The following is a 57,671-nucleotide window of genomic DNA, read 5'->3' on the forward strand; positions in this document are numbered from 1 at the left end:
ACTGCAAATGGCGGCATGAGCCTTATGAAAAGGGTCAAAGGTGCCGCCATATATAGCCACGATGTTGCCGTTGTTGCTATGGGGTTTATGGCTCACGAACCTGGCCATCTCCCAATACGACATACTTTTGCGAGGTCAGGCCGATCAGGCCGACCGGGCCACGGGCATGAATTTTATCGGTAGAAATACCGATTTCCGCACCCAGGCCATATTCAAAGCCATCAGCAAACGCTGTGGAGGCATTGACCATCACCGAGGAGGAATCCACCTCCCGCAGGAACCGGCGCGCCTTGGTGTAGTTCTCAGTCACGATGGCATCGGTATGGTGACTGCCGTATTTATTGATATGTGCAATGGCCTCATCCATATCGGCCACTACCTTCACGGCCAGAATCGGCGCGACGTACTCTTCGTACCAATCCTGTTCTGTCGCCGCTTCACACTCAATGATTGCCCGGGTTTTATCACAACCACGCAGGGCGACGCCCTTTTCTGCATAGCGGCCAGCCAGAACCGGCAGCAGCTCAGAGGCACGCTGCTCATCAACCAGCAGTGTTTCCATCGCGTTACAAACGCCGTAACGGCGGGTTTTGGCATTAAAAGCAATGTTAACGGCCTTTTCAGCATCGGCTTCGGCATCGATAAAGACATGGCAGTTGCCATCCAGGTGCTTAATCACCGGCACGCGGGCATCGTTTGTGATGCGCTCAATCAGCCCTTTACCACCGCGCGGAACGATGACATCAACGTACTGAGGCATGGTAATAAGCTGATGCACGGCATCGCGATCTGTTGTTGCCACCACCTGCACGGCAGATTCCGGCAGACCACTGGCCTTCAGGCCAGACTGAATGCACTTCGCCAACGCAGTATTGGAATGAATGGCTTCACTGCCGCCACGCAGAATGACCGCATTGCCCGACTTCAAGCACAGGCTGGCCGCTTCAATGGTTACATTCGGGCGGGATTCGTAAATAATGCCGATCACGCCCAATGGCACACGCATCTTGCCGATTTGAATGCCGCTGGGGCGATAATCAAGATCGGTAATATTGCCGACCGGGTCGGGCAGCGCAGCAACCTGCTTCAGGCCCTCAATCATGCCGGCGATACGCGCCGGAGTAAGCTCCAGGCGGTCGAGCATGGCAGGGCTCAAGCCTTTATCGCGGCCGGCGGCCAAGTCTGCCTGGTTGGCAGTGATCAGCTCTTCGGTCATTTCTTCAATGGCGGAAGCGGTACCAAGCAGCGCCTGATTCTTCAGTGCGGTCTCGCTGGCGGCCATCTTTGCAGAGGCGCTGCGGGCTGCCTGGCCCAGTTCGGCCATGTATTCAGCTATATTCTTGATCGTCATATCTCAGCTACTATTGATGCTTTGCGGCGGCATTATACATTTGTTAATAAATGAGCTCTATGCTGATCTGCGTTCGCTTATAATTGCCTGGCCATTGTTTGCATGCTCATTAAGGACACCCTAATTCCATGCCGGAAACCCCCGCACTCATATTAGTCGCCATTGGCATTGCCTCTTTTCTGGAAAGCCTGGCTCTGGTCGGCCTGTTAGTGCCCGGCGTCGTGGTTCTGTTTTCACTCTCAGCACTGGCCAGCGCCGCCGGTATTCCAATTGCGCAGATGCTGATCGTTGCAGCCATTGGCGGCTTTATCGGCGATCTCATCAGTTTTTATCTCGGCCAGCGTTTTTTACCCAATGCCCTGCACAGCAAAAAACTGAGCAAATATCAGGGCTGGATCGATCAGGGACACTGGTTTATTAAGCGCTGGGGCTGGCTGAGCATCATCATCGGGCGCTTTTTAGGCCCGCTGCGCCCCATCATTCCATTGGTTGCCGGCGCGCTTGAAATGAAAGCCAGGCTGTTTGTCACACTCAGCTTCTTCACCTGCCTGGCCTGGGCACCGGCTTACCTGCTGCCCGGCTACTTTACCGGTGAACTTTCGGACCTGTGGAGGCTGCAGCCGCTGGATATTCGCTCGCTGATAAATTATGCGCTGACATCAATGGCGGTGTGCGCCTTTGCGCTGACCATTTACCACCACATGCACCCGGAAAAAATGCACCTGCGCGGCTGGATCACCAAACACCAGTCAGAACGCTGGCCCATTGCTCCAGTAGCCCTGCTGATCAGCTGTCTGATCTTAACCCTGGTCTTCAAGCAGGTTTACCCGCTGCAAATAGATTTGGAATTTACCGGTTGGGCGGCACACTGGCTCACCATTGAAAGCATGAGCCACTACATGGCAGCAATCAGCAACCTTTCAGACCACCGGCTGGTCTACATTGAGCTGGCCATGCTGATTATTTGGCTTGTGGTAATCCGGCGCGTCAGCATTGCGATTATTTCGGTGGTTGGCGCACTTATTTTGTATGGCTTGGTCAACCTGCTGAGCCACTCTCTGGTTTACAGCGATGCCGCTGAACTCTGGAACCTGGCAAGCTTCATTTTCACTGGCGGGCTTCTCGCCACGCTGACCAACAGCACCAGGGCCAGTCAACGCCGCTGGCCCATCTACTTTGCCTACTTTTCCATTAGCCTGATCATGATGCTGAGCCACCTGTGGCTGGGGCATATCGGCCCGTCGGCCGGGATTCTGGTATTTTTATCAACAACAGCCGCTCTGGCAGCGACCAGAGCGCTATGGAAATTATTCAATAAGGCGCCCAGAGCCTACGTTGCCGGCCCCATACTGCTGTTATTGCTCGTGCTGAACACAGTGCAGTTCCTGACCCATTTTTAAAGATGCCTGCGCCACTAGTGGGCCATGCGTAAAGTTCGGTCACTAAGGAGCACAGTAGTTCAGTGAAGATCAAGGCGAAAAAACGCAGTAATAGTGGCGCTATTTCAAGGTTTTTCAACGAAGATCATCGCTGAACTGCGAAGCGAACAGTTACCTAACTTTGCGCATGGCCCACTAAAGCTCGTCCAGCACCATAAAGGTTAGAAAGGTCATTAAAATAATTCCGCTAATCAGTGCGACCGGCTGCCCCAGGGCGGCCAGCGATATCACCAACGCCAGCCAGACGAGCCGTAAAATATGAAGCTTACGCTGATAGGCTGCAGTCAACGTACGCCGGGTGTGGGCAGATTCAGGCAATCGCCAGAAGTTCACCCAGCTCAGATACAGGTAACTTAACAAATACATAGAGTGCCCTCGCTTGCAAAATCCGATATGCAATCGACACTGGAAAAGTAGATCAAATGATCGTGGGCAAAATGGGAAATTTGTTAAATTAAGTAAGGTTTCTCTTAGCGGGAGGAAATTTTCAGCTGGCGATTGGGGATAACACCCTGCAGGGACATCCGATACACTTCATCGATGGAGCTCTTGATCCACTTAACCACCTTGGTATCGTTTAAGGCAAAGTCTTCCGGCAGCAGATACCACTGATCATAAACGCGACCATGAGCAACCCAGTGCCGGTCATCGCAAACGTCAGCGAGCTCAGCGGCCAGTGCCGGGTGCAATGCGCGTATGCCGACTTCACCGGCGGCATTGACCAGTAAACAAAGCTGGCCATTCACTCGGATCACATGCTCGCCAAAATACATTCCAATTTTTGGTTCAAACTCTTCCGGAACGTACTGCAGCAAAAAGTGAATGCGCCTTGATCGGTTAACTTTATCCATACTTATCTAATCCTTGAAATAATAAACCACCAACAACTCCGTTAGTGATGTCGGTCACATATCGTCCTAATGCTAGCAAAAGGTTGTCAAAATGCCAGCCATCCGCTCGCGCTTGAAACAAATGTCAGCCACTAATATTCAAAACATTGACATAGGCACCTGCAGCGTAATTTCGCTGTTTTCAGCCGGTAAACCAATGCAGATCACCAAAACTGCGGAAAACGACCATTGAGTTAGCCTGAGTGTGCAATTACTATTCTTTTCGCTAATCGCGAAACTGAGAGCACGATGGAAATAAACAGCGAAAGCCTAAGGTTTGTCCTGGGCCTGAAGATCAAACAATTCCGGCAAAATGAGGGCATGTCCCTTAAAGAGCTATCTGCCCTGACCAAACTTTCAATTTCTTATTTAAGCGAAATTGAAAAAGGCAAAAAATACCCTAAGCCGGAAAAGATTGCCGTACTGGCCCATGCACTGAACCGTACCTTTGATGAACTGGTCTCATTAAAACTTGATGACGAGCTTAATCCGCTGACAGCGTTGCTGAATTCCCCGGTTCTGAAAGAATTCCCCCTGCAGCAGTTTGGAATTGGTCTGGCTGATATTTTTGAGCTGGTGAATGACTCACCCAGCAAGGCCGGCGCCTTCATCCGCACGCTGCTGGAAATCAGCCGCGGCTACGATATGAACGTTGAGCACTTCCTGCTTGCCTCGCTTCGCTCCTACCAGAAGATGCACTTCAACTACTTTGCCGATCTGGAAGAGGCCGCCAACGAATTCCGCGAACAGAACAAGCTGACCGGCAACAAGGTGATCACTCAGAAATGGCTGGAGGCCGTTTTGCGTGACGAGTTCCAGTGCGAAATACACTACGATGACTTCAGCGATTACCCCGATTTACAGCCGCTGCGCTCTATTTGCCCGGCACCGAGAAAAATCTGGATCAACAGCAAGCTTTACCCCCAGCAGCAAAAATTTGTCCTGGCGCGGGAGATTGGCTACCGGTTCATGAAGCTGAAAGAGCGGGCTGAAACCTCGTCCTGGATTAAAGTTGAAACCTTCGATCAGGTATTCAACCAATTTAAGGTTTCTTACTTTGCCGGCGCAGTACTCATTCCGGAGCAAAGCATCATCGAAGACTTAACGGTTTGGCTGCAGAACAAGCATTTCGACGGTAAAGCACTGGTCGAACTGATGAAAAAGTACGATTCCACACCAGAAATGTTCCTCTACCGAATGTCGCAAATTATGCCGGCTCACTTCGGCATGCAGAAAATGCATTACATGCGCCTGAATCACAAACTGAAAACCAACTCCTTCCACATTACTAAAGAACTCAACCTCACCAATGTATTCGTACCGCGCAGCATTGGCCCCGGTGAACACCAGTGCCGGCGCTGGGCTGCAACGGCCGGCCTGAAGCAACTTGCCGAACACCCGGACCCACTAAACGATGTTCAGGTTTCAGCCCAGCTGAGTACCTTTACTGCACAAAAGCAGACCTTTTTTAACATTGCGATTGTCCGCTCGAAATCGTTGAGTGACCAAACCAACACCGGTATGACGCTTGGGTTTCTGATCGACGATAACTTTAAAGCCAAGGCCGCGTTCTGGGATGACAGCAAGGTGCCGAATTCTGAGGTCAACGAAACCTGCGAGCGCTGCCCGGTAAATGATTGCGAAAGCCGAGTAGCGCCGCCCTCTATTCACCGGGCGCAAAAGAAACAACGGTCGCGGGAGCGCTCACTCAGCGCCTTTATTGAACGGAATAAGTAAACCCATGGAAAGCAACGCCCTGAAACTCAGAAGCCGGTTATCTCCCAGCCATCAGATTCCGGTTTCTTCGGCCAACCCTGAAGAATTCGAACAGCAACTGATCTCCACCATTCAAAAAGCCCCTAGCCTCTTTCAATTTGCACCAACCATTCTGGATGTCAGCTCACTGGCGCCGATTCCGGAAGCAAGCGACATACAGGCCATTTTACAGATCTGCCGCAAAAACCGGCTGGTGCCCTATGCACTGACCAGTACCGACACCGGCCACCGCAATATCGCACACATTCTGGGGCTGGCCTGGGTGGAGTTCAAAGCCGGTAACGCACAAAAGGCGCCGGCTGCTCAACAGCCACTGATAACAGAAACTAAGGTCGTCACAACGCCGGTTCGCTCCGGCCAACAGATTTACGCCAAAGACGCCAACCTGCTGATTACCAGCCAGGTCAGCGCCGGGGCCGAGGTGATTGCCGATGGCAGCATTCATATTCTGGGTGCGCTGCGCGGCAAGGCTATTGCCGGTGCTCAGGGCGCAACGCACAGCGAGGTCATTTGTCAGCAGATGAGTGCCGAGCTGATTGCTATTTCCGGCACCTATCTGCTTCAGGAGGACTTCCCGGAAGGAAGTGGTTGTGCCCGCTGCCGGCTCGATGCTGATCACATCGTAATCGACTACCTGTAATTGCACATTGAATGGGGCCGAACCTTCATTTAGGCTAAGCCAATGTTATCTACTCGAAAATAAGGAAATACCTTTGGCTACAATCATTGTGGTTACTTCCGGTAAAGGCGGCGTTGGCAAAACCACCACCAGTGCCGCAGTCAGCATGGGGCTTGCTCAAGCCGGTCATAAAACTGTTGTTATCGATTTCGACATTGGCCTGCGCAACCTCGACATCATCATGAACTGTGAACGCCGCGTCGTGTTCGATTTTGTCAATGTTATTCAGGGTGATGCTTCACTGAACCAGGCGCTGATCAAAGACAAGCGCTGCGACAAACTCTTTATTCTGCCTGCCTCGCAAACCCGCGATAAAGACGCCTTAACCAAAGACGGCGTTCAGCAGGTACTCAACCAGCTCAAGCAGGATTTCGAATTCATTATCTGTGATTCACCTGCCGGTATTGAGCATGGCGCACAGATGGCACTGTACTTTGCCGATAAAGCCATTGTTGTCACCAACCCAGAGGTTTCGTCGGTGCGCGACAGCGACCGTATTCTCGGCATTCTGCAGAGCAAGAGCTACCGTGCCGAAAACAATATGCCACCGGTGGATGAACACCTGTTGATCACCCGCTTTGACCCGGCCCGTGTCATCAAAGGCGAAATGCTGAGCATTGCAGACATTGAAGATATTCTGGCGGTTAAACTGCTGGGGGTCATCCCGGAAAGCCAGGCGGTATTGAATGCCTCGAACAACGGCACTCCGGTCATTCTGGATGAAAAAAGCGATGCCGGCCAAGCCTATCAGGATACAGTCGCACGCCTGCTGGGGGATGATCGCCCGCACCGTTTCACTGAAGCCCAGAAGAAAGGCTTCCTGCAGAGAGTATTTGGGGGCTAAGTAGAATGTCGATATTTGAACTATTCAGCCGAAACAAAGAAGAACGCTCCGCCAATGTTGCCAAAGAACGGCTGCAGGTTATTGTGGCGCACGAACGCCGGGCCAGAAATGCACCCTCGTACCTGCCCGCGATGCAGAATGAAATTCTCGCGGTGATTCGCAAATACGTAGAGATTGATAACGACCAGCTGCAGGTTGACCTGAATGATGATGGCAACTGCTCGGTATTGGAAGTTAATGTTAACCTGCCGAAATAAGCAAAACGCAGGTGCATAAAAAAGGCCGCAATTGCGGCCTTTTTTAGTAAGGATCGGTGCTGTTATTTTACCAGCGCATCCAGGTACTTCTCAGCATCCAGCGCCGCCATACAGCCCGTACCGGCAGAGGTAATCGCCTGACGATAGTGGTGATCCATAACATCACCCGCCGCAAAAACACCTTCAACACTGGTTGCGGTGGCATTGCCTTCCAGGCCAGACTGAACCTTGATATAGCCGCCGCTCATCTCCAGCTGGCCATCGAAAATTGCCGTATTCGGCTTGTGACCAATGGCAATAAAGCAACCTTCTAACGCCAGGTCTTTGGTTGAATCATCTTTGGTGCTCTTCAGGCGAATACCGGTGACACCCATTTCATCACCCAGAACTTCATCCAGCGTGCTGTCGAGATGCAGCTCAATCTTGCCTTCTTCAACCTTGGCATAGAGACGGTCAGCGAGAATTTTCTCAGAGCGGAAGGTATCGCGGCGGTGCACAACATGAACCTTACTGGCGATATTGGCCAGGTACAGCGCCTCTTCAACAGCCGTATTACCGCCACCGACTACGGCCACCTCTTTGTTACGGTAAAAGAAACCATCACAGGTAGCACAGGCAGAAACGCCCTTACCTTTGAACGCCTCTTCGCTTTCCAACCCCAGGTACTGAGCGCTGGCACCGGTTGCAATAATCAGCGCATCGCAAGTATAGGTTGCCTGGTCACCGACCAGCTTGAACGGCTTTTCGGAAAGATCGGTCGTATGGATATGATCAAACACCACCTGAGTATCGAAACGCTCCGCGTGCTCCTTCATTTTTTCCATCAATTCCGGGCCCTGAAGCTCGGCATGACCACCCGGCCAGTTTTCAACCTCGGTCGTTGTCGTCAGCTGACCACCCATTTCCATACCGGTAATAACAACAGGGTTAAGGTTTGCACGCGCCGCATAGATGGCCGCCGTGTAGCCCGCCGGGCCAGAACCCAACACAATTAATGAATGATGAACTGTACTCATATCGACCTCTCAAAAATAACTCTGACTCCACGATGGCGGCGAATTTCATTTATTCAAGAACCACCAAAGAAGAATCAGCAAAGAAATAAGAATAATTATTATTTAGGCACAAACAATCAGAAGCTAAAAATCAGCCACAACGCCAAACCAACCAACCAGGCCAGCTGACTGCGCTTCAACAGCGTTAGGGTTTCATCCAGCAAGGTGTCTTCATGGGCATGGCCAATGGCAGACTTCATGCAGGTAATCAGGAAAACCCGGTCATCCCGGTCGAAGTCTTTCAACTGCTGCAGCCAGAGTGGGAAGCAATGGGAAAAACTACCCATCAGCGCCATAGTAATTGCCATAAGCCGCACTGGGAACCAATAGAGGGCATGGCGAACCAGATGCGCAAACGAATCGACCGACTCGTCTTTCATAAGTACCGAAACCAACCAGACCAGCAATATGCCGGGCGCGCCAAAGGCAATAAACCAGAATACTGGCACAAAGAACCGCTCCAGAAACAGATAACCCAGGCCGGCCTGAACACCTTCCTGAATGCCTTCTTCACCCGGTTCGTACATCTGCCCTTCCAGCCCAAGCTGCTCAACAGCAATCTGCCAGGCTGCAGCATCTTCGCCCTGCTCAACTTTGCGCTGATACTCAGCCAGCGATTCCGGCTGGTCACCCGATTTAAACGCCAGCAGCAGTAGCGCCAGAGACAAAACGAACTCCACAAAGCCACTGGACAGCAAATAGAGGATAAAGCCCAATAACAGAGTGGGCACTAATGCGTAGATAGCCACACCCAGTTTAGCGCTCATCGATGGGCGATAACTGAACTTCCGCCAACGCATTGCAACAGCCGAAACCGGCTCATCATAATGAGTGACGCTTACGGATACGACATAAGCAATGACGACGACCAGAAAATCCATAACACCTCCTTTTTATTTTGGAACCCGCAGGCACAAAACTAAGTATCAACGATATTGACGAAATTTAAAGCAACAGACCAATATATTTATCGTAGTCGCCAGCAAGCAAACGGATTAGCCTGTTGCAGCGAGCTAATCACCCAAGCGCTTTTAGCAAAAGCCGTAAAATTAGTGCCATCAGGCCTAGGCATGGCGGCTGCAGCCGCGTTAAACTAGCGCGAATCGAGTGCACGCATCTGCCTGCAGAATAAAGCCTTTAGTATCAAACACTTGCCGAGCGTACCCATTATGTTTATTGCCGATCTCCCTTATGCCAAAACTCTTCGCGACCACCTGGTACGCACCGTGCGATTCGCTATAGAAGAAGACCTGGGCAGTGGCGACATTACCGCGCAACTCATCCCGGAAGATGAACAGTCAACAGCCAGAGTCATCACCCGCGAAGAAGGCATACTGTGCGGCCGCGAATGGTTTGAAGAGGTTTTCCGTCAAATTGACCCGACACTGGAATTAAACTGGCTGAAACAGGATGGCGACAAAATCCTACCGAACGACGCACTGGTAGAAATCAAAGGCAACACCCGGGCAATTCTGACTGCAGAACGCACTGGCCTGAACTTCTTACAGACCCTCAGCGGCACCGCGACACTGGCCAACCGCTACGCCACCGCTGTAGACGGTAAGGACATCATCATTCTGGACACCCGCAAAACCATCCCCTGCCTGCGCCTGGCACAGAAATACGCCACCCACGTTGGCGGTTGCCAGAATCACCGCCTTGGCCTGTACGACATGTTCCTGATTAAAGAAAACCACATCGCCGGCTGCGGCGGCATCGAAAACGCCGTCAAACGCGCCAAAGAAATCGCGCCAGATAAACGCATTGAAGTAGAAGTTGAAACCATCGAACAACTGCAGGAAGCACTCAACCTGCCGGTTGATGTGATCATGCTGGATAACTTCGACGGGCAACGCACCACCGAAGCCGTTAAGCTGAATGCCAATAAGATTAAATTGGAATCATCCGGCAACATGGATTTGGATAAGATTGGCGAGGTGATCAGCGATCATCCGGATTTTGTGAGCGTGGGGAAATTGACTAAGCATGTGACGGCGTTGGATTTGAGTTTGCGGTTGGTGAACTGAGCCAGATACAAAGTAAAAAAAACACTCTATAGTTACAGGCTTGAATAAGCCCCATCCCCGGAGACAACTAAGTGAAGTTCAGTGTCATCATCCCAGCTAAAAATGAAGCCGCAGGCATAGGCAAACTAGTGGAAGAGCTATTTACCTTGCGTGAGCTCGGTGATAACCCGGAAGTCATCGTGATTGATGATGGCTCGACTGATGGCACTGGAGAAGCAGCCACAAAAGCAGGCGCAACAGTATTAAGGCACCCATATTCCAGGGGGAATGGCGCAGCCATTAAAACCGGCATCCGTAATGCCAAGGGTGACTACTTAATTATGATGGATGCCGATGGCCAGCACTTACCATCAGAAATACCCAAGCTTATTGAAGAGCTTGATGAAAACATCGATATGGTGATAGGCGCTCGTAAACGGGAAAGCCAGTCTACCGTTTGGCGCCATATGGCAAACCAGTTTTACAACAAGCTCGCAACTTTTCTGGTAGAAAAACAGATTGACGATTTGACTTCCGGCTTCCGCATTGTGGATCGCGAAAAAGCTCTTAGTCTTGTTAACCTTCTGCCAAACTATTTTTCATACCCAACGACGTTATGCATGAGCTTCTTTAAGCTGGGCTATGGTGTGAAGTTTAAGTTTGTAGATGTTAAAAAGAATGAAGGTAAGAGTCATATTAAGCCTATGAAGGACGGGCTTCGGTTTGTGACTATTATTTTTAAGATTATTGGGCTTTATTCACCTTTGCGGGTGTTTTTGCCTACTGCGCTGGTGTTTTTTGGGCTTGGGTTGGTTCGATATGTATTTACCTTTGCCACCAGCGGTACGTTTACTAATATGTCGGCAATGCTGTTTTCTACGTCCGTAATGGTATTTCTAATGGGTTTGATATCTGAACAAATCTCAACTTTGATTTTTGCGAAACTTTAAGATGCATAAACTAGAAATCGTTATTGGCACAAAAGCACAGCTGGTAAAAATGGCACCCATTATGAGGGAGCTAGAACAGCAAAGTATTCCTTACAAATTCACCTTAACCGGCCAGCACGAAAATACCATAAACGACCTAATCAGCTCCTTCCAGATATCCACAAAACCAGAATTATTCACGACCATTTCTGAACGAGACACCACAAACTCAGTTATGAAATGGTTTTTAAGCTCCATGTGGAAAATTGCCAAAGAGAAAAAGAGTCCAAATAAAATTGTAGTATCCCACGGAGACACTCTATCAACTTTACTTGCTGCAATCTACGCAAAAAAAATTGGGGCACAATTTGCTCACATTGAAGCAGGACTCCGATCCTTCAATATTTTCAACCCCTTTCCAGAAGAAATTGTGCGAGTATTGACATCCAAGCTTACAACCATGCATTTTGCTCCTGGGGAATGGGCAGCCAACAATATTAAAAGCAATTCCACATCAGTTATAAATACTAAGCTAAATACGATAATAGATTCTCTTCGGTACGCGCTTGCAGACAAACCTGAAAAAACCAGAAATACCAATAAAAGCGAATACGCCGTAGCCTCGTTACACAGATTTGAAAACCTGAAAAATGGCGACAGGCTATTGTTCATTATCGACCACATTGAAAAGGTTAGCGAATTAGTACCTGTAAAGTTTGTTCTACACCCAGTTACCGTAAAAGAACTTAAAAAAAGAACGTTATTTGAACGACTTGAGAAAAACCCTAGAGTTGAACTTACTGAAAGAATGAACTATGTAAAATTCACACATCTACTATACGACTCAAACTTTTTAATAACTGATGGCGGTAGCAATCAAGAAGAAGCTTTTTATATGGGCTTACCGTGCCTACTAATGAGGTCACACACTGAACGTACCGAAGGTATCAATTCAAACAACATGGAGCTATCCAATTATAATCCAGATACAATCATGCAATTCGCGCATAAATACTCAAAATACAATTGGTACATTAAAAATCTAGAAAACGTATACCCAAGTAAAGTAATCGTCGAAAACCTCAAGAAAGTGATCGATGCTTTTTAATACACCCCAAACAATAAGAGCCACCTAACCTTAGCTAAACCACTCATTCATGGAATAACCGCAAGAGAACATAAATATTAGAGCTATAAACGGCTATGATTTTTTAGTTTGAAACACTACTATTTCGAGTCATGCCACCAGCAAGTTTGCATATTACGCCCCAACAAACTCCCTAGTTTGATCACATCCTCCCTATAGAAATCTCTTAATGTAGAAATCTCATTATCCTTAAGCGAAGGAATACTAACTTTTTTACTCGCGTCTTTGCTTTCACCGGCATACTGACGTGTTCCACGCTGTTTACCAAAGTAATTACGAACTTCATCGGCCAAGAAAGAATTTCTACACCAATCGTATATGTGCGGACTGTACTCTTGAAGACTTGTAGCAATATGCCGTAGGAGCTCAATTTTCTTTGATGTAGTTCCCTTATTAATCTGTGCATTCTTTAGAGGAAAGCTATACCTGCCATCAATCTCGAGAAACTGACACAACCTCTGAAGCTCTTTAGCTGGGTCCTGGTGTAGATCCTCAAAGATTATAATATGCACATTTTGAACACCAAATATTGATTGATAGCGTTGCAGGGAGTCATGGTAAAGCCCTGAACTCAAGATCTTTGCGTCACCAACGTCTTTACCATATGAAAGTAGAGCTGGAAACGTATTGTATTTGCCCAGATTATGACGTTCATGCCAAAAATGAGAATAAGCACGAGTGACCGGGTCTCGTAACAAGGCAACAATCTTGATACTCCCAAATGCCTCATGAATCAATTTGCATGCCTCAGCATCCGCCAAATAATCCGCCGTTTTTTCACCTGCAATTTGATTTTCTTCAACAGAGCTATATAGCGATAAATACCAATCCAATCCCTTGGCATAATTGCCCCGCCCCTCTTTACGCCCAACATCGAAAAAATGCAAATCACCTGTCGAATGCCCTCCTTTTGGAGTAGGGATAAATACTTGAGGGTGTGTGAGCAAATTTTCCATCAAATAAGTACTACCGCTACGCGGAGCACCAACGATCATAAAATCCGGTTGCCTCATAATTAAACAGCCACCTCTTTGCTCATAGCTATACAATATACCGAAGATAGGTGTATCCAAGACACTCTAGTAATGGGGTAGGTAAATGACTAATTAACTGACCACCATGTTTGAACTTCCTATGCCCCGATCGTGGCTTCTGCTCCGACAACCAGGAAGAAGGAGAGCTAGAGTAACTGTAAATCGATCGCACCTGCCCCCCCCATTTCTTTTTAAATTGAACTAACCCATCATTATCGAGAGGAGTTCCCCCAAGACAAAGCCAACGGCAGCCCTGTTCCAGCCCCGTCAGAACTAACTGCCACAAACAAGCATCCATAGCACGCACCATAGAGCCTGCATCATTATAGGCAGGCAATGCATAATGTATATATCGATGATCGCTGAGGTACAAAATACCCGCGACGGTTTCCTCATGGTGACGGGCAATCAGCAGCCGGGCTAAACCAGAATCTAGTAACTTTGCAAGCCAGCGCTTAGGTGCAACGGGTAATTTTAATCGGCGACGTGTTATAACGTAGAGTGCGAAGAAATCATCCAGCCACTCCTTGCCACCCTGAAGAACCTCAACACACTCCTTTCGGCTCTTACGTACCGCACGACGGGCAGACGAATGCATTCGCTTCCACGCTAAGTCTTCATCATCCAGCTTAATGATATAGTCATGTTCTTCGTTCTCCATATACAAGTACGGTGTACTTTGCATGTAAGGAGGCGTGTCCAACAACAATGTTTTAAGTGTTTGACCATCGACACTAGCTGAAGCAATCTGTTCAAGCAAACTGTTCAGATCATCAATACTATCAGCTAGCAAATGTCCGTACATTGATGCCGGTGGTGAGCACAGTTTCTTACCTGTTAGGTTAGATATTGAAACCAAACTTCCCAGAGCTACAACTTTTCCGTCTTTTGTAACCGAGTGAACAGAAGGTTGGTAACCATAAAACTCCGCCAATAAACTCAGCCACTGATCACTATGATAAACTGTTAGCTGATCAATTATAGATTGACTTATTGAAGCCCCATTGGCAAAGGTTAATTCAGGAATAAAACCATCATTCATGAGACACTGCCTTTGTATCGGGCTTACCTGCCAAGGGAATAAACAAGACAAAACCCAGCCAATCCAACAATCGATTCAACGCGGCCAGTGCAGCACCAACGGCAGCACTATACCCTAACACACTGGTTAACCCTGAAGCTAATAGCTCAGCAACCCCGATACCAGAAGGGAAGATTCCACTAGCGACTGCTGTTGCCCCTGTTAGAGCCATAAGAGCAGCTACTGCAGCAGGTAAACTAACACCCAAGCACGCCGCTATTAGCACCGTTCGCATAACATTTAATATTGTTTGCAATAGTTGTAGAACAATAATTATAACCACAACACTAAATTGAGCATCGCAACGCAAACGAAACACCCATATAGCGATAAAACAGCAAAGGCAAAATACGCCTATACCCCAACTCAACCTAGGATCAAGAATTTGCCAGGCAAAACTAGCAGCAGCTAAACTGGCAGCAAAAAACCATATGCAAGCCGACATCAAATTAGCCTGGGTTGATCGCCTGAATCCAACCTTTTGACCAAGATACCCCAAGCGAATCATAAAACCGCCAGGCAAAGGCAGAATATTAGCAATTCCACCCCACACGACAACTCCAGCACCTAAACTATACGCCATTTTGTGACCCACACTTTGGCCCAAATAACGAAAACGCAGGATCGCCAGCTGCATGGTTATCGGCACAATTAAGAGACAAAGAAGCAGTGGAGGCCAGAAGATAGTTAAATTCTGTGCCGACAGCTCGTTTATACTATAGCCACAAATAACTACAAATAAGGTGCAACCTAATACCAGGCCAATTTTATGAAGATATCGTTGCATAACGGCTATTACTTAAGATCCTTCCAGATCAACCTATAGCTAGAGGAGAAAAATTATCTTTACCCAAGCAGACTATTATCGTAGCGTATTTAACGCCACGTCAATAACCTGCTTTATCAAGTCAAACTTTTAGTCGATTGCACTAATAAATATCAGCTGCAACTGACAGGGCTTTTTTAAATAGGACTTTTCACATACTTTATGCTGAAGAAACTTTCAGTTGGTCTAATGCCTGACTAAAAGAAAGAACACGATAGCCTAGATCCGAAAGAACCGAAAAAAGCTGTGGTGCCAGAGATCGTTTTAGGCCACCAATAAAACAAGGGTGATCATAAAAAACCACAAAATCTCCAGTACTTTTCAGGTCTTCAATAAATTTATTCATTATTTCTTCGTCACTAAGACTTTGTGCATAAAGGTGCTCGAAGTAACCCACACCATCAGGCTCACCGACCAAATGAGTCGGGAAGCGAATCAATCCCGCATCCTGCTCTAATGTGCAATATCTGCCGTGCTTGTCCGCCAACACCGTAAAACCAAATTGACTTAATGTTTCAGGCAATTTTTCACACCCTACCCATCCTGGCGAGCAAAACAATTTCGGGGTAGTTTGAGTAAGACTTTGGATACGCTGAACACCCCAGTTAATTTCATCCTCTAACTTATGAGCAGACCACTTATCAACATTCCGCATCCAAGCACCGTGATTCTTACCACCATGAAGACCTAACTCGTGATTACAATCTATAATGGAGCGAATTTGCTCAGGGTATGCGCTAGCTAATGCAGGATTTCCCAATAAAGTACGCAATAAATAATAATGCCCCAATTTTTTCTGAGCAGATACTTTAGGAGCTCCCAACATTACTGAGGATTTACCCAGTGGCAACAAGTCTCGATACCGCATGGACTGGCCAGCATTTAAAAAAAAAGTCAAAATAGCATCATACCGAGCCGCAGTTTCGATCAGATACGGAACCCCTTCTTCAATGCAGCGCAAAGTATCTATATCTAGCCTAAAACATGCTATTTTCTGCGAACTTATCATTGCGTGTGCCTATACAATTCTCTGTTAGTAATATTTTTTCAATATCTATCAATAATATGCGGAAGGTAGCAACATACAACTAACTAAAGGATGCTAATAAGAGCCGCGAACTAATAACCTAGCTTACATCAGCAATTAATTTAACTTGCATCTTAAGGCTCGACACTCTCAAAACTAAGTATTTATGCATTTAGTGTGCAATATGCTCTAGAAATAGCACCATACTTGAATCACACGGATACCTTATATAATGACACCGACTTGAAACTGAAAGAGATTTCTTTGCAGCGTCTATTGCCACCCCTGTTAAGCCTGCAGAATATGCCCAATAAGCCTTTTGGCTCAACAAATAATCTTTCGCTTCAACACCTATAGCCAAGTCCAAAGTAGTAAGCGCACCATTCAAGTCGTGATCGGCCGCATACAGCTGCGCTTTTTCAAATAAAATTATGACCTTGTAACGGTCACGCACCTGACTGGCCGCCAAAACTGGCGACAAATACTCATGCAACGCAGCACTATCAAACATACAAGCCGATTTCCTGTATGCCCCTACAATATCTCTAATAAAACTAATATATGCAGCATCAACAGATCCTTCGAATAACTCAGGAAGCAACGTGGCACCTTCTTCTGAATTACACATGAGAAGAAACTTAAGCCTTTCTCTAACAATTGGCGGGAGTCGTTCAACCTCATTTAAAGCTTGTTCGAATCTAGCGTGTTTAATCAACTGCCAAACAAAGTTACTCTGCGCCCTTTTTGATAAAGGGTTTTCTTCAGCATAAACTGCAGCCAGTTCAAGTGGGTCGTCATATTGCTGATTGGAAAATCCAATCATTACAATAAGAAATACAAAAATAGATATGAGAAGTGCTATTATTTTTGAGTGATCGAATAAGTAACGCTCAGCAGTCATAATTAACAAAACTACTAGACCAAGGGATGAAATGTAGTTCCGATGCTCAAAATATAACTCAAGCGGAACGAACAATGACTCCAATAAATGACCAGTAAAATACCAAAGCACACAGATCCTAACGCTATTTGACCCTTTCAATAAACAAAACGCACTTCCAATCCAAAACAATACCGACCAGGCAATATTTCCAATGGCATACCATTCATCTAAATTTGAATGCCCTACCATCATACCAGTACCCGATATTTTCAAAGTAAATACTTTTAAAGCATATTGAGGAATAATAATTATTAGTTCCACTAAAGCTCGATCAATGGCAGTAAAATCACGCAGCCACCAACCCGATGAGTCCGCTACCGCCCTCAAGTTAATAACAAGAACACCAAAAACAAAAACAAAAACAACTGCACGGATCAAGTATCTATACAACCTAGAAACCAAGATGAAACATCTAGACACCCAGAGTTCTATAAGCAATATATAACCAGGTAAAAGCAATGCACTTTCTTTAGACAGCACTGCCAATAGCCCCAATTGAAAAATAAACACGAAAACAAAAAGTGTCTTTCTAACGCTTGCATAAGGTGATATGCGCCACAAGGTAAAAACCAACATAGCTACATATGAGAACATCGCAGAAATGGATGTCATTCTTTGCACGACTGATAAAACCGGGCCAGAATTAACTGGTATAACAGCCCAATATAACGCTACAAATGATGCAAAAAGAAAGGCTCGGCTACTCGACATCCCCTTAAATATTAATAACCTACCCAAGATCAATGAAATCAAACAAAAGTTAATTAAATGAATCGCTAAGTTTAGCGCCCTATGAGTAACAGGGTCTGATGGCCAACTAAAGTCACTAACAAGAAAAGATAACATAGATATTGGCCTACCTAGCGGACCACTATCATTCGTCAAAATGAACTTCATCATACCAAGCAGGTCATCATAACTAGAGATCCCGCTCATAGAGTTCAAGTTTGAATAATCGTCTAAAATAAAAGGGGCATTTAGCAGGGGCCGCAGAACGATATACGCAATGACTATACACACAAAAAAGCCGTATATTTCTATACGGCTTTTTATTAATTCGCTTAATTTCACGCTTCTAATTCAGCTCTCAACTTAACGACAGTTCGCCGGCAAATACTTACTTTCAACTGTAGAACCCGTACAATCCCACTTCACACCAGTAGCGGAGCTACCAGTACCAGCCATAATCACCGTACCGCTAGCAGAAGCATTACCAATACCACCAGTATCAATTGTAAAACTAATTGACGCATTTGTAGCATCCGTACGACTAAAGGCTATCGCACTTACATAATCAGACTGACCCGCATTAGTATTCACACCAGCAGATGCGGCACCGGTTGGCATCGATCCCATCGACACAAAGTACTCAGACACAGAAGTCTTTGCCGCTGCAGACAAGCCCATAACTTCTGAAATCTTCGCACGAGTAATGTAATCCTGATAAGCAGGCAACGCTACCGCAGCCAAAATACCGATAATCGCAACAACGATCATCAATTCAATAAGAGTAAAGCCCTGTTGCTTTTTCATAATAGAACTCCAGATAAATTAATTTTTGATTCTTTGTTGAGCGTTTGCGCCCAGCAAACAACCTCATGCTAAGTGAAAGCATTTACCATGCCAATAGAAAACTCTCAGTAAAGCCCAAAAGAATCGGCTAGTTCACTTAATTCAGCCTTATTGCTACTACCACTGAAGAGCGAATAGTGACAAAAAACGTCACTTGCTGGCCAGCATGAGCAAAACGCCATCCTGTGAACTGGTGTATTCCCCCTACAAGCAGCACTAAGCTATACTCAATCGGTATTTGAAAGCTTAATTTAAAAGCAACAGGGTGGTTTATGACAACATCTTTAGGCGGCTTAGCAAGAAGGCTTGTTTCCGAAGGGATAATTACTGAAGAGCAGGCGCTAACATCAAGCAAGGAGGCAAGCAAAGATAAGAAAGGTCTTGTCCCCTACCTGGTTGAGAATGATTTCGCAGAATCCTTCAAAATTGCGTCTGTTGCCGCGGATGAATTCGGCACCCCGTTTTTTGATCTCGATACCTATGATTTCGAGCTATTCCCGAAAGACTTAGTCGCAACCAATATGATCATCACCCACCATGCTATACCCTTGGTTAAGCGTGGAACCCGGCTATTTATTGCTGTATCGGACCCAACCAACCTGGTAGCCATTGATGAAATAAAGTTCCATACCGGATTAAGTGTTGATGCAGTACTCGTTGAAGAAAATAAGCTCAAAGCCGCCATTGATCGTGTAGCTGATGATGTTGATGACTCATTCGGCGATTTTGATGAGGAATCAATAGGTGACTTAGATGTAGTCGATACCAGCAAACAAGAAGATGACGAAAATATTGGCGACGGTAGCGATGATGCCCCCGTGGTTAGGTTCATCAACCAAATGCTGTTAAGCGCCATTAAGAAAGGCGCATCAGACTTGCACTTTGAGCCCTATGAAAAAACCTATCGCGTCCGGTTCCGTATAGATGGCGTTCTGCAAACCATCGCAAAGCCGCCGATCGGCCTTGGCCCTAAAATGGCAGCTCGCTTGAAGGTAATGTCTAACCTGGATATATCTGAACGGCGCATTCCACAAGATGGTCGTATCAAGCTGAAAATATCCAAAACTAAAGCTATCGACTTCCGAGTAAATACCCTGCCGACCCTATTTGGGGAAAAAGTGGTCATGCGAATTCTGGACCCCTCTTCAGCGAAAATGGGCATCGATGCCCTGGGCTACGAAGAAGACCAGAAAGACATGTATATGACGGCGCTCGAAAAACCTCAGGGTATGATCTTGGTAACAGGCCCTACGGGCTCCGGTAAAACCGTATCGCTTTATACCGGCCTGAATATACTTAACCGGGAAGGCACCAATATTTCCACGGCTGAAGACCCGGTAGAAATCAACCTGGAAGGCATTAATCAGGTAAACGTAAATAACAAGGTAGGTTTAGACTTTGCCGTTGCGCTACGCTCGTTCCTGCGGCAAGACCCGGACATTATCATGGTGGGTGAGATTCGGGATTTAGAAACCGCCTCCATTGCCATTAAGGCCGCACAAACCGGGCACATGGTGATGTCGACCCTGCACACCAACAGCGCCGCAGAAACCTTGACGCGCATGATGAACATGGGCGTTCCATCTTTCAACCTCGCAACTACAATCAACCTAATCATTGCTCAACGCCTGGCCCGCCGCCTGTGCAGCAAGTGCAAAGCACCAGCAGAGATACCGGAAGATGTTCTGTTGAAAGAAGGCTTTACTGAAGAAATGGTGAAGACAGCAACCATTTTCAAACCTGTGGGCTGTGATGCCTGCAACAAAGGCTATAAAGGTCGGGTAGGTATATATGAAGTAGTTCGCATTACACCACCTATTTCCAAGATTATTATGGAAGAAGGCAACGCGTTAGAGTTAAATCAAGAGTTTGAAAAGCAAGGCTTTAATAGCCTGAGAATGTCAGGTTTAATAAAAGCCGCGAATGGATTGACAAGCCTGGAAGAAGTAAACCGAGTAACTACAGATTAAGGTGATGTAAATGGCAGCCAACAGCGCAAAGCTCTCCGTCTTTGTTTATGAGGGTTTAGACAGAAACGGCAAACCCCGTAAAGGAGAAATCTCTGGCCTTAATGCATCCTGGGCAAAAGCAGAACTCAGAAAACAGGGTCTAATTAAAGTTAAGAAATTACAAAAGAAAAGAGCCGAAATAACACTGTTTGGCGGCGGTGGAAAGGTAAAGTCAGACGATATATCAGTGTTTACTCGCCAAATGGCCACCATGATGAAAGCAGGCGTGCCATTAATGCGTGCTTTCGAGATCGTTTCTGAGAGTCTCGAAAACAAAAAAATGGCCGAACTCGTTACAGCCATGAAAAACAATGTGGCCAACGGCGGCACTTTTGGTGGAGCTTTGCGAGAACACCCTAAATACTTTGATGAACTGTACTGCTCTCTAATCGAATCCGGTGAACAAGCCGGTGCACTGGAAACCATGCTAGATAGGGTGGCAATCTATAAAGAAAAATCAGAAGCCGTCAAGAGAAAGGTAAAGAGCGCCATGAAGTACCCAATCACGGTACTTTCTGTTGCTGCTATCGTTACCGTTATTCTGCTGGTAAAGGTGGTTCCCACCTTTGCCGCAATGTTTGAGAGTTTTGGGGCAGATTTACCGCTGCCCACCCAAGTTGTTATGAACATGTCATCGGCATTGCAAGAGCGCGGCGTTCTTTGGGGCTTTGTTTTGCTTGCCGTAGGCATTGGCTTTCAACAAGCCTATCAAAGGTCAAAACCTTTCCGCCATGCCATTCAGCGCCTTACCGTTAAACTACCGATTTTCGGGCCTATCCTGTATCAATCTGCAATGGCACGGTACGCACGCACTCTTTCTACAACTTTTGCGGCAGGCGTTCCCTTGGTGCAGGCACTAGAATCAGCCGCCGGAGCTTCTGGCAATATCATCTATCAAAACGCCATTATGACGGTACGCAACGATGTTGAGGGCGGTTCAGAACTGGCTGGTTCAATGAAATCTACCGATGTATTCCCTGCCATGCTAATACAGATGGTTTCTATTGGTGAACAATCCGGTTCACTGGATGAAATGCTAGGTAAGGCTGCAGTCATCTACGAAGAAGAAGTCGATGCTCAGGTTGAGGGTTTAACCTCCATGATGGAACCCCTCATCATGGCAATTCTCGGCATAGTCGTGGGCGGTTTAGTTATCTCCATGTATCTTCCAATCTTCCAGATGGGTAATGTTGTTTAATGATCGAACTACTTTCTGAAAACACGGTCGCCTACACAGCGACCGTTTTTGTTTTAAGCCTCTTAGTCGGCAGCTTCCTGAACGTGGTTATATACCGCTTACCAGTGATGATGAAGAACGCCTGGCAATGTGAAATCGCCGAATTCCAGGAAGACGAAAAAGAGCTGGCCCGGCTGGAAAAAGAACCAGCATTCAACCTGATCAAGCCGGATTCAACCTGCCCGAAGTGCGGCCACAAAATTCGCGCCTGGGAGAACATCCCCGTGATCAGCTGGTTGGCACTGAGGGCAAAATGCTCACAGTGCAAGAACCCTATCTCTGCCCGCTACCCAGCAATTGAGTTTATTACAGCGCTGCTTTCGGCCTTTATCGCATTTCAGTATGGCTTTGGTACGGAATCATTCGCACTGGTCTTTTTCTGCTGGTGCCTGGTCGCTCTGACTTTTATTGATTTTGACACTCAACTGCTGCCAGACAGCATCACCTTGCCGCTGCTGTGGCTCGGCCTGCTGCTCAACCTGAATGGCACCTTCACTGCCATTAATAGTGCGGTAATTGGCGCAGTTGCCGGCTACCTGAGCCTGTGGAGCATCTATTGGCTGTTTAAGCTACTGACTGGTAAGGAAGGCATGGGCTTTGGTGATTTCAAGCTTTTCGCAGCCTTTGGTGCCTGGTTTGGCTGGCTTGCACTGCCGATGATTATTCTGCTGTCTTCTCTGGTGGGTGCCGTTGTTGGTATTTTAATGATCGTCATCCGCGGGCGCGACAGACAGTTGCCCATCCCGTTCGGCCCCTATCTGTGCGGCGCTGCACTGGTCTACATCTTCTGGGGTGATGCCATTATGAACTGGTATTTAGGATCCATGGTGTGATCGTTGGCCTGACCGGTGGCATCGGGTCTGGCAAGTCGACCGCATCACGCCTGTTCAAAACCAAAGGCATCGATGTTGTCGATGCTGATGTTGTTGCCCGCGAAGTTGTTGCGCCGGGCAAACCCGCTTTAGAAGCCATTGCAAAGCACTTCGGTGTTGATATTCTTGCGAACGGTGAGCTCAACCGCCCTTTATTGCGGGAAATCATTTTTAACGATCCCGAGCAAAAGAACTGGCTGGAAACGCTGCTACACCCTTTAATCCACAAAGAAATTCTGCAGCAACTCAATACGGCTAAATCGCTTTACAGCATTCTGGAAGCCCCTCTATTGTTTGAGAACCGCCTGCATGACCTGTGCGAGCAAACCATTCTGGTGGATATTCCCGTTGAGCTTCAGCTGAGCAGAGCCAGCCAGCGCGACAATACCAGCGAACAAGCCGTGCAGGCCATTATCAGTAGCCAAATGCCCCGAGCTGAAAAACTCAAACTTGCCGATATAGTTCTGGATAATTCTGCAGATGTAGCTACCCTTGCTCACCAAGTGAATGAAGCCCATTTAAAGCTGCTAACGGAAGCAAAAAGCCATCAACCATGACAAAAGTTAATTGCCCTACCTGCCAGAAAGAAATTGAATATTCAAAAGATAACCCATACCGACCTTTTTGCAGCAAACGCTGCCAGCTGATCGATTTAGGCGACTGGGCTTCAGAAAGCCACAAAATAGAAGGTAAAAGCGCTAAGGAAGAGATGCTGTCAGAAGAATTAGAGCAAATTATTAAGGACTCACTGCTCAAGTAAGCAGTGAGCATCCATATTCAGCCGATCAGGAGCGGTATTCGGCGTTAATCCTTACGTACTCATAAGAAAGATCCGAAGTCCAAACCGACTCGGTCACTTCACCGCGGGCCAGGCAGATACGAACATTAATTTCCTCACCGGAAACGGCCTTCGTACCCTGCTCTTCGGTATAGCCGGGTGCACGCTGACCTTCATCAACAATCTGTACATCACCCAGATATACATCTATCTGATCAACATCCAGATTTTCAACACCGCTCTTACCAACGGCCATTAAAATTCGGCCCCAGTTAGCGTCTGAAGCTGACATCGCCGTTTTAAACAATGGGCTATCGGCTACGGAATAGGCAACCTTTAAGGCTTCAGCACGATCAACAGCGCCCTCAACCTTCACCTCAATAAACTTATTGGCCCCTTCACCATCCCGGATAATCTGGTGCGCCAGAGAAAGCATGACATCCTTCACTGTGGAGAGCAGCTGTTGATACAGCGGATCTGCTTCATCGACTACCGCAGACGCGTTTGACTGACCGGTTGCCATCAAAACACAGGCATCGTTTGTGGAGGTATCGCTGTCCACGGTAATGCGGTTAAAAGACGACTCAGTCGCCTCGGTAGTGATCTTTTGCAGCAGCCCTGCAGGCACTTTGGCATCGGTGGCTACAAACGCCAGCATGGTCGCCATATTCGGGCGAATCATGCCAGAGCCTTTAGAGATGCCGGTAACGGTAATGGTTTCACCTTCAAACTCAAACTGCCGGGTCGCGCCCTTAGGGCGGGTATCGGTGGTCATAATACCCTGCGCAGCATCCATCCAGTTATCAACCGCCAACGCCTCAAGAGCGTTTGGCAAACCGTTTGAGATCGCCGTCATCGGCAGGTATTCACCAATAACACCGGTGGAAAACGGCAGAACCTGATTAACGTCTACTGAGCGCTTCGCAGCCAGACGGGTGCAGGTTTCCATTGCATCCTCCAGCCCTTGCTTACCGGTTCCGGCATTAGCATTGCCGGTATTAATAACCAGCAAGCGGATATCGTTGGTTTCCGCCAGGTGCTGCTTACAGACAGTGACTGGTGCTGCACAGAAGGCATTTTTAGTAAACACGGCACCAACAGTTGAGCCGGGAGTCAGCTCGATAACGGTCAAATCCCGCCGGCCAACCTTTTTGATTCCCGCACAGGTAACACCCAAAGAAATGCCACTAACAGGCAACAAAGGTTCCGTAATTCCTGCTCCAACAGCCATAACGCCTCCGCTTAGCTTAACTTACCGCAACACTGCTTGTATTTCTTACCTGAACCACACGGGCAAGGCTCGTTACGGCCAACCTTCTGGCTGGTGCGTACCGGTGCCTGCTTTTGTGCCTCATCACCTTCAGGGGCAGACTCCTGCTCTTCCTGCTGCAAGGCTGAGGCTTTCGCGTGTTCGTACTGCATTTTCGCCTTCGCCAACTCCTGACGGCGGCGAGCTTCCTCTTCAGCTTCTTCCTGTGAACGCACCTGAACCATAGCCAGGTACTTAACAGTCTGGAACTTCACTTCAGCAAGCATATTCTGGAACAGCTCAAAAGATTCCCGCTTGTATTCCTGTTTTGGGTTTTTCTGGGCGTAGCCACGCAGGTGAATGCCCTGACGCAGGTGGTCCATGTTGTACAGGTGCTCTTTCCAGAGCTGGTCTAACACCTGCAACATAACTTGTTTTTCAAACTGTCTGAATGAAACAGAACCGACAATCTGCTCTTTCTGCTCGTAACTGGCGGCCATTTCCTGAATGATGCGTTCCAGAATGCCTTCATCCGTCAGGTGGTCATCAGCATCAATCCAACCCTGAATACCCAGCTTGAGATTAAACTCACGCTCAAGCTCTTTTTCCAGACCTTCAACATCCCATTGTTCTGGCAGGCTTTGCGCAGGAATAAAATCGCGGCAGAGCTGAGAGATCACGTCTGCGCGAATCTTCTCAATAATGTCTTTAATGTCTTCGGCAACCATCAGCTCATCACGCTGATTATAGATGACCGTACGCTGATCATTCGCGACGTCATCGTATTCCAGCAATTGCTTACGAATATCAAAGTTGCGGTTTTCAACCTTTCGCTGAGCTTTTTCAATGGCATTTGAAACCATTTTCGCTTCAATGGGCTCGCCTTCGTCCATACCCAGCTTGCTGAACATATTCTTCATGCTTGGCGGCATAAAGATGCGCATAAGGTTATCGTCCAGAGACAGGAAGAAACGCGAAGAACCCGGGTCACCCTGACGACCGGCACGGCCACGAAGCTGATTGTCGATACGGCGGGATTCATGACGCTCAGTACCGATAATATGCAGGCCACCGGCATCCTTCACAGCCTGCTGACGCGCAGCCCAGGTTGCTTTAACGGCCTCTATTTCGGCTTCTGTCGGCTTATCCAGCTCTGCAATTTCTGCATCCAGATTACCACCCAATACGATATCGGTACCACGGCCTGCCATGTTGGTGGCAATGGTCACCGAGCCCGGCAAGCCAGCCTGAGCGATAATTTGCGCTTCACTGGCGTGCTGCTTGGCGTTTAAAACATTATGCTTAATTTTGGCAGCATCGAGTGCTTTGGAGATACGCTCCGACGCTTCAACCGAGGCCGTACCAACCAGAACAGGTCGCTTCTGCTCTACAACGTTCTGGATTTCTTTAATAACAGCAGAATATTTGTCTGCTTCATTCAGATAAACCAGGTCGTTCTCGTCTATACGGGCAACGGCTTTGTTGGTTGGAATAACGACTACATCGAGGCCATAAATTTCATTTAATTCGAAGGCTTCTGTATCTGCCGTACCGGTCATACCCGATAACTTATCGTACAGTCGGAAATAGTTCTGGAAGGTAGTCGATGCCAACGTCTGGTTTTCTTTCTGCACTTCCAGGTTTTCTTTCGCTTCAACAGCCTGATGCAAACCGTCACTCCAGCGACGACCCGGCATCGTTCGGCCTGTATGCTCATCAACAATCACGACCTGATTGTTCTGAACGATATAATCGACATTCTTCTGGAAGATATGATGGGCGCGAATACCCGCCATAACATGATGGAAAAGTATCAGGTTAGCCGGCGCATACAGGCTTTCACCTTCTTTCAATAAGCCAGCTTCCTGAAGCAGGTTTTCTACCCGTTCATGGCCTTCTTCGGTTAGCTCAACACTGCGCTGCTTTTCATCAATGGTAAAGTCACCCGGCTTGGCTTCTTCACCTTCATTGGCCGCATAACCACGCGTTAATTTAGGAATCAGTTTGTTGACTTCGATGTAACGGGCGCTGGAGTCTTCGGCAGCACCGGAAATAATCAGCGGTGTACGTGCCTCATCGATCAGAATAGAGTCAACCTCATCGACAATCGCAAAGTTATGGCCACGCTGGAATTTATCTTCCATGCGGAAGGCCATGTTGTCACGCAGGTAATCAAAGCCGAATTCGTTGTTCGTTCCGTAGGTAATGTCTGCCTGATAAGCAGCCTTTTTCTCTGCAGGGTCCTGCTGGTTTACAACCACACCAACCGACAGGCCAAGGGCATTGTAAAGCGGCTCCATCCAGGAGGAGTCCCGGCGGGCCAGATAGTCGTTCACGGTAATCACGTGAACGCCCTTACCGGAGATGGCATTCAGGTAGGCAGCAAGGGTAGCAACCAACGTTTTACCTTCACCGGTTTTCATTTCTGAAACCTTGCCCTGATGCAACACCATGCCACCGATCATCTGTACATCGAAGTGACGCAGCCCCATCACCCGCTTGCTGGCTTCGCGAACCAGTGCAAAAGCTTCGGGAATCAACGAATCAAGAGTCGCACCTTCGGCAAAACGACTACGGAATTCCGCTGTCTTAGCTTTAATGTCATCATCTGAAAGACCACTGTAGCCTTCTTCCAGCTGATTGATCTTCTGCAGGACTTTTCCTAAACGTTTAATTTCTCGATCGTTTTTACTACCGATCACTTTACGGGCAATTGTGGTGAACATAGCGGCTTTTCTATTGAATTATCAGGCAGTTAAGATGGGGGTAACTATACAGATCGCAAGGGGGCTTGTCTTTGATATTGTCGTTAATTAGACGCAGCTCTGATTTTACCGGGGAGGGAAAGAAATTGACTGAACTATCAATGACTTAAATCAAGCCAGGAGGTCAGAAGCGGGCAACCCGATTGATGTATTTGCTGGGGTCAACTGACTTGCCATACAGCTTCACTTCGAAATGAACGTGCGGCCCGGTTGAACGGCCGGTACTGCCCATCAGTGCGACGACATCCGACTTCTTCACAACATCACCGACCGATACCAGAATTTCACTGCAGTGCGCATAGCGCGTAACAAAACCATTTCCGTGGCTAATTTCCACCAGTTCACCATAGCCGTAGCGCGTACCGGCCCAGGTGACCACACCGGAGGCAACCGCAACGATATCGGCCCCCTCTTTACCGGCAAAGTCGACACCGTCATGCCACGCCTTATTGCCGCTGAACGGATCATTTCGGTATCCGTAACGTGAGCTCATCCAGCCACGCAATATAGGCCGACCGGCAACAAAGGTTTCACTTTGAATTTCACGATCGCCTAACAGAGAATTCAGCACGCTTAATTGCTGCTCACGGTTATCAATCGTCACGGCCAGATCATCAAGGATGCTGACGAAATCCGGCGCTTCGTAGCCGACGGTTTGGCCCTCGGGGCCACCAACGGCAACAGGCGCGGAAAAATCAAACTCGCCCTGATCAAGGCTGGCAACATCGACTAAACGCTCACCCAACGCATCCAACCGGGTCAACCGGCCCTGAAGCTCAGCAAGCTTAATACGCAGAGCATTGATCTGTTCTTCGGTGTACTGACGTGTCTTTTCGAGCTCTGAAGATTGCTCTGCAATGCGGTGTTGCCATTCCTCGGCAACCGCTCCGTCAATGACAACCACACCTTCTTTCGGAATTGAGCTGAACACAAACCAGCTGACTGCCACAGAAACCGTTACCATCACCATCAACGCAAACATCAGCGCCCAGGAAGATACCATCCTGGAGCGGCCATGTTTACGACTGACGATGATGATATTCATGGGGAGTATCAGCTCACTGCTAAGGTCGGTGAATAGGAAATCGGTGCATCAGTGCACGCCTCTTCACCAAAGGTAGCATATTCCCATGCATCCGGATTATTAAGCAGCTCGCGCAGCAGGATGTTATTCAGGCCATGACCCGACTTATAACCAACGAAGCGACCAATCAGCGCGTAACCCAGCTGATATAAATCACCAACGGCATCGAGCACCTTATGACGGACAAACTCGTCTTCGTAACGCAGGCCATCCTCATTCAAAACTTTGTAGTCATCGACCGCAATCGCGTTATTCACGCTGGCACCCAACGCCAGGTTGTTGGCACGCAGGTATTCGAAATCCCGCATAAAGCCAAAAGTACGCGCTCTGGAAACTTCTTTCACATAAGCAGAGGTGGAAAACTCAAACACCGTTTGCTGACTTCTGCTACGAAAGACCGGGTGGTCGAAATCGATCGTGAAATTAAGCTGATAACCATCATAGGGCTCAAAACGGGCGTACTTATCGCCATCCTGAACACTGATTGGCTTGATGATTCGAATGAATTTCTTCGCTTTCGGTTGATCCACAATACCTGCAGATTGCAACAGAAATACAAATGGCCCCGAGCTGCCATCCATAATGGGCACTTCCGGGGCACTTAATTCGACAATCGCGTTGTCGATACCTAAACCAGCGCAAGCTGATAACAAATGTTCAACGGTTCCTACCGTTGCCTCACCGTTAACCAGGTTCGTAGACAAGGTGGTATCGCCCACGTTCAGGGCGTGGGCTTTCACTTCCGGGCAGCCGTCGAGGTCCGTACGGACGAAGACGATCCCAGTATCTACCGGAGCAGGGCTTAACGTTAAATATACCTTCTTACCCGAGTGCAAACCGACACCCGTGGCCTTGATGGTATTTTTCAGGGTTCTCTGATTAACCATTCGGTGACTTATACCGCATTTTTAGACTGACAAGTTCTGCATTCTAGCAGAACCGTAAGCCTAAACAAAAGTTATCAACTCATCCTGAATTAATCTGCCTGCCGGCGCAAAAACGCTGGAATGTCCAGATAGTCCAGATCCCGTGCCGTTTTGATCGGTTTTTCAGGCTCAGTCTGCACTTTCTTTTCAACAGCTTCTGCTGCACGTTTTACAGCAGGGCGCTCCAATGCCTTGTAGTCGGTCTGGCGAACAGTGTTATCCACCGCTACTTTAGGCTTTGCAGGCGCTGCAGCGGCCTTTTGAGCTTCGCCAATACCGGTTGCGACAACAGTTACCCGAATTTCATCTTCCAATTCAGGGTCGATCACCGTACCAACAACAACGGTAGCGTCTTCTGAGGCAAACTCTTCGATGGTATCACCCACCTCGGTAAACTCATCCAGGCCAAGGTCGAGGCCGGCAGAGACGTTCACCAGAATACCGCGGGCACCGTGCAGGTCGACATCTTCCAGCAATGGGCTGCGAATCGCCATCTCAGCAGCTCGTTGTGCACGGTTTTCACCGGAAGCACGACCGCTGCCCATCATCGCCATACCCATTTCAGACATCACCGTACTTACGTCGGCAAAGTCGAGGTTAATCGTACCCGGGCGAACGATCAGATCGGCAACACCCTGAACTGCGTTCAGCAACACATCGTTGGCTTCAGCAAAGGCCTCAATCAACGAAACACCTTTACCTAAAACGCTCAATAACTTTTCATTTGGAATGGTAATAAGGGAGTCGACATGCTGACGCAGCTCTTCAATACCTTCCATTGCAATCTTCATTCGGCGCTTACCCTCAAACGGGAACGGCTTGGTAACAACAGCGACCGTCAGAATACCCAGTTCGCGGGCAATCTCTGCCACAACCGGAGCAGCACCGGTTCCGGTACCACCGCCCATGCCGGCCGTAATAAAGACCATGTCTGCACCTTTCAGGATTTCCGCAATTTGATCGCGGTCTTCCAATGCCGACTGACGGCCGATATCCGGGTTTGCACCGGCACCCAGGCCACGGGTAATACTGTTACCCAACTGCAGAACAGTCGATGCGGATATGCTTTGCAGAGCCTGAGCATCGGTATTGGCGCAGATGAACTCAACGCCTTCCACTCGGCTATCCAACATATGCTTCACGGCATTACCGCCGCCGCCGCCACATCCAAAAACTTTAATAACTGCATTTGGTTGCTCGTCTACTAACGTAAACATATCGCTTCCTTTCACATCTGAATCAAAATTTGCCATTTTCCTACTCCACTTTTTCTAGTGCCGCCTGACCGACACACCCTGAATTTAAAAATTCTCTGTAACCCACTGCCTGAAAGACTGCCAACCGGTAGCCTTCTTTCTGGGTTTTCCAGATTTAACTTTTACTTGTCCACTCTTTAACTGGCGCAGGCCGTACTGCAGTAGCCCAACACCTGTCGAATGAATGGGATTGTTCACTACGTCTGAAAGGCCGGACACCCCTTGCGGTGATGCCAAGCGAACCGGCACATGAAATACCTCTTCAGCCAGTTCAACAACGCCTTCCATTTTTGATGTACCGCCGGTTAATACAACGCCGGCGGGAATCATATCTTCATAGCCACAACGACGAAGTTCTGCCTTTACCAGCGACAGCAATTCTTCGTATCGAGGTTCCACAACTTCAGCCAATGCCTGACGGGTTAACTCACGTGCGCTGCGATCACCAACACTCGGAACCTTGATGGTTTCGTGTTCACCCGCCAATTGCGATAAAGCACAGGCATATTTAATTTTTATATCTTCGGCATGCTGGGTTGGGGTAGCAAAAGCCATCGCGATGTCATTGGTCACCTGATCACCGGCAATAGGGATCACCGCCGTATGCCGAATTGCACCTTCGGTATAGATGGCGATGTCAGTCGTGCCGCCACCGATATCGACTAAACAAACGCCCAGCTCTTTTTCATCATCCGTCAGAACCGCCTGAGCCGAAGCGATCTGTTCCAAAATAATCTGATCCACTTCCAGGCCACAGCGGCGTACACACTTATCAATATTCTGTACCGCGTTTTGCGCACCGGTTACCAGGTGCACCCGTGCCTCAAGACGAACACCACACATCCCCAGAGGTTCTTTAATCCCTTCCTGGCTATCAATGATGTATTCCTGCGGCAGCACATGCAGAATTTTCTGGTCGGCTGGGATGGCGACCGCCTTAGCCGCATCAATAACGCGTTCCAGATCCGCATCAACAACTTCTTTATCTTTAATTGCAACAATACCGTTGCTGTTCAGGCTGCTGATGTGGCTGCCGGCAATACCGACATACACAGAATGGATGTCACAACCCGACATCAGCTCAGCTTCTTCAATAGCGCGCTGGATGCTCTGAATGGTGGATTCAATATTGACCACCACACCCTTTTTCAACCCGCGCGAAGGGTGAGAGCCCAGCCCGATAATTTCTATACCACCTTCCGCTGTTACGGTTCCGACGATCGCAACGACCTTAGATGTGCCGATATCCAAACCGACCAACAACTGTCCTTTGTGTGGTGATGCCATATTTAACCTCTAAAGTATTTCAACCCGCTGTTTTAATAGAAATTCCATTGGAATAACGAGCATCTATATATTCAATTTCTGTTTCTTTGTAAGCCTCAAGGTTCAAAACACGAACCACTCTCCGGCTTCGTTCAACAACGTTTCTATCACCCAGCGAAATCAAAACGCCGTTGTCTAATTTCAATTCCCAGGAACCTCTGGGGAACAGCTTAACTTCCTGCAAACCGGCACCGGCATTTTCAAACACCTGCGCAAACTGCAGATACTGCTCCATGACAACCCCAGCACTGTTCTCCGGTCCCTTCAGGCTGGCAAGCCTGAGTTGTGAAGACGGATTCTGCAGTGGTTCGCCATCGCTGTTCAGAACTTCATTATCATTCCACAGCGCGACCGGCTCATGCTCTTCTACCTCAACGGCCAACACGCCCGGCCATTGCTTTTTAACGGATACCCGGTAGACCCATGGCAGCTTTTCCAGTTCACTTTTTACCTTGGCCACATCAACAAACATTAAACTGTGACCTACAAACACCTGGGCAACTTCGTTGAACTGACTCTCGCTCTGGTAGATCAGTTCCTGTTGCAGCCTGACCTCTGTCACCGGCGCCGGATGCCAATCCAGCTTATTCAAATAAACAGCTGCAGTACCGGTTAACACAATGCCGGCAACCAGCAAAACCACCTTCGCACTGCGTACCAGCCAACGCTTCCAGGGCAGAGGCTCTCTGCGCTTAGTCGCGCCTCTGGCTTTGGCTTTTCTGTTTACTTTCTTGGTTGCCAATTAGTTTCTCCTGATTGCTTACCGTAATTCTTTAAAACCCAGTTCGCACTCAGCAATTTTGAGGGACAAATTGCCCACATCACCGGCCCCCTGCGTTAACAACAGGTCGCCATCTTTTAAGACATCCGGCAGAACGGTAAAAATTCTTTCTTTGTCTTCAATAAAAATTGGATCTACCGCGCCACGCTGACGAATACTGCGACACAAACTGCGGCCATCCACACCGTTAATTGGAGCCTCGCCGGCCGAATAAATATCGAGCAGCAGCAGAACATCGACACGCGAAAGTACATCAACAAAATCTTCGTAGAGATCACGTGTACGGCTATAACGGTGCGGCTGAAAAACGGCAACCAGCCTTTTTTCCGGCCAACCGGCACGGATAGCATCGAAGGTAACTTCCAGCTCTCTTGGGTGGTGACCGTAATCATCCACCAGCATGACGTTACCCTTTGGCGTCTGAAATTCTCCATTCACCTGGAAGCGACGACCCACACCGGAAAACTCAGCCAGGCCAGAGACAATGTCGCAATCCTTAACGCCCTCGTCGGTAGCTACCGCTATGACCGCCAGCGCATTCAACACGTTGTGCTCACCCGGCATATTTAAGGTGATCTCTAAATCTTCATGGTCTTTTCGCTTGGCAGTAAATTTAGTTTTCAGACCCGCCTTAACGATATTTACGGCGCGAAAATCTGCCTCGTCATTCAAGCCATAGGTGATCGTTGGGCGATTCACATCCGGCATAATGGCGCGAACATGCTCATCGTCGGAACACAAAACGACCAGGCCGTAGAACGGCACGTTGTGCAGAAAATCGACATAGGTTTGCTTCAGCTTTTCAAAATCACCGCCGTAGGTGCTCATGTGATCGGCATCGATATTGGTCACGATCGCGGTCATCGGTTGCAGGTGCAGGAAGGAGGCGTCACTCTCATCTGCTTCAGCAACCAGATAGCGGCTGGTACCTAAGCGTGCATTACTGCCAGCGCTGTTCAGCTTGCCACCGATGATAAAGGTCGGGTCAAATTCTTCGCTGGTCATCACAGACGCCATCAGTGAAGTCGTTGTGGTTTTACCGTGCGTACCGGCAATGGCAATGCCATGGCGGTAGCGCATCAGTTCGGCAAGCATTTCAGCGCGGCGGACAACCGGCACCCGGTTATCCAGAGCCCATTTAATTTCTGCGTTCTCCGGGTTCACGGCCGTTGAAACAACCACAACATCGGAGCCTTCAACATTGCTCTGCTGATGACCATAAAACACCTTAACGCCAAGGCCGGAAAGACGCTTGGTGGTCGGCGATTCACGCAGATCTGAGCCACTCACCGAATAGCCCTGATTGAACAGCACCTCGGCAATACCGCACATACCCACGCCGCCAATGCCAACAAAGTGGATGCGCTTAATACGACGCATTTCCGGAATCGGGAAACCGTCTTTATAGTCTGCTTTCGCGTATGTCATGCCGCCACCTCGGGTAAAAATTCTTGTACAACCTTCAGGATTCTTCTTGCCGAATCCCGAACACCTAATTGCCAGCTTCGGGTTGAAGCCTGCTGCAATTCATTTCGGTTTTTATTCCAGTAATCAATCCGCCCGGCAAGCGCCTCGGCGGTTAAATCTTTTTGTTCATACCATTCTGCTGCGCCGGCCTGTTTCAGCCAGTCAGCATTATCAAACTGTTGCCGATCCTTATGCCACGGGTAAGGCAGCAGGATGGAATAAGCACCGACCGCCGCCAGTTCTGAGACCGTCGCTGCACCGCTGCGGGCAACGACCAGGTCGCACCATTCATAGGCGGCCTTCATGTCATCAATAAATTCCACCACCGTTGCTTCAACACCCGCGTCTTTATAAGCGGTCAGGCATTCGTCTGCCTTTCCCTTACCGGCCTGATGCCAGATCTCAACCGGTGCCGCCGCCTTACAGAGTGGCAGCGCCTGCGGCACTAATTCATTAATTGCCTGAGCGCCCTGAGAGCCGCCCAACACCAAAAGCTTCAGTGCGCGCCCGGACGCCAGTCCACGCAGTTCCGGCTTTTGAAATTCGCACAGGTTGGCCCGTACCGGATTACCCACGACTTCGTAATCCTCCGCAAAGGTATTGGGAAACGCCTGCAATACCACTGAAGCCTTTGCCGCCAACTTTTTATTGGTTAAGCCCGGCACACCATTCTGTTCATGCAGAATCAAAGGGATGCGCATGACCCAGGCAGCAACGCCACCGGGCGCCGAGGCATAACCGCCAAAGCCAATGACTGCACTCGGCTTTTCTTTCAGGAAAATCGCGCAGCAACCGAGAAATGCACGCAGCAGGTTTATCGGTGCCAACAGTTTGCGCAAGCGCCCACCATGCCAAGCGGTGACTGGTAATCCGCAAAACTCGTAACCCATCTGCGGTACCAGCTTTCCTTCCATACCATTCAATGAGCCCAGCCAACGAACCTGATAGCCGCTTTCAACCAGTTTTTCAGCAACCGCCGCCGCCGGGAAAATATGCCCGCCGGTGCCTCCGGCCATAATCATCACCTTGGTCATTTTTTACCCTCCATGCGAAGGGTTTCACCGTAGATGCGATTGACCAGCGCTATCAGACCCATGCTGACAATCAAACTGGTGCCGCCGGCGCTGACCAGTGGCAGTGTTAAACCTTTGGTCGGCAACAATCCGGTATTTACACCCACATTGATAAACGCCTGTGCCGAAAACAGAATACCGATGCCATAGCAGGCAAAGGCGCCGAACAGATTGGCTTTCATTTCCGCCAGCCGTCCAACCTTAAAGATGCGATGAATCATCACAACGTACAGCGCCAGCAAAATGAAGATTCCAACAAGGCCTAACTCTTCGGCAATGATGGCAACAATAAAATCGTTATGAGCTTCCGGCAGGTAGAAGAGCTTTTGCATGGAGTTGCCCAGGCCAACCCCGAACCATTCACCACGGCCAAAGGCGATGAGTGATTGGGTTAACTGATAGCCACTGCCGTATACGTTTTCATCTGCCCACGGATCACGGAAAGCCAGCAGGCGCTGAACACGGTATTTTTCCGAAAAGGCCATAACACCGACCGCCACCAGAGCAGCCGCCATCGCCAGGAAAAACTGACCGGGCTTCACCCCGCCCAGGAACAGCATGCCGAGAATGGTGCCGAGAATAACCACAACAGAGCCGAAATCCGGCTCCATCAACAGCAGCAGAACGGCGAAGGCCAGAATAAGCACCGGCTTTAAGAAGCCCGACCAGGTACTGGTCACCTCATCGCGGCGACGAACCAGATAAGCACTGACGTACAGGATCATCCCGATCTTGGCGAATTCTGATGGCTGGAAGCCAAACGGACCTAAATCGATCCAGCGACGTGAGCCTTTAATCTCCTGGCCAATACCCGGAATCAACACCAGCACCAGCAACACAAAAGCAGCGACCAGCAGCAGTGCACTGAGTTTCTGCCAGTAGACCACCGGCATAACGGTAATAAAGGAGGCAACCGCAAAGCCCAGCAGCATGTATATCGCCTGGCGCAGAGCAAAGTGATAAGGCACGCCAAACAGCTGCTCGCTGACATCAATGCCAGCTGACGCGATCATCACCAGGCCAAGCAACAGCAAGGCAACACTGCTGCAGACCAGCAGTAAATCCGGTTGCCAAATAGGCTGATAGTGACGGCCGAGCCTATCGGTCATTAGCGGCAATGCCTTAGCTGTTGTCATAGCACACCTCCGACCAACTCATTGAAGGCTTCACCGCGGGCAACATAGTTCGCAAACTGATCAAAGCTGGCACAGGCAGGCGAGAACAGAATGGCATCGCCTTCATCCGCCAGCTGTACCGCCGCAGCGAATGATTCTGCCAGGGTATTTTTAACTTCAGCAGCCGGAAACACTCGGTTCAGTTTGTCTTTATCTTCACCAAACAGGAACACAGCCTTACAGGCGCTGTCGACAATCTCTTTTAATGGCTGGAAATCCTGACCTTTGCCCTGACCGCCTGCCAGCAGAATGATGTTCTTTTTGCCAGTACCCGCCAGGCCATTCAGCGCCGCCAACACTGAGCCGACATTAGTGGCCTTGGAATCGTTGAAGAAACGCACGCCGTCTTTTTCACCCACCAGCTGGCAACGGTAAGGTAAACCGGCAAAGTCTTTCAGTGCACTCACGGTGGCAGCAACCGGATTAGCCAGCGCATCCGCCAAAGCAAAAACCGCCAGCGCATTCGAGGTATTGTGACGACCCGGCAGGGCTAAATCGGCCTCTGCCATCAGCGGCTGATCACCACGCACCAGGTACGGACGGCCTTCAATCTCCGCCAGGCCATAGCCGGAAGCTGCTGCGTCATTCACGCCAAACGCGGTCATTTCAGCGTCGACACCTGCAGCCGGGTAGGTTTGCGGATCATCCCGGTTAACAACGATATGCTTCGCACCGTTAAAGATTTTCAGCTTAGCGTTTCGGTAACTGACCAGGGAATCGTAGCGGTCCATATGGTCTTCGCTGATATTCAGAATAACCGCCGCATCGGCATTGAGCTCGGCCAGCAGTTCAAGCTGGAAGCTGGAAAGCTCAAGCACCGCAACATCAAACGCCTCATCTACGGCGGTTAAAACCGGCAGCCCGATGTTGCCCGCCACCAGTGTTTTATTGCCACCCGCTTTCAGCGTCTCACCCAGCCATTGGGTAACGGTGGATTTGGCATTAGAACCGGTAATCGCAACCAGCTTGCCGGTAAATTCGTTAAGGAACAGCTCAATATCGCTGCTGACTTCTGCACCGTTTTCAATGGCCTTGCGAATGGCCGGTGTGGCTAACGGTACACCCGGGCTCATCACCAGCACATCGGCACCGGCTAACACGGTTTCATCGAAGCTACCCAGGTGAACCTTCACATTCGGAAATTCAGCCTTAAGCGTTTCAATATTGGCCGGCTTTTCTCGACTGTCGATAACAGAAACCACACACCCACGGGCAACCAGATAACGCACACAGGAAAGTCCCGTGACGCCCAGGCCAACCACCAGATAATGTTTTGTTAAGTCGAGTTTTTTCATTAACGTATCTTCAGCGTTGCTAAACCAATAAGTACCAGTATTACAGTGATGATCCAGAAGCGAACAATCACCCGCGGCTCCGGCCAGCCTTTCAATTCATAGTGATGGTGCAGTGGCGCCATGCGGAATATGCGCTTGCCGGTCAGCTTGTAAGAACCCACCTGCAGAATGACTGAAACTGTCTCTGCGACAAAAACACCACCCATAATAAACAGCACCAACTCTTCACGGACGATCACTGCGATCACCCCCAGAGCAGCACCCAGCGCCAGCGAACCCACATCGCCCATAAAAACCTGCGCCGGATAGGTGTTGAACCATAAGAAGCCCAGGCCCGCGCCCACCAGTGCCGCACAGAAAACAATCAGCTCACCGGTGCCGGCGACATAAGGAATTTGCAGGTATTCGGAATACACCGAGTTACCGGTAACGTAGGCAAACACACCCAGCGCGCCACCCACCAGCACGGTTGGCAGAATGGCCAGACCATCCAGGCCATCGGTTAGGTTTACCGCATTGGACGTACCCACAATCACAAAATAAGTCATGGCGATAAACATGATGCCTAGCGGCAGCGCCACATCTTTAAAGAACGGAACAAACAACATGGTTTCATTGGGCGTTGAGGCGCAGACATAGAGCGTGATTGCCGCGGCAAGGCCAAGAACCGACTGCCAGAAGTACTTCGCCTTGGCTGGCAGCCCTTTAGAGTTTTTCAGCACCACCTTGCGGTAATCATCCACCCAGCCAATGCAGCCAAAGCCTGCGGTAACCAGAATGGTGACCCAGACATAAAGATTGGAAAGATCCGACCAGAGCAGTGCCGACACAATGATAGAGATAAGAATCAGAGCACCGCCCATGGTCGGCGTACCCGATTTACTGAGGTGGCTCTGTGGGCCATCCAGACGAACCGACTGGCCGATCTGGTATGTCTTCAGCAGGCTGATTAACTTAGGACCGAGCAGCAGCGAAACGCCGAGCGCGGTCAGCACACCAAAGATGGCACGCAAAGTCAGATACTGCAGTACACCAAAACCAGCATCAATCTGTACTAAATAGGGAGTTAACCAAACAAACATCAGTTGTTCCTTCTTAACGCTTCTACAACGCGTTCCATTCCGGCACTACGGGAGCCTTTCACCAGCACAACAGTTTCCGGTTCTAATTTCACTGGCAACACGGCCAGCAACTGCTCGACGGTGTCGAATTTGTGACCGTCGAATGCTTCAGCAATATGGGCAGACTGTTCACCAACACTCCAGATTGCCTTAATTTTTCCTCGTGCATACAGACCAACTTCGCGGTGCAGTGCGGCCGTTTCTTCACCCAGTTCGGCCATGTCTCCGGCGATTAACAGGGTGTCACCACCGATACCGGCCAAGACATCAATCGCCGCCTTGTAGGAATCCGGATTAGCATTGTAGGCATCGTGAATCAGCGGCCCGCCATGATTGGATTCAATCGACTCCAGGCGACCCGGTTCCGGCGTCATTTCGCTCAGCCCCTGGGCGATATCGAGCGTTGATACACCGGCCAGCCAGGCAGTCGCCGCAGCGGCTGCGGCATTCAGAGCCATGTGCTTACCAATGACCGGCCAGCTAATAGAGATATCGCCATCCGGCGTAGCCAGCGTAAAGTTGCTGCCAAAACCATCGGTTTCATAAGACAGCAAAGAGACATCAGCATTGCCGTGTTTACCAAACGTCACCACCGAGCGGGTACCGGCACGCTTAAGCCAGCTGGCAAAGGCCGGATCATCTTTATTCAGCACAACGCCACCCTGTTCAAGCGTGGCATCGATAATTTCGCCCTTGGCAGTACGCACACCCTCAATACCACCAAAACCCTCAGTGTGAGCCAGACCCGCATTCAGCAGCAGGCCGATGTGCGGCCGGGAAAACTCGCCCAGCCATTTAATTTCGCCGCCGGCACTGGCACCCATTTCCAGCAGTATGCGCTGGTGTTTGTCACTCAGACGGAACCAGGTTTTAGGGACACCGATGTCGTTGTTGAAATTACCTTTCGTGGCCAACAGGCCCGGCTGCTGCTTAAAGATGCATTCCAGCATGGCTCGGGTTGAGGTTTTACCGGCGCTGCCGGTGAGCGCAACCACCTGCCCTTCGAACCGGTCACGCAGGATGGCCGCCAAATAACCCAGCGCCTTGCGGCTGTCTTCAACGACCAGCTGAGAAATTTCCACGCCTTCAATTTCATGTTCAACCACCAGTGCCGAGGCACCGCCTTTAATGGCTGCCTCGACGTAATTGTGACCATCGAACAGACCGCCTTTAATGGCCAGATAAACATCGCCGGACTTTAGCGTCCGGCTGTCGGTAGAAACATCACCAATAACGTGATCAAAGCCAATCAGCTGGCCGCCACACTTTTCTGCCCATTCGATAAGCGTTGGTTCAGTCCACATCCTGTGCCTCCTGCCAGCTGTACACCGTTTCCTGATCAGAAAACGAGTGTTTCACGCCATTAATTTCCTGGTAATTTTCATGCCCTTTGCCGGCAATCAGAATCACATCGTCCGAGCTGGCGCTATCCAAAGTGGCAGCAATGGCTTCATCCCGCGCCGGTATCACCGTGTGACGCTCAGGGTGAGCGAAGCCCTTGCAGATATCGTCAATGATTTGCGCCGAAGACTCGGTGCGCGGGTTGTCGTCAGTGACCACCACAAAATCAGCATGCTGTTCAGCAATACGCGCCATTTCCGGGCGTTTGCCAGCATCGCGGTCGCCACCGCAACCGAAGATCACACCCAGGCGACCACTGACATGATCGCGACACGCCTGCAGCGCTTTTTCCAACGCATCCGGGGTATGGGCATGGTCAACCACAACGGCAGGACCATAAGGCAGACGGATCATTTCCATGCGTCCCTTTACCGGGCTGCAATTTGAGATAATTCTTGCCGCGGTATTCAGCGGTATTCCTTCAGCCATCAGCACGGCAAAAGCCGCCAGCGCATTACTCAGGTTAAAACGACCCAGCAAACGCAAATTCAGATCAACGGTGCCTTCAGCCGTTTTTACAGTGGCATCGATGCCCGCCTGATGGCTGCGCATCTTCACAACCTGGAAATCCGCTTCCTGTTCCAGGCTGAAGGTAAAAATATTTTCCGCTTTAATAGAACCAATATGATCCTGAACCCAGGCGTCATCGAGGTTCACCACGGCATTCTTCAGGCCCGGCCACTGCATCAACAGCCATTTGGCGTTGCCGTAGGCTTCCATGGTTTTGTGGTAATCGAGGTGATCACGACTCAGATTGGTAAACACTGCGGTAGAGAAGGCGATGCCATCAACACGCCCCTGATCGAGGCCGTGCGATGAAACTTCCATAGCGCAATACTCAGCGCCCTGCTGTTTCTGCCGGGCAATTTCAGAATGCAGGCGAATCACATCCGGCGTGGTATTCAGCGTTTCTGTCAGCTGCCCCCAAAGCCCCTGACCATTGGTGCCGATAATGCCGCAGCGCTTACCGAGGAAATCCAATGACTGAGCGATATACTGGCAGGTAGAGGTTTTACCGTTTGTACCGGTAATGCCGATCATGCGCAGCTCTTCCGTCAGCGAGCCATAAAAACGATGCGCCAGCGTACCGAGCTTTGCTTTAAGGTCTTCCACCACACAAACCGGCACGCGGTTATTGGCTACCTTCACCGGCCGCTCACACAAAATTGCCACGGCGCCGTTTTCAATGGCCGATTCAATAAAGTCGTGACCATCGCGGGCGTAGCTTTCAATCTTCAACGCAATAAAGATGGAGCCGCGGGTAACCTCACGGCTGTCGGTTGTCAGATTCAGCGCTTTAACGCCGGCCAGTTCCGGGCAGGATGGCAGCCAGTCAATCATGGCGATCATTTAGAACCCTCCCCGAGCAACGGTGCCTGATCCGGATTAATATTCATGAGTGGCAGAGCCTGAGTCATCACACCATTAAAAATAGACGCCGGTATCTCGCCGCCGTAATAGGCATCTTCTGGCGGCTCGTTGATCACCACCACGGTGACTACCTGCGGATTGTTCGCCGGCGCTATACCAACGAAAGAAGAGGTGTATTTGGCATCTTCATAGCCCTGCGCACCAATTTTATGGCTGGTGCCTGTTTTGCCGGCAACAGAATACCAATCCAAATGCGCTCGGCTGGCTGTACCACCGGGCTCGACCACGGTCTTCATCATCTCAATAACCTGGTTCGCCGTGCGCTCGGAAACCACCTGCAATTCATCGTCTACAGTGGTTAGGTTCTGGATTAGCCTGGCGTGCACCCGCTTACCGCCATTCGCTAACGTAGCATAGGCCTGCGCCATTAAAATGGGCGATACCGACAAGCCATAGCCATAGGCTAATGCGCCCTGACGAACATCATCCCAGCGCATTGGATTTGGCAATGCACCGGAAGCCTCGCCCGGAAAACCAATACCCGGGGTTGTACCCAAGCCATAGTTGTAGAGCGTCTGCCAGAACACGTCGCGATCCAAATCTTTGGCAATTTTTACGATGCCGACGTTGGACGACTTCTTGATCACTTCTGTCGCCGTCAGCTCGCCATAATCCCGAAAATCACGAATCGAGAATTTACCCAGACGCAAGCGACCCGGGCTGGTGTTAATTTTACTGTTGGGAGTGACCAGGCCTTGTTCCAACGCGATGGACATGGTGATCGGCTTCATGATCGAGCCCGGCTCAAAACCATCGGTCACGGCGCGGTTACGCAAGGCTTCTGCGGTAATGGTGGAGCGGTCGTTCGGGTTGTAGCCCGGCTGATTCACCAGCGCCAGCACTTCACCGGTTTTTACGTCCATCATAACGACAGAACCGGAGGCAGCTCCGGTTTTTGCGATGGCAGATTTCAGTTCGCGGTAGGCCAGATACTGCAGTCGCAGGTCGATGGTCAGGTTGAGATTATCGCCGGCCTCGGAAGCCGTCAGCTCACCAACATCGCGAACGGAGCGACCCATCAAATCCCGAATGACCTCCTTCTTGCCGGAGGTGGCAGAAAGTTGAGCATCAAACGCCAGCTCAATACCTTCCTGACCATGGTCATCCACATCTGTAAAACCAACCACCTGCGCAGCCACTTCACCGGCAGGATAGTAGCGCTTGTATTCTTTCTGGCCGTATACGCCCTTCAAGCCTAAATCCAGCACCACTTGAGCCTCTTCCGGGTTCATCTGGCGACGGATGTACATAAAGGCACGGTGATGATCAGCTCGGTAGGCCAGTGTTTTTTCACTGACGCCAGAGGCTTTTGCCAGCACCGGAATATCAGCTTTATTAATTTCACGCGGGTCAGCCCACAGCGAAATGACCGGTGTGCTTACCGCCATCGCCCGGCCATAGCGGTCGGTCAGCATACCGCGCGGTGCGTTCACCACCTCTATACGCTGCCAACGGGAAGTCCCTTCTGAAATCAGAAAGTCCTTCTGCAAAACCTGCAGATACACCACGCGCCAAACCGTTACTGACAATAAAGCCAGTAAGCCGATTTGAACTGTTGTGTAGCGCCAGCTTGCTCGATCCATTCAATTAACTCTATTTAAGCTTGTCTATTTCTTTAATATTTTCCGCACTTGGCAGCACCATGTGCAGCTGTTCTCTTGCTATTCGTTCCACGCGGGAAGGCGATGAAAAGGCACTTTCTTCTAAAAGCAGCTTGCCCCACTCTTCCTGCATCACTCTCAACTCTTCGCGCATCTGCTCCAGCTGTGAAAACTGCTGTCGCGTTTTGTAAGTCACCGACACGATCGAAAAGGTGGTTGCCAGTGCGACCGACGTTAAAACAACGACGACCGACCAGGTCAGCCAGGGTGACTTAACGATCACAGCCTTTCCGCCACACGCAAGGTTGCGCTGCGCGAGCGCACATTAACCTTCACCTCCTGCGCGGTCGCCTTAATGGCTTTACCGACAGCACGCATTTTACGGTCAATGCTCGATTCCATGACCGGCAAGCCCGGTGGCAACTCTGGCCCCTGAGCCTGCAGGCGAATAAACTGTTTCACCGCACGATCTTCCAGGCTATGGAAAGAAATAACCGCCAGGCGACCGCCCTGCTTGAGCACCTTCAGTGAGCCTTCCAACACAGCATCCAGCTCATCCAGCTCACCGTTAATAAAGATGCGGATCGCCTGAAACGACTTGGTTGCCGGGTGTTTCTTGTGATCCCATTTAGGGTGAGACTCTTTAATAATCTCAGCCAACTGCAACGTGGTGGTAATTGGCTGCCGCTCACGCGCCAGTACAATGCCCTTGGCAATGCGGCGGCTAAAGCGCTCATCGCCATACTTAAACAGCACATCGGCCAGCTCTTCTTCACGCACCGAAGCAATCCAGTCTGCCGCGCTGACGCCGGCTTCCGGGTTCATGCGCATGTCCAGCGGGCCATCGGCCTTAAAGCTAAAGCCCCGACTGGCATCATCAAGCTGTGGCGACGAAACCCCCAGGTCGAGCAGAATGCCATTAACCTTACCCAGCAGCCCTCGCGCTTCCATTTCCTGCTGCATCTGCGCGAAGCCAGCCTGAATAACCACAACGCGACCATCTTCTGCGGCCAGACGCTTGGCCTCGGCAATGGCCAGCGGGTCTTTATCAAAGACGATTAAGGTCGATTCCGGTGACAACTTAGATAGCAGCAGCCGGCTGTGGCCGCCGCGACCGAAGGTGCCGTCAATATAAATGCCGCTATAAGGCAGCAATGCCTCTACGGTTTCGTGCAGCAGAACCGTTTCGTGCAGAAACTGATCGTTCAGTGAACCCGTCATAGCGAAATTTGCTCCAGCTCTTCTGTCATTAATTCTTCATTACCTGCTTCGGCGATATAGGCATCACGCGTCTGTTGCCACAGGCTTTCAGACCACAATTCAAACTTATTGCCCTGCCCAAGCAGCACAACCTTTTTGTCCAGCTCGGCGTGTTCCCGAAGCGGGCCGGAGATCAACAGTCGGCCGGCGCTGTCGATATCCACATCGGTTGCGTATCCCAACAACAAACGCTGTAGGCGACGGGCAGCCTTATTAAAGCTGGACAAAGCAGAAATTTTTTCCTGAACAATTTCCCATTCAGGCAGAGGGTAAATAAGCAGACATTTGGATTCGGTATCGATCGTGATGACCATGTGATTCTCAGCAGCAGCGTCCAATACACTCCGGTATCGACTGGGCACAGCAATACGCCCCTTGGCATCTAAGGCCAAAGAGTGCACTCCTCGCAACATCACGCTATCGCTCAGCGCCATTATTTCCCCAGTTCTTATAGTGTCGGTGATTAGTTAGTGACTGCTAACAAAGAAGAAATACCACAAATATCCACTTTCCCCCACATTTCGACACTATAGTTGCAGCCAGCACCACAAGCAAGTATTCACTATCGCTAAGCGGTAGAAAAAATCCTTTAAAAACATAAGGTTAGGAAGTGGGTCACAAAGTGGGGTAGAAAGTTAGCAAGTACTAACAAACCAAAAACAAAAGGCGCCAGAAAGTTACGAGCGGAAGTTAAAGTAGAACCTTAAGTATTAGAATATTTTGGAATTAAAATTAATATTGCAAAAAGCTTAGCCAGCAACCCAGGAGATGAAAATCGCAATCAGCAGGTCGCTCAGCCAGCATTCAATAAAAGCGACAGAATCTGTTCAGCAACTCTTATAACGACGACCAAATTTATAAGCATTTCAGATGCTATTTAACCCCCCAATAGCTTATTATGCGCACTGAGCGCTGCACATAAAACACATACAAGCTGCGCCTTGCATGAGAAGTCAAACATTAAGGAATTCAAATGAACAACTCAATGACTGCTGAAAGACGCAGCCCCACCCAATTTATGGGCCTGATACGCTCATTAGGGCCAGGCATCATGATGGCTACTGCCGCAGTAGGCGGCTCACACCTAGTCTCATCAACCAAGGCAGGCGCTATCTATGGCTGGCAACTGGCCGCCATCATCCTGTTGGTCAACCTGTTTAAATATCCATTCTTCCGCGCTGGTGTTCAGTACACCATGGGCACCAGCAAGAGCCTGATCGAAGGCTACAGCGATATGGGCCGCGGCTATCTGTGGCTGTTTACCCTGCTCACCGGAGTGTCTGCCGTTGTCAATACTGCAGCCCTGCTGCTGTTCAGCGCCAGCCTGTTGAGCTATTTCTCGCCGGTTGAGCTGTCACTTACTGCCAACTCAGTCGTCATTGCCCTGATTTGCCTTGGCATTCTGCTGGCCGGTCACTACAAAGCATTGGATAGACTGTCAAAAACCATCATGATCGTTTTGGTGATTGCTACCGTCAGCGCGGTCTGCATTGCCTTTTCTAAAGGTGCAGTTGCACCGGCCAACTATGAAACGCCAACCATGTGGAGCATCGCCTCCATCGGCTTTATCGTTATCATGATGGGCTGGATGCCGGCACCGATTGAGATCTCCAGCATCACCTCCATGTGGCTGAAGAGCCAGTGCAAAGACCAGAAGGTTACCGCCCGCTCCGCCCTGTTTGACTTCAACGTCGGCTACATAGGCACCGCTATTCTGGCCATCTTCTTCCTGGCACTGGGCGCACTGGTATTGCATGGCAATGGACAGGAGCTGAGCACCTCAGGCATTGGCTTCTCTCATCAGCTGGTCAGCATGTACGCCACGACGATTGGCGAGTGGTCCCGCTACCTGATTGCCATCATCGCCTTCTTCTGTATTTTCGGCAGCACCATCACCGTTATCGACGGCTACTCGCGTGCCATGGCCGAATCACAGCGTCTGATGCAATCCAAACCGGCAAGCCAGAGCACTCTGCTCAATGGCTGGATGCTGCTGATCAGCGTGCTGGCTGTCGGCATTCTGTTCTTCATGATCACCGAACTCATTACCATGCTGAACTTCGCCATGATCCTGGCCTTTATGACCACACCGGTTTTCGCACTGCTGAACTACCGCCTGGTCGCCGGCACAAACCTGACCGGCGAACTGGCTCTGACACCCCGCATGAAAGCCCTGTGCTGGGTCGGCCTGGCCTACCTGTTCGGCTTTCTGGCTGTGTTTATCTGGTGGAAATGGCTGCTGTAAGGCATTCGACGATGATCAGCGACTAACTTATCGCTGAACCACCCAGAAGTGATCAGGCCCTGCCAATGTGCAGGGCCTTTTTTTAAAAGTGGGGGAGTCAGCCGGTAAGCCGGGTTCTGTCGTGGACAGTCATTCATCTAGCTGCACAATCACTCGTACAGTCAAGCAACCTACCCGATTCCAGCGCGGGTCACGCCGAACGGAATCCTATTTGGTCTTGCTCCAGGTGGGGTTTACCTCGCCAACAACTGTTACCAGTGTTGCGGTGCGCTCTTACCGCACCCTTTCACCCTTACCGAAGGCCGAAGCCTAAGGCGGTCTCCTCTCTGCTGCACTTGCCGTCGGCTTTCGCCGCCCAGACGTTATCTGGCACCCTACCCTATGGAGCCCGGACTTTCCTCCCCTCGCAAGCGAGCGGCGACTGTCTGGCTGACTCCCGCGCGGCAAAATACCGGATTTTCACAGGATGGCAAGCAGATAATTGAAATAATTCACAGCCTGGCCGGTTTACCCCTCTGATTTCTGTTCTACACTGAAGATGAGCATCAAAATGGCGATATACAGCACGCATTTGAAACAACAGTACATTAACTCTCGGCATCTGCCAGACTATTGTACGATAGCTGATCAGTGTAAAGATTCGTCAAACTTCCCCGCGACTATTTAACCCCATAAAAGGACTTCTTATGAACAAGTCAATTTCTATACCGCTGATTACCGGATTGATGTGCAGCGGATTCATCTCTTCACACGCACTTGCAGAGACCTATATTGGTGGTCAGGTTGGCTACGCCGACGTCAATGACGCCTGCACCTGGTATGAAGACTGTGAAGATGAATCGATTGCCGGTGGCCTCTTTCTCGGTTATCAGGCCAATGAGCAGCTAGGCATTGAACTGGGATTGGATTGGCTGGGTGAACACGAAATTACTTATGTCGATGGCACCGCACAAATCAGTAAAGAACATCTTGCCGCCGTCACGTTAATGCCAAAATTTTCTGCACCCTTAACTGAAAAACTGGATGCCTTCTTCAAGATCGGCGCAGCCTATATGCAGTTTGGTGATGAAGATGACATCGTCCCAACGATTGCGCTGGGTGCAGATTACCAGCTTTCAGATAAATGGGACCTGCGCCTAGCCTATCAGCGCTATCATGGCATGACCGATAACATCTTTGACGGTGTGGATACCAATGCCGTCTTTGCCGGTCTGCGCTTTAACTTTGGCAAAACTGAAGAAGAGCCAATGCCTGTTATGGCAGAGCCGGAGCCGATGCCAGAGCCAGTGGTCGCCGAACCCGAGCCAATGCCAGAACCGGTTGCTGAACCTGAGCCAATGCCAGAACCTGAACCAATGCCAGTAGCCAAGCCGGAACCAGCACCGGCGCCGGAATGGGTCACCAAACAGCAGGCGAAGATGTATGACGAAAGCCTGTTCAAAGTGGGCAGTGCTGAACTTTCAGCAGAAGGCAAAAAAGCCCTCGAGCCACTGCGTGACACCCTGTATCTGTACCCTGTATCCAAGGCCACTATTATTGGCCATACCGATTCCAGAGGTTCAGAAGCATTCAACCAGCGTCTTTCAGAGCAGCGTGCTCAAGCCGTAGCAGACTACTTAACAGAGGGTGGCATCGACGCCAGCCGGTTAACAGTTAAAGGCATGGGTGAAAGCCAGCCAATCGCTACTAACGAAACCGCCGAAGGTCGCTCAATGAACCGTCGGGTAGAAGTTGAGATCCCTGAGTTCAGCTACAAAGAGCCGAAATAAGACAGGTTGAGTTTACTCCTCCAAACCATAGGCAGCTCAAGAGCTGCCTATTTTTTTAAACCCGCCAGATATTCGTAGTACGTCTTTTTATTCCCGCCAAACACCTTGGCAACCACCGCAGCGGCCTTTTTCGGTGGCATTAGCGCTTTCAGCTCATCAGCCAGCAAAAACGCCCGGCTATCTTCATCACCCTGCTCAACAGGCTGCGCACCACCCACCATCACCACAAACTCGCCCTTCTGCTGATTGCTGTCGGCACGCACCCGCTCGAGCACCTCCTGGGCACTGCCACGCAACAGCGTTTCGAAGGTTTTGGTCAGTTCACGGGCAATGACCACCGGGCGCTCGGCACCAAAGGCGGTAACGGCATCCGCCATAGAGGCTTCGATTCGATGGCTGCTTTCATAAAAAATAAGTGTCTCTGTGGCACCTTTCAGCTGCTCCATCCGCTTCAGGCGAGCAGAGCCCTTATTTGGCAGAAAGCCCTCAAAGTACCAGCGGTCAGTCGGCAACCCCGCGACCGATAAGGCCGTAATTACTGCGCTGACGCCCGGCACCGGCACTACCGTCAGGCCTGCCTCGACAACTTTATTAACCAGCACATAACCCGGATCAGAAATCAGCGGTGTTCCGGCATCGCTGACCAGTGCGATTGACTCACCGGCGCGCAGCTTATCAACGATGTACTGGGATTTTTCACGCTCGTTGTGCTCATGCAGAGAAATAAGCTGTGTTCTGCAGCCGATGCTTTCCATTAACCGCGCACTGTGACGGGTATCTTCACAGCAAATAATATCGACCTGTTTGAGTATCTTCTCCGCCCGAACAGTTAAGTCTTCCAGATTTCCAATCGGTGTTGCCACCACATACAAGGTACTTTTTACGGCTGACACGGTTTCCATTTGCTTCCCCCTTACAACCTGGCTCGCTTTCAACAATGACTTTTATCGTTGTTACTGAGTAAAATGCAGTTTTATTCAAACAGTGCTGCTTGTTTTATGCTTAATAGACTCACACTTCAAACAACTCTTTCTTCACTGCTGTTACTGCTGTTGATCTCCGGTTGCGGCACAACTTCGGTGCAAACAACCAGCGCTGATGCGGATTCCACACAAACCAGTGCGGATGCAGACTTTGTTGATCAGCAACTGACTGCCGTTGAGGCATTGACCGAGCTGGAGCACATAGAAGAAGCCAGCATCATTTTAAATGGCCTGAATTTTGAGCAGATCAGCATTGCTCAAAAAACTCGTTACATACTGAATCAAGCGCGTATCGCACTCGCCGTAGGCGAAGGGCAAACAGCGCTGGACTGGATCAGCGGCGAGTATGCCTATTTACTCGATGGCTTACCACTTGAAGATCAAATTGAAATAAGCCTGATGCGTTCTACCGCTTTCGAGCTGGTTGGCCGCCCTCTCTCCGCGGCACGCGAGCGAATCTTTCTGGCTCCGGTCCTGAATGAAGAGCAGAGCGAACAGAATCAGGAACAAATCTGGTTCAACCTGCAGCTCGTCCCTACTGAACGCCTGAAGGAACTGGCAGAGTATGAATCCAGCCCGGATATGGACGGCTGGCTTAATCTGGCCATTCTGAGCCAGGAGCAAAGCAGTGATTTAAACCAGCTGCTGAAGTCGGTCGAGCTATGGCAGGAAAGTAACCCAATGCATCCGGCAGCCCAGAACCTGCCCGGCAGCCTGCAAATGCTCAGAGAGCTGTCGCTTTCCCAGCCATCTCAAATTGCCGTCATGCTGCCGCTTTCCGGGCCACTGGTAAACGCCGGTAAAGCAATTCGTAATGGCTTGCTCTCTGCTTGGTATTCAACCCAACAGAGCGGAAACGACACACCGGAGCTGCGTTTTTACGACACGGCTAACGTTGAAGATGCCGTTAAGCTTTACGATATCGCCCGAATCAATGGTGCGGAATTAGTCATCGGTCCGCTGTCAAAAAACAAGGTGCAGCAACTGATCGACTACAACCAGCTGGATGTTCCGGTACTGGCCCTGAACTATGCCGACACCCGTGCCAGCAAGGTCAGCAACCTGTATCAGTTCGGTCTGGCACCGGAAGACGAAGCCATTCAGATTGCCGACGACATCTGGCAGCAGGGCGTGCGCAATGTCATGGTAATCTCACCGGACAGCCAATGGGGCGACCGCGTTGCCGATGCCTTTATCAGCCAGTGGCAACTGCATGGCGGCTCGATCACCAGCAAGGCGCGCTTCAACCGGCCGGATCAGTACCTGAACAACATCAAGTACGCACTGAATATTTCTGATAGCGAGCGGCGCCACGCACTGCTGGCGCAGCGACTGGATTCTGATCTGGAATTCGAATTCCGCCGCCGTCAGGATGTCGACATGGTATTCATGGTGGCCTTCCCTGCTCAGGCACGCCAGCTGAAACCGATACTCAACTATCAGCGCGCCTCCGATATTCCGGTGGTCGCAACCTCCAACATCTACGCCGGCCAGCAGGCTCCGGATAAAGATCAGGATTTAAACAACATCCGCTTTGTGGAAATGCCGTGGCGACTCTATGACCAGCCCGAAAAACAGCAGGCCAGCGAAGCCTTCCAGAACAGCATTGCTAACTATGCGTCACTGGTGGCGCTGGGCATTGATGCCTACCGGCTGTATCCGCGTGCGCCACAGATGTCCGTCTTTGGCGATGTCCGCATTCAGGGTGTCACCGGTGCATTAACCATGAGCGATACCGGCCGTGTCATACGCGAGCTCGATTGGGCCGTGGTAAAAAATGGTATTGTAGAACCCGCACCTTTTCTGGATAAGGGCAACGAAGAGCTGTCAGCCGACCTATGAGCAAGCCTGAACATCTAACCAAGGGCAGTCAGGCCGAAAGCCTGGCTGCACGCACCGTGAGCGAGGCCGGTCTGAAGGTCATTCAGCAGAATTTTCATTCACGTTTCGGCGAGATCGATCTGATCTGCCGGGATGGCAATGAGCTGATATTTGTTGAAGTTCGCTATCGTTCCAGTGCAGGCTTTGGTGGTGCTGCCGCCAGCGTTACCACGGCGAAGCAGAAGAAGATTACCAAAGCAGCACAGTACTTTATTTTAACCAACCCGGCGTTAAGCTCACTTTTTATGCGCTTTGATGTCATAGCTATCGATGCCGGAAACAGCATTGAATGGATTAAAGGAGCCTTTCAGGCCGCGTTATGAATCCGGAAGATTTAATCGTTGAGCAAATTGGTCAGTCACTGGAAACCTTCCAGATGGCCGCTGAAACCCTATCCGACCTGCTGGTTCACGCCAGCGATGTGATCACCGAGTGCCTGCTCAGTGACGGCAAGGTTGCGGTTTGTGGCATGGGGACTTCCGGTGCAACGGCGGCCAGCTTCGCCGTACGTATGCTCAGTAAATTTGAGCGCGAACGCCCCGGATTGCCGGCTATCATTTTAAATGGCGACGGTGTGATGACCAGTGCAATAGCCAACCATTCAGGGCCGGGCGACATCTACTCACAACAGATTCGGGCGCTGTGTCATGAACAGGATATCCTGCTGATTGTCTCGGCAACCGGAACCGCCTCGGCGCTGGTTAAGGCCATTCAGGCCGCGCACGATCAGGGCACCACGGTCATCGCCCTGACCGGCGGAAACGGCGGTGATGTTGCCGCCCTGCTTGAAGATACCGATATTGAACTGCGTGTTGAAAACGACCGCATCGGGCCGGTCCAGCTGACTCACCATATGCTGCTGAACTGCCTGGTAGAACTGATTGAAAATGCTATTTTCGGAAGTGAACTATGATCCAGAAACTATTTGCTGCGTTAACCCTGCTTGTCGTCTTAAACGGCTGTACCACCCTCACCAGCGCTGTAACAGAAGACCCGATCACCACCGACCCGGAAGGTCGCACCATGGGTGAAGTGATCGACGATAAAAATACCCGCACCCGCTTGGCGGTCAACCTGGAAAAATACGACGAGCGTTACAAAGAAGCGAATGTCGATATTTACGTTAATGCCGGCGTCGTGCTTATCGTTGGCCAGGTACCCACAGCTGAAATGGTTCAGCGCGCTACCGAGCTGTTGAGCAGCGATACTCAGGTTCAGGCCATTCACAATCATCTGACCGCAGAGCCGAACATTAAAACCAGCCTCGCCTCCAGCGATAAATGGCTGGGCGTTAAGGTTCGCTCGCGCATGTTTTCGGCCGATAACTTCTCATCCTCAAACATCGATGTCATCGTTCAGAAAGGCGTAGTTTACATCATGGGCCGGGTCACCGAAGAAACGGCTGACCGTGCTGTGCAGATCGCATCAGAAGTAAACGGCGTTCAAAAGGTAGTTAAAGTATTCCAAATCATTCCCTGATGTTGATGTAGGTCAGCGCAAAACTGGCCACCCCTTCTAGTCTTAATACTGATACCCGGTCGATGACCGGGCCAGAATTACAGGCTTGGAGGACTCGCTATGTTCGAACACGGCCAAATCATTGTTTTACTCGATCCCGCTGAAGAAAGCGCTCCCGCTGTTGAAAAGGCAGCCCAGCTGGCGCAAATCTCTGAAGCATCTATCACCCTGTTTTCATCCGGCTACGACAGTGCACTGAGCAGTGCCCATCCACACTCTGAAAATGCCCGCGATGCCTATCTGTCGCGCATGATCGATGGCCTGGAGGCGTTAGCCGACGTCGCCCGCAACCGCAATGTCAAGGTAGCCACCGAGGCCGTTTGGGATAAACACGCCGGCACCGCGCTGCTGAACTACCTGCAGGACAACCCCGCTGACCTGGTCGTTAAGGCAACGCACCATCAAAACGTACTGCAGCGAACCTTCTTCAGCCAAACCGACTGGGAACTGATCCGCCACTGCCCGGTACCACTGCTGCTCACCAAGCGCACGGCCTGGCATGACAAAATTATGATTACCGCGGCGGTGGACCCTGTACGCACCAACGACAAGCCGGATTTCCTCGATGACCACATCATCGAGTATGGCCAGAAGCTGAAAAAGGCACTCAATGGCCAACTGCAACTGCTGCATGTTTATGACCCAACCCCACTGATGATTTATCTGGATCAGCCGGCCATTAACTCAGCTGATGTGGGTGAAGAGATCCGCCAGCAGCACAAGGATGCACTGGATGAGCTGGCCAGCCGCGCCGGCATTGAACCGGATAACGCCAAGCTGGAAATGGGTTCACCGGTGCAGGTGATTCCGGATTTCCTGTACGAATATGATGTCGATATCGTCATCATGGGGGCCGTTTCCCGATCCGGCATTGAGCGCTGGCTGCTCGGCCATACCGCAGAAAAGGTTCTCGACCGGATTACTGTCGACATCCTGATTGCCAAATAAGTAGCCACTTAACCAGGGCAGCGGCGCATTTACGGCCTGCTGCTCCGGCCTGAACCCGTCTCAAAAACGAATCCCTGTGCTGCAGCATTTACACCAATAGACGGGTGTAGCCCGCAGCAAACTGGCTTACAATGGCCGCAACACCTCCAATTCCAAACCGCATTCAGGATATTATGCAAACACTAGCTCTTCCTAAATTAAGCCGCGCTCAAGGCGACATCACCATTCCCGGCTCCAAGAGCCTGTCTAACCGAATTTTGCTACTGGCCGCTCTGTGCTCGGGCAAGACCACCGTTTCAAACCTGCTCGACAGCGATGACATCCGCCACATGCTGACCGCATTAAAGCAACTGGGCGTTAGCTACCAACTGAGCGAAGACCGCACTGAATGCATCGTTGACGGCCTGAACGGGCCACTGGCCAGCGGCCAGATCGAAACGCTGTTTCTGGGTAACGCCGGCACCGCCATGCGACCCTTGGCTGCAGCCCTGTGCATTGGTTCCGGCGAATTTGAACTGACTGGTGAAGACCGCATGTTTGAACGCCCTATCGGGGATCTGATCACCGCCATGCAGCCGCTGGGCATCGACGTTGAATACCTGAAAGACCCCGGCTTCCCACCGCTTAAAATCAAAGCGAAGCAACTGACGGCTAAGCCGATATCCATCGACGGCAGCATTTCCAGCCAGTTCCTGACCGCCGTACTCATGGCCGCCCCGCTGCTGAAACAGGAAATCACCATTGAGGTTGAAGGCGAGCTGGTATCCAAGCCATACATCGACATCACCCTGAACGTCATGAAGCAATTTGGTGTTGAAGTCGATAATCAGAACTATCAGCGCTTTGTATTAGACGGCAAGCAGCAGTACCGCTCACCGGGCAGCATCCTGGTGGAAGGCGATGCCAGCAGCGCCAGCTACTTCCTGGCTGCCGGCGCTATTGGTGGAGGCCCGGTCAAGGTGCACGGTACCGGCACCGCTTCGGTTCAGGGCGATACCCGCTTTGCTGAAGTGCTGGAAAAGATGGGGGCTACCGTCACCTGGTCTGAAAACTGGATTGAAGTGTCTGCCAAGGGCCCGCTGAAGGCCGTTGATCTCGACCTGAACCATATTCCGGATGCCGCCATGACCATTGCCGTTGCCGCGCTGTTCGCAGAAGGCACCACGACAATCCGCAACATCTACAACTGGCGCGTTAAAGAAACTGATCGCATTGAAGCCATGGCGACTGAACTTCGTAAGCTGGGCGCAACAGTCGATGATGGTCACGATTATATTTCCGTGACACCTCCGGCCAGCGTTAAGGGCGCGGCTATCGATACCTATAATGATCACCGGATTGCCATGTGCTTCTCACTGGCGGCCTTTGCCACCGATGGCGTTGTCATCAACGATCCGGGCTGTACCGCAAAGACCTTCCCGGACTACTTTGAGCGCTTCAGCCAGATCACCGAATAAGAAAAGGCTATCGGCCTCTTTCTTTAGTTGCAGTGTGCTCCTTGGGCACACTGTCTATAATTCGCCCGTTGATTCACAAAACCTATCAAAAGAGGCAAATCATGAGCTATAACCAAGTCCCCGCCGGTAAAGACGTACCAAACGACGTCTACGTTGTTATTGAAATTCCTGCCAATCACAGCCCGATCAAATATGAGATCGAAAAAGAATTCGATGCCCTGATGGTCGACCGCTTCATGGCAACGCCAATGTTCTACCCGGCGAACTACGGCTATATCCCTAACACCCTGGCCGACGATGGCGACGCTGTCGACGTACTGGTGGTCACGCCTTACCCGGTTGCACCGGGTTCCGTTATCCGCGCCCGCCCAATCGGCGTACTGGAAATGACCGACGAAGCCGGTTCCGACGCCAAGGTCGTTGCAGTACCACACGACAAGCTGACCACCATCTATAAAGATGTCCAGGAAGCAACCGACCTGCCGCCACTGCTGCTGGAGCAGATCAAACACTTCTTCGAAAACTACAAAGACCTGGAAGTGGGCAAGTGGGTGAAGGTAGAAGGCTGGGCAGACGCGGCCAAAGCGAAAGCCATCATCAGCGAGTCTTTTGAGGCGGCGAAGAAGTAGGGTTTAGAGGCTGGATGCTCGATGCTGGATGCGAGTGGTCGGGCAGTGGCGTTAGACGTGAGATGTAAGACGTTAGACGTGAGATGCAAGACGCATCAGAGCCACAAGCCGGGGCTTTCTGCGCAGGTGCAGAGGGGTGTCTGAGGCCGCAGGCCGAGTTCCCGAACACCTAAGCGGGAAGCACCGGTTGGTGGCGCGTAGCTATAGGTTGGACGTTAAACGTGAGACGTTAGATGCTAGGTTCTAGATACGAGATTCCAGAGACGCCCGCGGTCCAGAGGGCCGCGACACTGCAAAAAAGGCCACATCGCGTGGCCTTTTCTTATTGAGCGGTAAGCCTTGCTCAGCCCTTATCCAACAGCTCGCGCAGATCGATAATGGCGGCATTCGCACGGGAAATGTAGTTAGCCATCACCAGTGAATGGTTGGCGATCATACCGAAACCATTTCCGTTCAGAATGAACGGCGACCAAACCGTCTCCTGAGTCGATTCCAACTCGCGAATAATCTGCTGCAGGCTGACCAATGCAGTTTTGTTTTCCAAAACCGTCGCAAAATCGACCTCGACAGCACGCAGCACATGCAGCAATGCCCATGAATAACCCCGCGCCTCGTAGAAGATATCATCAACCTCAAAGCGTGGTGTTTTCACCTGACTTTGCGATTGCGCCGGCGTTGATTGTGCAGCATTCGCTTCACCGGCTAAATCCGTGTTGTAGCGCTGCTGACCCACACTGGCACTGAGCCGCTGAGACAGCGAACCCAGGCGCGTCTCAACATCCATCAGCCAACTCGATAGATTATCTGCACGGGCATAGAACTGAGCATCGGGCTGAGCAGGGTCTGCCAGGCGTTTCATATAACCTTCGATGTAGCGCACGGCGCTGCGGTACTCACCCTCGGTGGAAGGCAACATCCAGCTGTCGTTATTGAAGTGAAACAGCGGCTCAGCCTTAACCAAATCTACATCTTCAGTCGATTGCGATTGAGAACGGCTCATATCCTTCCGCAGTGAACGTGACAAATCCCGAAGCTGAATCACCACACCGTATTCCCAGTTCGGCATGTTATCCAGGAACACAGACGGCGGCATTACATCGTTGGAAAGGTAGCCACCCGGCTTACTGAGCAGCGTGTCTGCCAGATGTTTCAGAGTAAAGGCCGTCGTGTAGCCAACCACCATTTTCTGACCCTGGCTTTCTACCGACTCCTGAGCCAGCTGCACAACATTCTGATCGCCGGGCTCCATGCTCCAGTAAATTCCCAGAACAACCCAAA

General features: G+C 50.2%; 54 protein-coding genes and 1 other RNA gene (2 of these 55 cut by a window edge). 22 read left to right on the forward strand and 33 right to left on the reverse strand.

From position 1 onward, the window contains the following. Together nadD and BCF53_RS07710 are read right to left on the reverse strand one after the other, a co-directional pair. Nucleotides 1–96, reverse strand: partial view of a nicotinate (nicotinamide) nucleotide adenylyltransferase gene (nadD, locus tag BCF53_RS07705; RefSeq protein WP_165901846.1) — the start only. It extends 561 nt beyond the left edge of the window; 96 of the gene's 657 nt are visible here — the first part of the coding sequence; its start codon is at nucleotides 94–96; its stop codon lies beyond the left edge, outside the window. Beyond that, complete coding sequence (locus tag BCF53_RS07710) at nucleotides 86–1,351, reverse strand: glutamate-5-semialdehyde dehydrogenase (RefSeq protein ID WP_243645794.1); 1,266 nt, start codon at nucleotides 1,349–1,351, stop codon at nucleotides 86–88. The genes nadD and BCF53_RS07710 overlap by 11 nt, the downstream gene beginning before the upstream one ends. Before the next feature lie 128 nt (nucleotides 1,352–1,479). Between BCF53_RS07710 and BCF53_RS07715 the strand changes: the two genes are divergently transcribed. After that, nucleotides 1,480–2,751 carry a DedA family protein gene (locus BCF53_RS07715; RefSeq protein ID WP_132701108.1) on the forward strand — a complete coding sequence of 424 codons (1,272 nt, stop codon included), beginning with the start codon at nucleotides 1,480–1,482 and terminating at the stop codon, nucleotides 2,749–2,751. Between the two features lie 174 nt (nucleotides 2,752–2,925). Here BCF53_RS07715 and BCF53_RS07720 read toward each other — a convergent pair whose 3' ends face one another. Then, complete coding sequence (locus BCF53_RS07720) at nucleotides 2,926–3,156, reverse strand: hypothetical protein (RefSeq protein ID WP_132701110.1); 231 nt, start codon at nucleotides 3,154–3,156, stop codon at nucleotides 2,926–2,928. 104 nt (nucleotides 3,157–3,260) lie between these two features. After that, a complete protein-coding gene (locus BCF53_RS07725) occupies nucleotides 3,261–3,641 on the reverse strand; it encodes a hypothetical protein (protein WP_132701111.1) in 381 nt (126 codons plus the stop codon). A 288-nt stretch (nucleotides 3,642–3,929) separates the two neighbouring features. Between BCF53_RS07725 and BCF53_RS07730 the strand changes: the two genes are divergently transcribed. The 4 genes from BCF53_RS07730 (at nucleotide 3,930) to minE (ending at nucleotide 7,236) form a co-directional block, all read left to right on the forward strand. Further along, nucleotides 3,930–5,417, forward strand: a complete 1,488-nt coding sequence (locus BCF53_RS07730; protein WP_132701113.1) for a helix-turn-helix domain-containing protein — start codon at nucleotides 3,930–3,932, stop codon at nucleotides 5,415–5,417. A gap of 4 nt (nucleotides 5,418–5,421) precedes the next feature. Further along, nucleotides 5,422–6,096, forward strand: a complete 675-nt coding sequence (gene minC / locus BCF53_RS07735; protein ID WP_132701114.1) for a septum site-determining protein MinC — start codon at nucleotides 5,422–5,424, stop codon at nucleotides 6,094–6,096. 73 nt (nucleotides 6,097–6,169) lie between these two features. Beyond that, on the forward strand, nucleotides 6,170–6,979 hold the full coding sequence (minD, locus tag BCF53_RS07740) for a septum site-determining protein MinD (protein WP_132701116.1): 810 nt from the start codon (nucleotides 6,170–6,172) through the stop codon (nucleotides 6,977–6,979). 5 nt (nucleotides 6,980–6,984) lie between these two features. Next, nucleotides 6,985–7,236: a cell division topological specificity factor MinE gene (gene minE, locus BCF53_RS07745; protein ID WP_132701118.1), complete on the forward strand. Its 252-nt coding sequence runs from the start codon at nucleotides 6,985–6,987 to the stop codon at nucleotides 7,234–7,236. A gap of 62 nt (nucleotides 7,237–7,298) precedes the next feature. Here the strand turns inward: minE and trxB are convergent, their stop codons facing one another. Then, entirely contained in the window at nucleotides 7,299–8,252 is a 954-nt protein-coding gene (gene trxB / locus BCF53_RS07750) for a thioredoxin-disulfide reductase (RefSeq protein WP_132701119.1), read from the reverse strand. Between the two features lie 116 nt (nucleotides 8,253–8,368). After that, complete coding sequence (gene ampE / locus BCF53_RS07755) at nucleotides 8,369–9,172, reverse strand: regulatory signaling modulator protein AmpE (RefSeq protein ID WP_132701121.1); 804 nt, start codon at nucleotides 9,170–9,172, stop codon at nucleotides 8,369–8,371. A 288-nt stretch (nucleotides 9,173–9,460) separates the two neighbouring features. On the opposite strand from ampE, the gene nadC reads away from it, so the two are divergent. The 3 genes from nadC (at nucleotide 9,461) to wecB (ending at nucleotide 12,334) form a co-directional block, all read left to right on the forward strand. Then, a complete protein-coding gene (nadC, locus tag BCF53_RS07760) occupies nucleotides 9,461–10,318 on the forward strand; it encodes a carboxylating nicotinate-nucleotide diphosphorylase (RefSeq protein ID WP_132701123.1) in 858 nt (285 codons plus the stop codon). Nucleotides 10,319–10,389: 71 nt separating this feature from the next. Next, on the forward strand, nucleotides 10,390–11,247 hold the full coding sequence (locus BCF53_RS07765; protein WP_132701124.1) for a glycosyltransferase family 2 protein: 858 nt from the start codon (nucleotides 10,390–10,392) through the stop codon (nucleotides 11,245–11,247). Nucleotide 11,248: 1 nt separating this feature from the next. After that, nucleotides 11,249–12,334 (forward strand): non-hydrolyzing UDP-N-acetylglucosamine 2-epimerase, encoded by a 1,086-nt coding sequence (wecB, locus tag BCF53_RS07770; protein WP_132701126.1) that lies wholly within the window; start codon nucleotides 11,249–11,251, stop codon nucleotides 12,332–12,334. A 119-nt stretch (nucleotides 12,335–12,453) separates the two neighbouring features. On the opposite strand, the gene BCF53_RS07775 is transcribed toward wecB, so the two are convergent. The 6 genes from BCF53_RS07775 to BCF53_RS19545 all read right to left on the reverse strand — a co-directional run bounded on the left by BCF53_RS07775 (nucleotide 12,454) and on the right by BCF53_RS19545 (nucleotide 18,817). Beyond that, entirely contained in the window at nucleotides 12,454–13,368 is a 915-nt protein-coding gene (locus BCF53_RS07775) for a sulfotransferase family protein (protein ID WP_165901847.1), read from the reverse strand. A gap of 46 nt (nucleotides 13,369–13,414) precedes the next feature. Beyond that, nucleotides 13,415–14,449 (reverse strand): lipid II:glycine glycyltransferase FemX, encoded by a 1,035-nt coding sequence (locus BCF53_RS07780; RefSeq protein WP_132701130.1) that lies wholly within the window; start codon nucleotides 14,447–14,449, stop codon nucleotides 13,415–13,417. Next, nucleotides 14,442–15,275, reverse strand: a complete 834-nt coding sequence (locus BCF53_RS07785; RefSeq protein WP_132701131.1) for a hypothetical protein — start codon at nucleotides 15,273–15,275, stop codon at nucleotides 14,442–14,444. The genes BCF53_RS07780 and BCF53_RS07785 overlap by 8 nt, the downstream gene beginning before the upstream one ends. A gap of 199 nt (nucleotides 15,276–15,474) precedes the next feature. After that, the gene (locus BCF53_RS07790) at nucleotides 15,475–16,323 is read right to left on the reverse strand and encodes a polysaccharide deacetylase family protein (RefSeq protein WP_132701133.1); all 849 of its coding nucleotides are present in this window, start codon (nucleotides 16,321–16,323) and stop codon (nucleotides 15,475–15,477) included. Between the two features lie 190 nt (nucleotides 16,324–16,513). Then, nucleotides 16,514–18,355, reverse strand: coding sequence for a hypothetical protein (locus BCF53_RS07795; RefSeq protein ID WP_132701135.1), 1,842 nt, complete (start codon nucleotides 18,353–18,355; stop codon nucleotides 16,514–16,516). A gap of 21 nt (nucleotides 18,356–18,376) precedes the next feature. Further along, a complete protein-coding gene (locus BCF53_RS19545) occupies nucleotides 18,377–18,817 on the reverse strand; it encodes a pilin (protein WP_132701137.1) in 441 nt (146 codons plus the stop codon). A 311-nt stretch (nucleotides 18,818–19,128) separates the two neighbouring features. Here BCF53_RS19545 and pilB point away from each other — a divergent pair, with 311 nt between their 5' ends. Genes pilB through yacG form a run of 5 tightly spaced genes read left to right on the forward strand, consistent with a single transcriptional unit; the run spans nucleotide 19,129 to nucleotide 23,734 of the window. After that, on the forward strand, nucleotides 19,129–20,826 hold the full coding sequence (gene pilB / locus BCF53_RS07805; RefSeq protein ID WP_132701139.1) for a type IV-A pilus assembly ATPase PilB: 1,698 nt from the start codon (nucleotides 19,129–19,131) through the stop codon (nucleotides 20,824–20,826). A 10-nt stretch (nucleotides 20,827–20,836) separates the two neighbouring features. Next, complete coding sequence (locus BCF53_RS07810) at nucleotides 20,837–22,063, forward strand: type II secretion system F family protein (RefSeq protein WP_132701140.1); 1,227 nt, start codon at nucleotides 20,837–20,839, stop codon at nucleotides 22,061–22,063. Then, complete coding sequence (locus BCF53_RS07815; protein WP_132701142.1) at nucleotides 22,063–22,935, forward strand: prepilin peptidase; 873 nt, start codon at nucleotides 22,063–22,065, stop codon at nucleotides 22,933–22,935. Before BCF53_RS07810 ends, BCF53_RS07815 begins: the two co-directional genes overlap by 1 nt. Beyond that, nucleotides 22,932–23,531 (forward strand): dephospho-CoA kinase, encoded by a 600-nt coding sequence (coaE, locus tag BCF53_RS07820; RefSeq protein WP_132701144.1) that lies wholly within the window; start codon nucleotides 22,932–22,934, stop codon nucleotides 23,529–23,531. The genes BCF53_RS07815 and coaE overlap by 4 nt, the downstream gene beginning before the upstream one ends. Then, nucleotides 23,528–23,734 carry a DNA gyrase inhibitor YacG gene (yacG, locus tag BCF53_RS07825; RefSeq protein WP_132701145.1) on the forward strand — a complete coding sequence of 69 codons (207 nt, stop codon included), beginning with the start codon at nucleotides 23,528–23,530 and terminating at the stop codon, nucleotides 23,732–23,734. The genes coaE and yacG overlap by 4 nt, the downstream gene beginning before the upstream one ends. A 25-nt stretch (nucleotides 23,735–23,759) precedes the next feature. Here yacG and argJ read toward each other — a convergent pair whose 3' ends face one another. The 18 genes from argJ to mraZ form a co-directional block, all read right to left on the reverse strand. After that, nucleotides 23,760–24,983 carry a bifunctional glutamate N-acetyltransferase/amino-acid acetyltransferase ArgJ gene (gene argJ, locus BCF53_RS07830; RefSeq protein ID WP_132701147.1) on the reverse strand — a complete coding sequence of 408 codons (1,224 nt, stop codon included), beginning with the start codon at nucleotides 24,981–24,983 and terminating at the stop codon, nucleotides 23,760–23,762. Nucleotides 24,984–24,994: 11 nt separating this feature from the next. Continuing rightward, a complete protein-coding gene (gene secA, locus BCF53_RS07835; RefSeq protein WP_132701149.1) occupies nucleotides 24,995–27,727 on the reverse strand; it encodes a preprotein translocase subunit SecA in 2,733 nt (910 codons plus the stop codon). 163 nt (nucleotides 27,728–27,890) lie between these two features. Then, nucleotides 27,891–28,811: a M23 family metallopeptidase gene (locus BCF53_RS07840; RefSeq protein WP_132701151.1), complete on the reverse strand. Its 921-nt coding sequence runs from the start codon at nucleotides 28,809–28,811 to the stop codon at nucleotides 27,891–27,893. Between the two features lie 8 nt (nucleotides 28,812–28,819). After that, complete coding sequence (gene lpxC, locus BCF53_RS07845) at nucleotides 28,820–29,737, reverse strand: UDP-3-O-acyl-N-acetylglucosamine deacetylase (protein ID WP_132701152.1); 918 nt, start codon at nucleotides 29,735–29,737, stop codon at nucleotides 28,820–28,822. 89 nt (nucleotides 29,738–29,826) lie between these two features. Further along, complete coding sequence (gene ftsZ, locus BCF53_RS07850) at nucleotides 29,827–30,993, reverse strand: cell division protein FtsZ (RefSeq protein WP_132701154.1); 1,167 nt, start codon at nucleotides 30,991–30,993, stop codon at nucleotides 29,827–29,829. Nucleotides 30,994–31,077: 84 nt separating this feature from the next. Next, nucleotides 31,078–32,319, reverse strand: a complete 1,242-nt coding sequence (gene ftsA, locus BCF53_RS07855; protein ID WP_132701156.1) for a cell division protein FtsA — start codon at nucleotides 32,317–32,319, stop codon at nucleotides 31,078–31,080. Nucleotides 32,320–32,338: 19 nt separating this feature from the next. Next, nucleotides 32,339–33,100 carry a cell division protein FtsQ/DivIB gene (locus BCF53_RS07860; protein ID WP_132701157.1) on the reverse strand — a complete coding sequence of 254 codons (762 nt, stop codon included), beginning with the start codon at nucleotides 33,098–33,100 and terminating at the stop codon, nucleotides 32,339–32,341. 18 nt (nucleotides 33,101–33,118) lie between these two features. Beyond that, a complete protein-coding gene (murC, locus tag BCF53_RS07865) occupies nucleotides 33,119–34,567 on the reverse strand; it encodes a UDP-N-acetylmuramate--L-alanine ligase (RefSeq protein ID WP_132701159.1) in 1,449 nt (482 codons plus the stop codon). Next, nucleotides 34,564–35,640 carry an undecaprenyldiphospho-muramoylpentapeptide beta-N-acetylglucosaminyltransferase gene (gene murG, locus BCF53_RS07870; RefSeq protein WP_132701161.1) on the reverse strand — a complete coding sequence of 359 codons (1,077 nt, stop codon included), beginning with the start codon at nucleotides 35,638–35,640 and terminating at the stop codon, nucleotides 34,564–34,566. Before murG ends, murC begins: the two co-directional genes overlap by 4 nt. Further along, nucleotides 35,637–36,815, reverse strand: coding sequence for a putative lipid II flippase FtsW (ftsW, locus tag BCF53_RS07875; RefSeq protein ID WP_132701163.1), 1,179 nt, complete (start codon nucleotides 36,813–36,815; stop codon nucleotides 35,637–35,639). The genes murG and ftsW overlap by 4 nt, the downstream gene beginning before the upstream one ends. After that, complete coding sequence (murD, locus tag BCF53_RS07880; RefSeq protein ID WP_132701165.1) at nucleotides 36,812–38,149, reverse strand: UDP-N-acetylmuramoyl-L-alanine--D-glutamate ligase; 1,338 nt, start codon at nucleotides 38,147–38,149, stop codon at nucleotides 36,812–36,814. The genes ftsW and murD overlap by 4 nt, the downstream gene beginning before the upstream one ends. Then, nucleotides 38,149–39,231 carry a phospho-N-acetylmuramoyl-pentapeptide-transferase gene (mraY, locus tag BCF53_RS07885; RefSeq protein ID WP_132701167.1) on the reverse strand — a complete coding sequence of 361 codons (1,083 nt, stop codon included), beginning with the start codon at nucleotides 39,229–39,231 and terminating at the stop codon, nucleotides 38,149–38,151. Before mraY ends, murD begins: the two co-directional genes overlap by 1 nt. Then, nucleotides 39,231–40,574, reverse strand: coding sequence for a UDP-N-acetylmuramoyl-tripeptide--D-alanyl-D-alanine ligase (locus BCF53_RS07890; RefSeq protein ID WP_132701168.1), 1,344 nt, complete (start codon nucleotides 40,572–40,574; stop codon nucleotides 39,231–39,233). The genes mraY and BCF53_RS07890 overlap by 1 nt, the downstream gene beginning before the upstream one ends. After that, the gene (locus BCF53_RS07895) at nucleotides 40,564–42,021 is read right to left on the reverse strand and encodes a UDP-N-acetylmuramoyl-L-alanyl-D-glutamate--2,6-diaminopimelate ligase (RefSeq protein ID WP_207902673.1); all 1,458 of its coding nucleotides are present in this window, start codon (nucleotides 42,019–42,021) and stop codon (nucleotides 40,564–40,566) included. Before BCF53_RS07895 ends, BCF53_RS07890 begins: the two co-directional genes overlap by 11 nt. Next, entirely contained in the window at nucleotides 42,018–43,685 is a 1,668-nt protein-coding gene (locus BCF53_RS07900; RefSeq protein ID WP_132701170.1) for a peptidoglycan D,D-transpeptidase FtsI family protein, read from the reverse strand. Before BCF53_RS07900 ends, BCF53_RS07895 begins: the two co-directional genes overlap by 4 nt. A 10-nt stretch (nucleotides 43,686–43,695) precedes the next feature. Continuing rightward, the gene (gene ftsL / locus BCF53_RS07905; protein ID WP_132701172.1) at nucleotides 43,696–43,986 is read right to left on the reverse strand and encodes a cell division protein FtsL; all 291 of its coding nucleotides are present in this window, start codon (nucleotides 43,984–43,986) and stop codon (nucleotides 43,696–43,698) included. Further along, nucleotides 43,983–44,924, reverse strand: coding sequence for a 16S rRNA (cytosine(1402)-N(4))-methyltransferase RsmH (rsmH, locus tag BCF53_RS07910; protein WP_132701174.1), 942 nt, complete (start codon nucleotides 44,922–44,924; stop codon nucleotides 43,983–43,985). Before rsmH ends, ftsL begins: the two co-directional genes overlap by 4 nt. After that, nucleotides 44,921–45,397: a division/cell wall cluster transcriptional repressor MraZ gene (gene mraZ / locus BCF53_RS07915; protein WP_132701176.1), complete on the reverse strand. Its 477-nt coding sequence runs from the start codon at nucleotides 45,395–45,397 to the stop codon at nucleotides 44,921–44,923. The genes rsmH and mraZ overlap by 4 nt, the downstream gene beginning before the upstream one ends. Nucleotides 45,398–45,936: 539 nt before the next feature. On the opposite strand from mraZ, the gene BCF53_RS07920 reads away from it, so the two are divergent. Continuing rightward, on the forward strand, nucleotides 45,937–47,208 hold the full coding sequence (locus tag BCF53_RS07920) for an NRAMP family divalent metal transporter (RefSeq protein ID WP_132701178.1): 1,272 nt from the start codon (nucleotides 45,937–45,939) through the stop codon (nucleotides 47,206–47,208). Between the two features lie 89 nt (nucleotides 47,209–47,297). Here the strand turns inward: BCF53_RS07920 and rnpB are convergent. After that, an RNA gene (gene rnpB, locus BCF53_RS07925) (RNase P RNA component class A) lies at nucleotides 47,298–47,645 on the reverse strand. Between the two features lie 249 nt (nucleotides 47,646–47,894). Between rnpB and BCF53_RS19425 the strand changes: the two genes are divergently transcribed. Continuing rightward, on the forward strand, nucleotides 47,895–48,977 hold the full coding sequence (locus BCF53_RS19425) for an OmpA family protein (RefSeq protein ID WP_243645795.1): 1,083 nt from the start codon (nucleotides 47,895–47,897) through the stop codon (nucleotides 48,975–48,977). A 47-nt stretch (nucleotides 48,978–49,024) separates the two neighbouring features. On the opposite strand, the gene rsmI is transcribed toward BCF53_RS19425, so the two are convergent. Further along, complete coding sequence (rsmI, locus tag BCF53_RS07935) at nucleotides 49,025–49,879, reverse strand: 16S rRNA (cytidine(1402)-2'-O)-methyltransferase (protein WP_132701180.1); 855 nt, start codon at nucleotides 49,877–49,879, stop codon at nucleotides 49,025–49,027. A gap of 96 nt (nucleotides 49,880–49,975) precedes the next feature. Between rsmI and BCF53_RS07940 the strand changes: the two genes are divergently transcribed. The 7 genes from BCF53_RS07940 to ppa all read left to right on the forward strand — a co-directional run bounded on the left by BCF53_RS07940 (nucleotide 49,976) and on the right by ppa (nucleotide 56,393). Further along, a complete protein-coding gene (locus tag BCF53_RS07940; RefSeq protein WP_165901848.1) occupies nucleotides 49,976–51,802 on the forward strand; it encodes a penicillin-binding protein activator in 1,827 nt (608 codons plus the stop codon). Beyond that, a complete protein-coding gene (locus BCF53_RS07945; protein ID WP_132701182.1) occupies nucleotides 51,799–52,164 on the forward strand; it encodes a YraN family protein in 366 nt (121 codons plus the stop codon). Before BCF53_RS07940 ends, BCF53_RS07945 begins: the two co-directional genes overlap by 4 nt. Further along, entirely contained in the window at nucleotides 52,161–52,754 is a 594-nt protein-coding gene (locus tag BCF53_RS07950; RefSeq protein WP_132701184.1) for a D-sedoheptulose-7-phosphate isomerase, read from the forward strand. Before BCF53_RS07945 ends, BCF53_RS07950 begins: the two co-directional genes overlap by 4 nt. After that, nucleotides 52,751–53,320, forward strand: coding sequence for a BON domain-containing protein (locus BCF53_RS07955; protein ID WP_132701186.1), 570 nt, complete (start codon nucleotides 52,751–52,753; stop codon nucleotides 53,318–53,320). The genes BCF53_RS07950 and BCF53_RS07955 overlap by 4 nt, the downstream gene beginning before the upstream one ends. A gap of 99 nt (nucleotides 53,321–53,419) precedes the next feature. Continuing rightward, entirely contained in the window at nucleotides 53,420–54,307 is an 888-nt protein-coding gene (locus tag BCF53_RS07960) for a universal stress protein (protein ID WP_132701187.1), read from the forward strand. Between the two features lie 173 nt (nucleotides 54,308–54,480). Beyond that, on the forward strand, nucleotides 54,481–55,764 hold the full coding sequence (aroA, locus tag BCF53_RS07965) for a 3-phosphoshikimate 1-carboxyvinyltransferase (RefSeq protein ID WP_132701188.1): 1,284 nt from the start codon (nucleotides 54,481–54,483) through the stop codon (nucleotides 55,762–55,764). Nucleotides 55,765–55,865: 101 nt separating this feature from the next. Next, nucleotides 55,866–56,393 carry an inorganic diphosphatase gene (gene ppa / locus BCF53_RS07970; RefSeq protein ID WP_132701189.1) on the forward strand — a complete coding sequence of 176 codons (528 nt, stop codon included), beginning with the start codon at nucleotides 55,866–55,868 and terminating at the stop codon, nucleotides 56,391–56,393. A gap of 343 nt (nucleotides 56,394–56,736) precedes the next feature. On the opposite strand, the gene BCF53_RS07975 is transcribed toward ppa, so the two are convergent. Then, nucleotides 56,737–57,671, reverse strand: partial view of a DUF2333 family protein gene (locus tag BCF53_RS07975; RefSeq protein ID WP_132701190.1) — the 3' portion only. It continues 133 nt past the right edge of the window; 935 of the gene's 1,068 nt are visible here — the last part of the coding sequence; its start codon lies off the right edge, out of view — the gene reads right to left on this strand; it ends in the stop codon at nucleotides 56,737–56,739.

It is taken from the genome of Reinekea marinisedimentorum, from assembly GCF_004341165.1.
GTDB lineage: Bacteria > Pseudomonadota > Gammaproteobacteria > Pseudomonadales > Natronospirillaceae > Reinekea > Reinekea marinisedimentorum.

What these genes read in the sequence shown, in the direction of transcription:
- argJ (WP_132701147.1), bottom strand. Translation starts at nt 24,983, where the DNA reads ATGGCTGTTGGAGCAGGAATTACGGAACCTTTGTTGCCTGTTAGTGGC.
- BCF53_RS07890 (WP_132701168.1), bottom strand. Translation starts at nt 40,574, where the DNA reads ATGTGGACTGAACCAACGCTTATCGAATGGGCAGAAAAGTGTGGCGGC.
- yacG (WP_132701145.1), top strand. Translation starts at nt 23,528, where the DNA reads ATGACAAAAGTTAATTGCCCTACCTGCCAGAAAGAAATTGAATATTCA.
- trxB (WP_132701119.1), bottom strand. Translation starts at nt 8,252, where the DNA reads ATGAGTACAGTTCATCATTCATTAATTGTGTTGGGTTCTGGCCCGGCG.
- mraZ (WP_132701176.1), bottom strand. Translation starts at nt 45,397, where the DNA reads ATGGCGCTGAGCGATAGCGTGATGTTGCGAGGAGTGCACTCTTTGGCC.
- BCF53_RS07950 (WP_132701184.1), top strand. Translation starts at nt 52,161, where the DNA reads ATGAATCCGGAAGATTTAATCGTTGAGCAAATTGGTCAGTCACTGGAA.
- BCF53_RS07790 (WP_132701133.1), bottom strand. Translation starts at nt 16,323, where the DNA reads ATGATAAGTTCGCAGAAAATAGCATGTTTTAGGCTAGATATAGATACT.
- BCF53_RS19545 (WP_132701137.1), bottom strand. Translation starts at nt 18,817, where the DNA reads ATGAAAAAGCAACAGGGCTTTACTCTTATTGAATTGATGATCGTTGTT.
- BCF53_RS07955 (WP_132701186.1), top strand. Translation starts at nt 52,751, where the DNA reads ATGATCCAGAAACTATTTGCTGCGTTAACCCTGCTTGTCGTCTTAAAC.
- ppa (WP_132701189.1), top strand. Translation starts at nt 55,866, where the DNA reads ATGAGCTATAACCAAGTCCCCGCCGGTAAAGACGTACCAAACGACGTC.
- BCF53_RS07920 (WP_132701178.1), top strand. Translation starts at nt 45,937, where the DNA reads ATGAACAACTCAATGACTGCTGAAAGACGCAGCCCCACCCAATTTATG.
- murD (WP_132701165.1), bottom strand. Translation starts at nt 38,149, where the DNA reads ATGAAAAAACTCGACTTAACAAAACATTATCTGGTGGTTGGCCTGGGC.
- murC (WP_132701159.1), bottom strand. Translation starts at nt 34,567, where the DNA reads ATGACATACGCGAAAGCAGACTATAAAGACGGTTTCCCGATTCCGGAA.
- mraY (WP_132701167.1), bottom strand. Translation starts at nt 39,231, where the DNA reads ATGTTTGTTTGGTTAACTCCCTATTTAGTACAGATTGATGCTGGTTTT.
- secA (WP_132701149.1), bottom strand. Translation starts at nt 27,727, where the DNA reads ATGTTCACCACAATTGCCCGTAAAGTGATCGGTAGTAAAAACGATCGA.
- wecB (WP_132701126.1), top strand. Translation starts at nt 11,249, where the DNA reads ATGCATAAACTAGAAATCGTTATTGGCACAAAAGCACAGCTGGTAAAA.
- BCF53_RS07895 (WP_207902673.1), bottom strand. Translation starts at nt 42,021, where the DNA reads ATGATCGCCATGATTGACTGGCTGCCATCCTGCCCGGAACTGGCCGGC.
- BCF53_RS07960 (WP_132701187.1), top strand. Translation starts at nt 53,420, where the DNA reads ATGTTCGAACACGGCCAAATCATTGTTTTACTCGATCCCGCTGAAGAA.
- BCF53_RS07785 (WP_132701131.1), bottom strand. Translation starts at nt 15,275, where the DNA reads ATGCAACGATATCTTCATAAAATTGGCCTGGTATTAGGTTGCACCTTA.
- ftsW (WP_132701163.1), bottom strand. Translation starts at nt 36,815, where the DNA reads ATGACAACAGCTAAGGCATTGCCGCTAATGACCGATAGGCTCGGCCGT.
- ampE (WP_132701121.1), bottom strand. Translation starts at nt 9,172, where the DNA reads ATGGATTTTCTGGTCGTCGTCATTGCTTATGTCGTATCCGTAAGCGTC.
- BCF53_RS07900 (WP_132701170.1), bottom strand. Translation starts at nt 43,685, where the DNA reads ATGGATCGAGCAAGCTGGCGCTACACAACAGTTCAAATCGGCTTACTG.
- BCF53_RS07780 (WP_132701130.1), bottom strand. Translation starts at nt 14,449, where the DNA reads ATGAATGATGGTTTTATTCCTGAATTAACCTTTGCCAATGGGGCTTCA.
- nadC (WP_132701123.1), top strand. Translation starts at nt 9,461, where the DNA reads ATGTTTATTGCCGATCTCCCTTATGCCAAAACTCTTCGCGACCACCTG.
- murG (WP_132701161.1), bottom strand. Translation starts at nt 35,640, where the DNA reads ATGACCAAGGTGATGATTATGGCCGGAGGCACCGGCGGGCATATTTTC.
- minE (WP_132701118.1), top strand. Translation starts at nt 6,985, where the DNA reads ATGTCGATATTTGAACTATTCAGCCGAAACAAAGAAGAACGCTCCGCC.
- BCF53_RS19425 (WP_243645795.1), top strand. Translation starts at nt 47,895, where the DNA reads ATGAACAAGTCAATTTCTATACCGCTGATTACCGGATTGATGTGCAGC.
- BCF53_RS07775 (WP_165901847.1), bottom strand. Translation starts at nt 13,368, where the DNA reads ATGATCGTTGGTGCTCCGCGTAGCGGTAGTACTTATTTGATGGAAAAT.
- BCF53_RS07715 (WP_132701108.1), top strand. Translation starts at nt 1,480, where the DNA reads ATGCCGGAAACCCCCGCACTCATATTAGTCGCCATTGGCATTGCCTCT.
- rsmH (WP_132701174.1), bottom strand. Translation starts at nt 44,924, where the DNA reads ATGACGGGTTCACTGAACGATCAGTTTCTGCACGAAACGGTTCTGCTG.
- aroA (WP_132701188.1), top strand. Translation starts at nt 54,481, where the DNA reads ATGCAAACACTAGCTCTTCCTAAATTAAGCCGCGCTCAAGGCGACATC.
- BCF53_RS07720 (WP_132701110.1), bottom strand. Translation starts at nt 3,156, where the DNA reads ATGTATTTGTTAAGTTACCTGTATCTGAGCTGGGTGAACTTCTGGCGA.
- rsmI (WP_132701180.1), bottom strand. Translation starts at nt 49,879, where the DNA reads ATGGAAACCGTGTCAGCCGTAAAAAGTACCTTGTATGTGGTGGCAACA.
- lpxC (WP_132701152.1), bottom strand. Translation starts at nt 29,737, where the DNA reads ATGGTTAATCAGAGAACCCTGAAAAATACCATCAAGGCCACGGGTGTC.
- BCF53_RS07815 (WP_132701142.1), top strand. Translation starts at nt 22,063, where the DNA reads ATGATCGAACTACTTTCTGAAAACACGGTCGCCTACACAGCGACCGTT.
- BCF53_RS07725 (WP_132701111.1), bottom strand. Translation starts at nt 3,641, where the DNA reads ATGGATAAAGTTAACCGATCAAGGCGCATTCACTTTTTGCTGCAGTAC.
- BCF53_RS07710 (WP_243645794.1), bottom strand. Translation starts at nt 1,351, where the DNA reads ATGACGATCAAGAATATAGCTGAATACATGGCCGAACTGGGCCAGGCA.
- BCF53_RS07730 (WP_132701113.1), top strand. Translation starts at nt 3,930, where the DNA reads ATGGAAATAAACAGCGAAAGCCTAAGGTTTGTCCTGGGCCTGAAGATC.
- BCF53_RS07840 (WP_132701151.1), bottom strand. Translation starts at nt 28,811, where the DNA reads ATGAATATCATCATCGTCAGTCGTAAACATGGCCGCTCCAGGATGGTA.
- BCF53_RS07940 (WP_165901848.1), top strand. Translation starts at nt 49,976, where the DNA reads ATGCTTAATAGACTCACACTTCAAACAACTCTTTCTTCACTGCTGTTA.
- pilB (WP_132701139.1), top strand. Translation starts at nt 19,129, where the DNA reads ATGACAACATCTTTAGGCGGCTTAGCAAGAAGGCTTGTTTCCGAAGGG.
- ftsA (WP_132701156.1), bottom strand. Translation starts at nt 32,319, where the DNA reads ATGGCATCACCACACAAAGGACAGTTGTTGGTCGGTTTGGATATCGGC.
- BCF53_RS07945 (WP_132701182.1), top strand. Translation starts at nt 51,799, where the DNA reads ATGAGCAAGCCTGAACATCTAACCAAGGGCAGTCAGGCCGAAAGCCTG.
- BCF53_RS07810 (WP_132701140.1), top strand. Translation starts at nt 20,837, where the DNA reads ATGGCAGCCAACAGCGCAAAGCTCTCCGTCTTTGTTTATGAGGGTTTA.
- ftsZ (WP_132701154.1), bottom strand. Translation starts at nt 30,993, where the DNA reads ATGTTTACGTTAGTAGACGAGCAACCAAATGCAGTTATTAAAGTTTTT.
- minC (WP_132701114.1), top strand. Translation starts at nt 5,422, where the DNA reads ATGGAAAGCAACGCCCTGAAACTCAGAAGCCGGTTATCTCCCAGCCAT.